The sequence below is a fragment of the Xenorhabdus santafensis genome (assembly GCF_033949405.1).
In the GTDB taxonomy this organism is placed as follows: Bacteria; Pseudomonadota; Gammaproteobacteria; order Enterobacterales; family Enterobacteriaceae; genus Xenorhabdus; species Xenorhabdus santafensis.
In genome coordinates this window covers 1-57671 of the sequence record NZ_VCDN01000040.1, presented here as the reverse complement: position 1 = coordinate 57671, position 57671 = coordinate 1, and the positions used below count along the sequence as shown (strand labels likewise).

Here is a 57671-nt window from a genome sequence, read left to right as displayed (position 1 = left end):
GGGCTTTATGGGGGTTGTTACCTCGGCTGAAGCCAACGTGGTGACTCATGTCGGGAACGGAACGACAGCCGGTTTATTGCATGGCAAAGGCAATATTCTGACCAAAGTGGGGGATGGCACAACAGTCGGATTACTGGTATCCCAAATCGGCAATATCATGACCCACGTGGGCAATGGTAATACGGTGGGATTTGCCAAAGGAAAGGCCAACATCGTGACCAAAGTGGGTGATGAAGTGGCAACTCATGTGGCGTGGGGCGATGCAAACGTCATGACCCATGTGGGGAAAGGCAGCCATTATAGTTTTGCCCAAGGAAAAGCGAATATTGTCACCAAAGTCGGGGATGGGCAAACGGCAACCGTGCTTAACGGGCAGGCCAATATGGTCACCCGCGTGGGCGATGGGGATGATTACACCGGGGCATGGGGCAAAGCCAACGTTATCACCAAAGTGGGCAATGGCCGCAATGTGGCTTTGGCGAAAGGCGATGCCAATATCGTCACCCAAATCGGGACTGGGGACAGCTTCAACGCCTTGTGGAGCCAAGGCAATGCCGTGACTAAAGTGGGGAACGGCACTCAGATCACCACCGCCAAAGGGAAAGGCAATATCACGACCACGGTGGGTGATGGTCTGAATGTCACGGTGGCACACGGTGATTTGAACGTGAACACCAAATGGGGTGATGGTATTTCTGTCAACGCTGTTTGGGGCAAATTCAATATTAATACCAAAGTGGGTGATGGGCTGAATATCTCAGCCATGAAAGGTTCCGCCAATGCCAATGTTCATGTTGGGGATGGTATTAACATTCATGCTTCTTACGCCCGCAATAATTTATCCCTTCAAGTGGGGAATGGTGATTTCTACAGCTTTGCGGTTGCATCAAGCAATACCCAGAGCAACAAGCTGGAAGCCCTGTTCGGTCATGTGAAACAGACATTGCTGGGGGTTGCAGGCAGCCAGGGAATTAACTATCTGATCAATGGTGATGAAGCCAATACTTCCGGCAGCTACCGGGGGCGTGGGGCGATTAACCTGCCAGAAGTGTCTTCCCTGAATGGCTTTAAAATGACAGAAGTTGATGAAATCACGTCAGAATTACAAGCAGATTTAAAAGGCACTGTCACACACATTGACAGCCCGGATATCGGCAAAATCCAACAAATGGCGAACGATGAAGGCTCATCTTCAGCGTCGCAACCGAACCTTATCACCAATGGTGATTTTGAACAGGGAAGTACGGGATGGCTCTCGACACAGGGTACAGAGACACAGCATCCGGCAGCGTCTTATGGCCTTGACAATGACGGGCATGGTTCTCATGTCAGCGAACTCGACGCCAATGCCAATACAACGATTTATCAGGATATTCAGAATCTGGCCGACGGTGAGACGATCACCCTTGATTTTGATTTTGCAAGACGTGCCGGAAGCAATGACGATAACGGCATGGATGTTTTGTGGAATGGCAAAATTGTTTTCTCTTCTCAGGCAGATCCCATTAAGTGGCAGCACAAACAATTGACGTTAATTGCGCAGGCGGGCAGCAATCGTCTGGAATTCAAGGGAACCGGCATCAGTGATGGCAGGGGATATCTGCTGGATAACGTTGTTGCCCATTCAGAGCACACAGAGCCTGCCAATGCAGACTATGCGGGGAAAGATCCCCTTTCTGCGGGTGTCATGAAAGACAAGGCAAGTGCAGAAGCCGATCAGCAACGCTTGATAAAAGAACGAGAAAAACAACTGGCAGCCATTTCTGCTACGCAACGTCAGTTAGAAGAGACAGACATTCGGGCCTTGGACAGCAATGGGTTATCGCAGCGTGATGCCATCAAGGCTGAAGAACAGGCTGTCACGGCTGATTTTGTCGCAAAAGCGGATTTGCTGGCAAATCTGGATAATGTGGCGCTGGATAATGTAAAAAATACCATTAACCAGAAGGGTTCTGGCGACCCATGGCGTCATGCGTTTGCCGGTGGATTGCTGGATGGACTGCAAACGCAGTTGGAGCGCACAAAATCAGTTGCCGGGCAGCAATTGGATGATGCGCTATCCACTTTGCAGCAACAGCAAAAACAGCTAAAAACTGCCGTTAAAAAATCCGAGGCAGGGGTTGCCAACGGTGAGCAACATCGCCTGAATGCACAACAGGATATTGAGGATGCCCGCGCTAAAGCAGAATTTCGCGAGCAGGAAGCACGTTCGCAGCAAAAACGTGCACAGCAGGCTGAGCATGACGGATATGCTGCGCTTAAACAAGCTGAAATGGATGCAGGGAGAATGGCCCGGGACAGCAGCCATGAATCAAACCACAATAACCGTGCAGGCAGCGGATTGTCCGGCAAGGCATATGAATCAACGGGTGCCGGCAAGACGGAAAGCCACCTTCATGCCGGGAATCCGGTACAGGGTGACGGTCGTTTCAGTCAGGAGATTCAGGGGCTGGATGAAGATTTCTCTGAACTCCTTGATGCGAAACAAGCCATTCAGCGCTTGCAGATTAATGCAGGGATACGTGCCAAGCATGCAGCTCCGCCATTAACTCAGGACAAATCTTCCCAACCACGGATATCTTCCCGCGAAATCACTGCCCCCGTTCAGCCTGTACAACCACAGCATGAATCAACCCCGATGGTGTCGGGACTGGATCTGAGCGGGCTGGAAGCATTGGGGCCAAACAACCGGGGATCACAGCGGAGTAACGGCAGTGCCGGCTCATTGACGTATTCATTCATCAATGAAAGAGTCCAAAAAGTTGCCAATGTTTATCGCTGGCTGAACAGTGAAAACTATCGGCTGACGGATTTATCTCCTGACATTGACACACCAATACCGGGCATAAAGCGCACTGATGTTGAAATCCATGACAATGTCAGGCAACAGATGGTGGATTTCATTGAAAACTACCTCAACAATACCGAGAACCAAATTCCCCCAAATCGGGTTGCAGCGCTGGCTAAATTATTTGTTGATTCCACGCTCGACTACGATTGGGATAAACGCGCCCGGTTTCTCTTCAGGCTGGAGCAATATGGTTACAGCTTTGAGCCTGTTCACGGAGATCAAAGCATTGTTTCATTCTGGTCTGGCAGCAACTTCAAGCAGTACCGCGACATCCTTGACGCAGCCCAGCCTGATGGCAAAAAAGTGGTTTACGATATCGACATCAAGGGAAATAGGTTTGCCCTCGAACTGAACAAGCAATTAATGCGCTGGGGGAGTCTCTCACTGGACCCTGACGATGTGCAGCAAAAAACCTTGCAGTCTGCGATTAAAACCTCGGCGCTGAGCAATATTGGTTTTTGGAGCTCGGTATATGCGACCGGCTCGCGCGGCGATGTTTACGTCATTGCAGAAGGTGGCCTGCGTCTGGGGAACTTCTTCTGGAACGTCGAATTGCCGGTATTGCGCCAATTGCAGCGCGAAGGGTTAATCAACGAAATTCGTCTGCTGGATAAACCGGCCCATGAATATCGGAATGTTCCGTTGGAATCCATCGGCAAAAGGCTGGCCGATGCAGGTGTCAAAGCCAAAATCCGGTTTGATGCCATGAGTGAGGCTGAACAGAAAAAATACCTTGAAATGGACCCTCATGGATATCAGCCAACCACTTTGGTTGATCTGAATATTAAACTGAGCGCCATTGACGGCATGCTGAATAAAGCCATTCCGTTCTATCGCCTGCGCTCGGAACGCAATATTTTGGTACAGGAAGGTATTGGTGGGTTGGAAGTGCATCAGTGGTCGGAAAACCGCAACTATAACTTCAAAACCATCAAAATGGAGAACACCAAAGATCCGGCACAGATAAAAACCATCGAGCATTTTATCTTTGCCAATTACAGCCATTACGACCAACTCCCCAAAGAATTGCATTTGATCGAAAACCGCATCGTTTCCCATGATAAAGGCCGCACCCGTATTTTGGCTGAAAAAATCGATGGCGGCTGGCGCTACCGACCAAACGCTGAACTTATGTCACTCAGTGAGTTGCAACGCCATGCCTATGTCCGGGGCAAACCCTTGGGTGAAAGCTATCAGAATATTCTTCGGGGAATGCGTGCCTATGAACAATCTTTGCTGGAAGACCGGGATTATTCACTGGACGCGATTGAAAAACTCACTGTCTTGCATCAACAGGTAGAAGGCTATTTATTGGGGCACCCTGAATCAGGGCGCTCGTCGGCATTGAAATTGCTGCTGTCCCAAATTAACACACGCCTTGAAGAATCACTGATCCTTGCTGAACCGACCTTGAGAAGTTCAGGCAAGGGAAGTTTCAGCGAGCTTTACAGCAAACTGGACAACGCCAACCTGAAAGACTCCAAGCACCTGTATATTGATGCCGACGGGGATTTTGTCACTCGGGGCAAATTCAGTGTGCAAATCGGCAAAGATACTGCTGGCGTCGGGCTTGAGCAGGTCATGGCCGCTATCCGAAGGGAATATGGTCAGGAAGTCACCAATGCCGTATTTTCACAATTGACGCCTTATGATCTGGCAAAAGATGGCAAGGGCATTGATGTTGCCGGCCTGAAAAAAGTCCACCGGGCCATTGAACAGCACCTCTCTCCCGTCAGCGCCACGCTTTATATCTGGAAGCCCAGTGAAACCAGCACAATTGGGCATTCAGCATTGCAAATCGGGCAGGGGCGTGTCCTGCTTGGCGCAGCTGATGTTGCCGATTTCAATGACATGAACTATGTAAGCTGGTGGCCGGCGGGAGGTAAGTCCATTGAAATGCGTGAAATTTTCAACATCTCAACCGAAGAGTTCCCTGATCTGCGGTTACGCTGGCGTGATTTCAGTCAGCCTGCCCACCAAAATCCGGCACTGCGATTCGATGTGGCGGCGGAAGAGGATGATGATTTCGGCTTGTCTGATGGTTCCTATAAGTTAAAAGAATTCCTCGAAAAACTGAAAATGGCAAAAGGGGTGAGCGCAACTTTCAAGGATGTCAGCGAAGGTTTTGCCATCGCAGCGCTTGCCAACCCAATATTGTTGGAAACTACGGGAATACCTGAATATATCTATCGCCCTTTCTTGGCTCAATGGGCTGATCCCGGCATGGATATGAATGAAGTCGGGCAGCGTTTTGCCGAAGTTTTACGCATGGCCGCCCAGATGCAATCGCCTAAGCGAGTTGAAAAGCTGATTGAAAATGTCACAAGGCAATTTGCTGAGCGTGAATTGTCAGATATCAACGACTTTAAAAACAGTAAAATCGTGCCCGGTCGCGTATATCGCATTAATCTGGAAGGTCTGGATGTCGGAGCGATGCAGGCGGAATGGCATAAAATCAGCAGCGATCCGGATGCCCGCTATCAACTTTTAACCAAAAACTGTTCCAGTGTCGTTGCCCGTATCCTGCAGGCCGGTGGGGCCGATAAAGTGCTTGGCAACAAATGGCGGCCTTTCTTCGGTGTCTGGACGCCGAATGAACTCTTTCAGTTTGGTGAGGCGCTCCAGAAAGCGACACAGCTCAATAAAATCAAGGAAAAGTGGCAGCGCCTCAATGGGGAAGAATCCGACGCTATTTTAGAACATGCATTTGAAAGGCATGAAGAAATGTTGGAAAAAGTCGCCATTCCCAATGACGATGCACCACCGCGTGAATCCGCGCCCCTTGAACCTCTGACCCGCTTTATGAATAACCAGCTTTACGGCGTTAAAGAAGATCGCCGCAGGATCAGCAAATTTATTCAGATACAACTGGGTCGGGACATGGATCGACAAATAACAGAAAAAGTCACGTTACAGGGCGAGATCGGGCGTTTGGATGGGTATTACCACCTTGGCAGCAGCAGGTTACGCAATCATTCTGCAAACGAATCGGCAAACAGAAAAGTTGTACTGTTTATTCATGGCTCGGGTTCTTCCGCTGAAGAACAAGCCTTTAAAATCAAAGATCACTACCAATCCCAAGGCATTGATGTGCTGGCGGTAAATATGCGTGGTTACGGCAACAGTGATGGACGCCCAAGCGAGCTTGGTCTGTATCAGGATGCGCGTACCATGTTCCGTTATCTGGTCAATGACCGGGGCATCAGCCCTGATAATATCGTGATCCACGGTTATTCAATGGGTGCGCCGATTGCCGCGGATCTGGCCCGTTATGCTGAACGCAGGGGGCAGGCAGTCGCGGGTTTGCTGCTCGACCGGCCAATGCCAAGTATGGCAAAAGCGATCGCCGCCCACGGTATTCCCAACCCAACCGGCCTTACCGGGGCGTTGGCAAAAACCGTGAATGGTCAATTCTCCGTCGAGAAAAACTTGCAGGGGCTTTCGATACAAACTTCCATCATGTTACTGACAGACAACGAAGGCTTGGGTGAGGAAGGTGAAAAGTTACGCACCAAGCTGATTGAAGCGGGTTATGACATTTCAGGTGAACATACTTACCACAGTCATGATGCCAGCAATCCGTTGATGGAACAGTACGCCAAAAAAATAGTGTCCAATTTGTTTGAAGGCAATTTCCGGACGCGGCACAGTGTTGTACTTAAAGGCATTAAGAACGATCTGAGACGTTATGCCGTCGCCTTGCAGCCAACGGTGGATGACTTGGGCAGGCAGCAGGATATCCGTGCAACGAAAGCGTTTTTGTCGGGCTATAAATACGGTCACGCCGAGCGCATTATTGACGGCTTCCACCCAGACATGAACATCAAGCAATTGGTGGACATGTTGGTGAAGAAGGGTTGGACTGCCGAGCAAAAAGGCGCATTGGCATGGGAAATTGAAAACCGGGCATTAAAAATTACCCTTCAACCGAAGACTGAAAAATACAATCGCCTTTTCCGGGATGTCACCTCAGCGGGAATGGCTGATCCTAAAGCCAGTGAGCATCTTGCGCCACAATTGCTGTTGCTGAATCTCTCCAATGACGGTTTTGGCGGGCGTTGTGTTCCATTATCAAAATTCGTTTTGGTGGCAAAACAGTTGGAAAATGAAGGGCGTGAGGGCGTTGCCAACGCGCTGCTAAGTAAGCTGTATTCTGCGGCTTCGGTATTGAGTCACCCTGAACTGTATTCTGAAAATGAACAGACGAATGCCAGCAAGTTACTGGGAACGCTATCCGCACTCTATGCAAGAAACCCGATGTTCGACAGTAGCATCAAAGTATGGAAGGAAAAACTGGCGGGAGAGCAAGCCCTGACTGTGAAAGGGGTGATTGAAAAAATCACGGCTACCAACGTGGAGGGGGCATCAATTCTATTGGAGCTGAACACCTTGGGGCATGCGATGGCGGCTTGGTCAAAAGGCAGCGGGGAAAACCGCATGTATGGTTTCTACGATCCCAACGTGGGTATCGTCGAGTTTTCTTCTGCGGAGAAATTCGGCAATTACATGACCCGCTTCTTCGGCCGTTCAGATTTGAATATGGCAACCAACTACAAAATGGCCAAAAATGGTGATCGGGAAAGAATTTTCGATCGGGTCATAGTGTTGGATGGCTCGGCAATGGCATCTTATCGCCCTGTCTTGGGTGACAGAACAACCATGAAAGATATCCTTGATATGGATATTTTTGATGGCACGCCAATGAAAAATGCATTGGGCGCTGAACGTCCGCTGGATAACCTAAATGTCAGCGAATGGGAACGCGTTGCCGTAACGGAGCTCTCTGCCCGAGAGGAATCAACCTCAGAAGCATCTGCCGGAGGGAAATCTTCCGAAAGGGATAGCCGCTTTGATGGTCAGGTTATTATCCAGACGGAAAATGACTTGGTCGCTGCCCGTGCCGCAGCAAACCTAGCGGGCAAGCATCCGGATTCCAGTGTCATTGTCCAGCTTGATGCCAATGGCCAGTATCAGGTGGTGTACGGGGAACCGACCAAATTGGCAGGCAAGATACGCTGGCAGGTTGTGGGTCATGGTCGTGACGCGGCTGAACATAGCGACATTCAGGGTCATACACGCATGAGTGGTTACAGCGCAGCCGAACTTGCCATGAGATTAAAACAGTTCAGCAATAGCTTCCCGTCTTCCGGTCAACTTCAGCATATCAGTCTGGTGGGTTGCTCCCTGATAAGTAACGATAAACGTGATGGCTTTGCCCGCCATTTGATTTCCGCACTTGATGGATATGGCATACGTGCCTCAGTTTCCGCACGCAGCAGTGATGTTGCGGTAGACAATCGTGGCCGGAAATATACGCGGGGAGCACAGGAACAGTGGGTGCACAAGTTGCATGACAATAAAACAGTATTGCACTGGAATCAGCAAGGTGAACTGGAAAGCCGTTCAGAACGTATGCGGCATGGTATTTCGGAGCATGATATTGTCCTGTCCCGTGTGGGAAATCATGGAATAAGCAACATTGAAAAAAATACGTTTGCGAAAGGGGCAATTGCAAATAACACCGAAACATTCCACGTACCGAAATCACGTCATTATCAAAAGAGTGATGCAGATAAGAACGCGACCAACAATCGATTAAGCTATTCCGGCAATGTCCAGATACAGATCGGTGATGGTGAATTTACGGCAATTAACTGGGGAACCACTAACGCTGGCATTAAAGTGGGAAGCGGAGGCTTCAAGTCACTGGCTTTTGGTGACAATAATGTCATGGTGCACTTGGGAGAGGGTGACAGCAAGTACAGTATCAACATTGCGGGTTATCAGGCATTGGAAGGGGCACAGTTATTTATCGGCAACCGGAATGTCAGCTTCAACCAAGGGCGCAGCAATGATCTGATTGTGATGATGGATAAATCGATTCCGACTCCACCGCTGCTCAATCCATTTGATGGCGTATCGCGTGTGTCTGGCGTATTGCAGCAGATTGCCGGAGAATTCTCGGCACCAAATTGGCTTTCCTCACAGGAAACGCAATGGACAATCGGCAGTGTGAGAAAATACCTCAGCGATATGTCAGGGTTGGATCAAACCAGCAGCGTGGATTATCACTCACTGACGAACCTGGATTCACAATCTGCCCGCAGTGGCCGTGGTTTGAAGAGTGATTTGGAAAGCACGCTGAATAAGCAATATAACCAGTGGCTGAGCAGCAATTCGTCAGGTTTGGGGCGTCTCAGCCGGGCAGACAAATTCCGTCAGGCAAATGAAAAACTGGCCTTTAACGTTGCCGTTGGCGGGCAGGGAGCCGATATTCAGGCTACAACCGGCAACTGGAACTTTATGTTCGGTGACAATATCCAATCAATTCTGGATATCAACCTTGGTTCGTTGTTTGGCTTAATGACCCAGCAATACACATCCAGCGGATTGGCGAAAACCACGTTTACGTTCAGTCCGGCAGACTTGCCGCGCCAGATTAAAAACAAATTGTTGGGCCGACTTGCAACGGTGAATGCGGACACAACACTTGCTGATATCTTTGGTGTGGATTACACCCCGCAGGGGCAAATTATTTCGCGCTCCAACCAACCCGTGGATGGTGTTGCCATCGTGAAAGAGATGCTTGAGGTCATTGGCGAATTCAGCGGCAAACAGTTGCAGTCATTGGTTGATCCACAGGTGCTTTACGATGGCATTAAAGCCAATATAGCCGCCGGCTCTGATGGTCTGAAGTCTTTCCTTGAAAGTCACGGATTGCAAGAAAAAGCCCCAGCGGAAGATAGCCTCGCGGAGGAAAACAACGAATTGCCATTAGCCCCAGAACAAGCGCAGTCAGGGCGTACATTCGGGTTTAACTCTCTGAATCTGCCAAATCTGTTTGCAACCTTGTTCAGCCAGAATAAACAGGAAGAAATGCAGCAACTGGCCTCTAATCTGAAACAGAACCTGACAGACGATTTACTGCACATGCAGGATAAAACGTTTGATTTCCTGCGCAATAGCGGGCATCTGCAAGGCGATGGCGATATTCATGTTTCCCTCGGTAACTACAACTTCAATTGGGGCGGTGACGGGAAAGATTTGGGCGCTTATCTGGGAGATAACAACAACTTCTGGGGTGGGCGCGGTGATGACGTCTTTTATTCGATGGGCGTTTCAAACATTTTCACCGGCGGTGAAGGCAATGACATGGGAGTCATGCTGGGGCGTGAGAACATGATGTTCGGCGGAAAGGGCAATGATGTTGCCGTGCTCGCCGGACGCATTAACTATGCCTACATGGGAGACGGCGATGATCAGGTTTTTGCTTTTGGTGAAGGCGGTGTGATTGAAGGAGGGCGTGGGCGTGACTATATCGTGGCTGCCGGTAACTTCAACCGCATTGATGCCGGGCATGATCAGGATTATGTTGTCGCTATCGGCAATAACAATCAGGTTGATTTGGGAGCAGGCAACGATTTTGCCAATGTATTCGGCAACGATAACCGGGTAGATGGCAATAGGGGCAATAATGCCATCAAACTGATGGGTTACCACGCACTCATTAATGGGGGGACGGGAAATGACCATCTGATTGCCGATGTGGTTTCCAAATTCAGCCAATTGAACGGTGGTGACGGTGACGACCTGCTGGTGTTGGGAGGCTATCAAAACCGCTTTAGCGGTGGTGCTGGCGTCAATAGCTATGTAGTCAGTGGTGATGTTATTGATAATGTGGTGGAAGACATCAAACAAGGCGACAAGATTATTTTCAATAATCTTAACTGGAAAGAATTGTGGTTCCAGCGCAGTGGCTACGATCTGGTATTATTGACAGCCCGCAATGTGTATACAGATTCCGAACAAGGGCAGTTTGAAGCAATAGGGTCTGTGACTTTCAATGACTACTTCAATGGCAACCGTGCGGATATTGTGACTCAAATGGCAGACAAGAATGCACAGGGAGAGCGTGAAGTTACCGTGTTGTCAGCTAATGCGGTGGACTCTCTGGTACAGGCCATGAGTGGTTTTGCACCCGCCATGAGTGGCAATGGTTTTATTGATTCGCTGGATAGCAAAACGCAATCATCTGTCATGATGGCTTGGTCGGATACAACAATGATCCGAACTGAGAAATCCAGACTGATTTAATCAACCCATTTTATTGGCGAAATTGAATGATTAAAAATGGCTCGCATAAGTGAGCCATTTTTTTAGAGGCTTACTTTATTATCACCGTATTATTAACGATAAAGAACCCACAAAACTTGGTGTAAATACCATTATCTGACTTTCTGACATCATAGATAATTTTTCCTTTTTTATCTCTTTTTCGCACTTTATAAGGGCCGGGTTTATGTGCCCAACAAGGAGGATGTACAGGATTCTTTTCCGATACAAATCTATAGAGGTGGTAATCCCACATTGCTGCTTCGTTGGGAGGGGCAATTAATTAACTATATTGTTTTTTATTAATTTTGGTTCATTAATTATTGGCATGTTAATAATGTTTTTAACCCAATAAAAGGCGTGTTGAGTTATTTAAATAAACTATGGTTAAAAACCAATATATTTTATATTGAAGGATGAATGCTCTTTTCTTTATTTATTCAAGATTGATTGACAATGGAATGTGGTTAAAAACTCTATATATTAAAATTTAGTACACAAATTTATAATTCCAATGAGAAACTAAAAAATAAAAAATCATTTTTAATTCAATGAATTATTGACTTGCTCGGCTATTTGGCCTGATAAGAAGAATGACTGAACGGTACGAAGTCGACCAGCGATTTAAGAAAGCGCAGAGCTAAAAGGTGACATAAAGGATTTTGGCTTGAATTTTATTTTAATTAGTTATGCCAAGTTCGCATAAACTTATATCCATATGTTTAAAAATGGATTTTCCTTAACTGCTGAGATAAAATTTTTCTTTTTAATTTATTGTCAATACATAGAAGAACCGTTTTGATTGGATCTTTTTTGCGTGTCAGTCTAGATCTTTACTCTACATAAAAGGAATGTACCCAGATGTTGGAAATAGCTCTTGAAGCGGTAAATAGTATTAGAAAAAAAACGCAGGATGCTTTTAATGGAGCGGAGAAATTTGATTATAAACCTGACCGCTCTATTGTGACCCAGACTGATTTAATGTTGGAAACAGAAATTCGCAATATCTTTGAAAAGCGCAGTCCGGGAGTTCCCGTTTGGGGAGAGGAATACGGACTGAAGGGCGCAGAGAAATTTGAATCGGGTTGGGTGATTGATCCCATTGATGGCACCAGGGCATTTTTATATGGCATTCCCTTATTCAGTACGTTGATTGCATTTGTTGAACAGGGAGAGCCGGTTGTTGGGGTGATGAGTTTCCCAGCTATTTCAACCACCATTTATGCGGCAAAAGGTAAGGGGTGCTGGAAGAGTGTGGAAGGCAAGCCTCTGCAACAATTGAAGATTGCAAAAAACTCACCGGAAAGGGTGGAGCAGGCGGTGATCACGGCCTCAGGAATACACAGTACAAGCTATAACCTTGCTGATGGCACAATCGCTTATGATCTGGATTCATTGGTAAAAACTGCGCGGGATTTCACGTTTGCCAATGATGCTTATCAGCACGCGATGGTTGCTGCCGGTCGTTTGCATTGCGCTATTGATACCATAATGAAACCGTGGGACAGCGCTGCAATTTTACCTTGTATCAGGGAAGCGGGAGGAGACTTCTGTTCGCTGGATGGTAGCCGGGGAAAAGTGATGTTAGGCGGCAGCTTGGTGTCAGCCTGTACGCCAAGATTACTTGATAGTGTAGTAGAAATGATGAAGCCACTTACGTCAGATTAGGGTGCCTAGCTTTAATCAAATAAACAAAACCCTCCTGATCTTATCGGCTACATTCGGGCTATGAATTGCAATGTAGCAATCTTACTATGCGTAAAAACTGTGCAGCAGATCATGTTGCGCAGCATATTACCTGACAGCTCATTGATGATTTTTGCGTTTTATACTAGTTTGGAGAATCAAAATTAATCATCATTTCTTTATAATATCGATTTAAAATAAATTCACAGAATATTATATCAATTACTAATTATATACATTCTCATTTAATAACATCAGTGATTACTTTCGTAGATTATTCTTTCGAACAAGGATATGATGCACCCGCTTTGGGGGCTTTAAGCTGATTTAAAAGTAATCATATCCGGTACATATAAGATGCAATTCGTGATATTGCAACTTGGCAGTACTGGGTATCAATGAAGATAGGAGAGTGATATGACAGTATCATCAGAAGAAAATTGCAAATTAAGTAACACAGAAACTGAAGTATTGAAAATATGCCAGGAAGTACTGCGGGTGGAATCGATGAAAGTTTCAGATGATTTCTTCAGTCTTGGTGCAGATTCCATCTCCTTAGTTGAAATGCAAATTTTCATTGAGCAAGATCTAGGCAAAAAAATCGACTGGAGTGATGTGCTCAGATTTCGAACTGTAGAATCTCTTGCTACTTTTATTGATTCAACCCATCGCCTTCCTCCCCAAGACAAGAGGGATATTGAATGGCGTGGGGTCAAATATGCATTTCGTGTAATCGGTGACATTAATACTTCAACAACCGTGCCGAAGTTGATCATTGCTGGTGGTTTTCAGGATATGTATTCCTTGCCACACCTTGAATATCTTCTTAAAGATGACGGCCCGCTCATCATGGTTGATTTACCGGGTACAGGCGCTGCGGATGACGTTCCCAAAGATGAGGGATTCGAGTTTCTTGCGGAATGTATCCTGCATATTTTGGATGTTCTTTCTTTGCAGAAAGTAAATCTTATTGGTATTTCTTACGGTGGCTCCACTGCCTTGGAGTTTTCTCACCGGTGGCCTGACAGGATTAATAAATCAGTATTGATTGGTGCTGCATTGACTCAGCCTCTTCATATTCAAGAACGGTTCGATGAAGCATTTAAGTTGCTGCATGAAGAAAAATATGACGAATCTATCGAAAAAATCATTTCGTGTATTCTCTGTCTTGAGCCGGGTGTTGATGTTTTAGGAAAAGACACGACTTATAAACTGCTCAAAACGACATTGCAGGAAACAATCCGCCATTTGGGTAACAGGCATGAAGGGCTTCAAAGACGCCTTTTGAACCAGAAGAAATATGAGAAAGCTGAGAATTTTGACAAGCCAATTTTATGTGTGACAGGTGAACATGACATCATTACGCCACCTGAAAATGTGAAATATTGCGCTTCTCTTTTCCCTGGTTCGATCTTTACTACCATCAAGAAATCAGATCATCTCGTTATGGTAGAACGCCCGGATGTTTTGGCTGATCTTCTGATTCGTTTTTTCAATGATAAAGGCTTTTCCGATACCCATTATTTGAATGAGATTGAAACTATCAATTAATCATTTCTTTTTAAAAGAAACGATTAATTAAACTTGGCAGTATGAAATACTGATCGGGTAGGTTCCTTTCTTTCCAAATGCCAGCGTTATTGGCTGTGTTGGTGTGTTTCAGTCATATTGTAAATTAACAATGTGACTGGAATTGATTTGCCATCGCATGATATTTTGAAACCTATTGACTATTAAATTACTCGCAAATTATTAAGATTGGTTTTTAATTGGCAGGATAAAAATGTATTAGATAAAGAGTATGTCGGATAAAGAAAATATTGATATCATAAATGTCGGCAGATTGGAGGATTAAATAAAATATTATTTAACGCACAATCCCCCTAAGGTTCGGGGGAATATTATACGGTATTTTAAAAGTGACAAACGAGGGCGGTATCAAGACAGTTCCGTTGATAATCGTTCCAATAACCTGGGGGCTGGCTGGCAATATCACTTTCCATCAGCATGGGTTTATGCCATTCAAAATGTTTTAAACCGGCTTTTTTGATGGCATCCTCATATTGCTCACGGCTCCAGCGATACATTGTACAAGGGCTGCGGGGAGTTGTCATAAATTCAGCTTTTAAAAGGGTGGTATCTTTTACTGGTTCTTCGCTGAGTACTTTGATGGAATAATTCATGTAATTCCCTTTTTCCAATCGGAAATTGGGTTCAAATGTATAAGCGACGAGTTTACCGGAAGGCTTGAGGTGATCTGCAATGACACGGAACATGGTTTGAAGGTCTTCAAGTGATTCTGCGTGGCAAAATAACCAAGCGGCAACAACCAGATCAAATTTACCCATTTGCCCCATTTTACAGACATCGCTTATATGAAACTCAATCCCATCATTATATTGTTGCGATTTATTTCTGGCAATTTCGATCATTTTATCGGATATATCGACACCAATGACTTTTGACGCGCCAAGTTCTTTAAACTTACGGCCAAAAAGACCATATCCGCATGCTAAATCTAACACTGATTTTCCTTGTACATCCCCGGCCAGATTGAGCATGGTACGAATTTCCACTTCAATATGTGGCGTTGAGTCTGAAAAACTTTCGTAAAGATGTGCAATAGGATTATATAAAATATTATCTTTCATTACCTTTTACCCTTAATTCAAGTTAAATGCTTTTATGGAAGATACTATTTAGTATTGATGTGATATTTAATAGTTTTTTTATTTATATATATTAAGGGATTTATAACAAAGAAGGTATAACTATTTTTATTTTGGTTCCATTATTTACACGCCATCCATTTTTACAACCCACCCATTATTTATAACCTGTATTGAGTGGGTTGATATATTTATTTCTCTTATTTTTTCTTATTCTTCAGTTCCTAAAAAACGATGAATTGCCCTGAGTACCGCTTCTGGTTTTTCTGCATGAACCCAATGCCCGCAACCGGCTACAACCCATGCTGTCGCTTTCGGGAATTGGCTGATAATATCTTCCCGATATTCTTCCGTAACGTAATTAGAATTCCCGCCACGGATAAACAGAGCTGGTTGTGACCATGCGGGAATACGTTCCCAACCGATAATTTTTTCGTACTCTTTTTGCAAAACCGGCAAATTGAATTTCCATTCTCCCTGACGGAATGATTTTAGCAAGAACGGAATGACACCATCTTCCTGAATATCTTGCAACATAATATCTGTTGCTTCTTTCCGGCTTTGTACACCTGCTTCTGTGACTTTATTCAACGCAGCAAAGATACTGTCGTGGCGACGAACTGAATAAGCAACGGGAGCGATATCAATAACCACAATTTTATCGATACGGGCCGGGGCAACGGCGGTCATGGTCATGGCAATTTTTCCGCCCATTGAATGCCCGATGAACGTGGCTTTTGGCACATTCAGTTCATCAAGGAGGGTCAAAACATCCTGGGCCATATCGCGGTAATCCATGTTTTCCATTCTTGGTGAAATACCGTGATTGCGTACATCAATTTGAATCACTGGATAATGTTGCTGTAAATCACGGGCTAATATCCCAAGATTATTCAAATCCCCAAAAAGACCATGAATCAGAACAATGGGAGTCGATGAGCGGGGATTATCCGGTGTGTGAAAGTGATAATTTAACTGACTGTTTGATTTCATGATTTGCCTGAATTTAATACGGTTTAGACTATGTTTAATATTGAGATATTTAATATCATGTCACGCAAACAGTGACAAATCTACCGGGGTGAGGAAGTTGTAACTGCTTGATTTATTTTAGAGGAAAGACGCTTTTTTTAAAATTAACTATTTTAAAAAGAATCACTTTAAGTTATTGAAAGTTTAATTGTTTTGTTTTGTGGCATTATATCTTATAATCCCGGAATAATTTTTTCATTAAGAACAGTACTGGATAGAAATGAAAACGATAGAAGTTGATGAAGAACTTTACCGCTTTATTGCAAGCCAAACCCTGCATATCGGTGAAAGTGCATCTGATATTTTACGGCGCATCTTGAAATTGGACGCCGGGCAGCCAGTACAAATTACACCGCCTGCCAACGATCCTGAACCAGTTGTTAAAGCTCCGACCGCGCCGCGTCCCCGCGATTCTGTCCGCGTCATTCGTGAATTGCTCCTTTCTGATGAGTATGCGGAAAAGAAAAAATCTGTTGAACGCTTTATGTTGATCCTGTCCACGCTGTACAGCCTGAACAGCGAGAGTTTTTCTAAAACAACTGAAGCGATGCATGGCCGTACCCGTACCTATTTTGCGGGTGATGAGCATACACTGCTGGCCAACGGCAAGCAGACCAAACCTCGTCACATTCCCGGCACACCTTTCTGGGTTATCACCAATACCAATACTGACCGTAAACGCAGCATGATCGAGCATGTGATGCAGGATATGCAGTTTCCGGCAAATCTGATTGAAAAAGTGTGTGGCACTATTTGATTTACTTGATTCACCGTTTTTCGGTTTAGTGAGTTGATCACCTAGCTACTGTAATCCGCTGAACCTATTTATAATGCACTGGAAAATCATCCAGTGCAGTCTCTCAGGAGAAATAAAGTGGCAATTCATCCAAGAGCAGGGCAGCTTGCCCAGCAGCATGATTTAATCAATGTTGCCCAGCTCACCTCCCAATATTATGCGCTGCAACCACATCCAGAAAATCCAGCACATAAAGTCAAATTCGGCACTTCTGGTCATCGTGGCAGCTCCGGTCGCAATAGCTTTAACGAAGCACACATTCTGGCTATTACGCAAGCGATTGTCGAAGTACGCTCACAGGAAGGGATTTCCGGGCCATGTTATGTGGCTAAAGATACTCACGCACTTTCAGAAGCCGCCTTTATTTCTGTATTGGAAGTATTAACGGCGAATGGAGTGGATGTGATTGTGCAGGAAAACAATGGGTTTACGCCAACTCCTGCCGTTTCCCACGCTATTTTGTGTTACAACCGCCAGGGAAAAAATCTGGCAGATGGTATTGTGATTACGCCTTCTCATAACCCGCCAGAAGACGGTGGCATTAAATATAATCCACCTAATGGCGGGCCGGCCGATACTGATCTGACGGCGGTCATAGAGCGACGGGCCAACGAATTACTGGCAGATAATCTCAAAGGGATCAAGCGTCAGCCTTATGAACAGGCATTAAAAAGCGAATATTTGCATCAGCAGGATTTAGTTGACCCTTATGTTACTGCTTTGGGCGAAGTGGTGGACATGGCTGCTATCCAGAATGCGGGGCTAAAAATTGGCATTGATCCATTGGGGGGTTCAGGCATCGCTTATTGGCAGCGGATTGGTGAATATTACAACCTTGACCTGACACTGGTGAATGATAAAGTCGATCAGACTTTCCGCTTTATGACTCTGGATCATGACGGTGTTATCCGCATGGATTGCTCATCTCGCTGGGCCATGGCGGGTTTGCTGGAGTTGCGTGAAAAATTTGATTTGGCCTTTGCCAATGACCCTGACTACGATCGCCACGGGATTATTACTCCGGCTGGCTTAATGAACCCTAACCATTATCTGGCGACGGCCGTGGATTATTTATTCCGTCACCGCCCACAATGGCCTGACAATATTGCGGTAGGCAAGACACTAGTTTCCAGTGCGATGATCGACCGCGTAGTGGCTGATTTGGGGCGCGAATTAGTGGAAGTGCCTGTGGGTTTCAAATGGTTTGTTGATGGGCTGTATAAAGGCAAACTGGGTTTTGGTGGGGAAGAGAGCGCTGGCGCATCCTTTTTGCGCTTTGATGGTACACCGTGGTCAACGGATAAAGATGGCATTATTCTTTGCCTGTTAGCGGCTGAAATGACAGCAATCACGGGTGAAAATCCACAGCAGCGCTATGACAAACTGGCTTCTCGGTTTGGAACACCAAGTTACAGTCGCATTCAGGCTGCGGCAACCCATCAGCAAAAGGCATTGTTATCCAAATTGTCTCCCGAAATGGTTAAAGCTGAGATGCTGGCAGGTGATCCAATTACTGCCCGTTTGACGACGGCATCTGGTAACGGTGCGTCTATTGGTGGCTTGAAAGTGATGAGTGACAACGGTTGGTTTGCTGCTCGCCCATCCGGTACAGAAGAAGCCTACAAAATTTATTGTGAAAGTTTCCTCGGTGCGGAGCATCGTGAAAAGATTGAGCAAGAGGCTCAGGAAATCGTTAATCAGGTGTTTGCTGCGGGTTAATTGATTTTTTAATTTACCAAGCTGGAGCAATGACTCCAGCTTGGTAAATGTGTAGTCGGCATTCTTAATGGTTGCCTGCTTCTAAAGAAAAGCTGCATCTTTTAAGATCAAAATTAACAGAGATTTTTGGATATGTATTGAAATAAACGTCCAACCCTGTATCTACTTCATAAGCTGAAAAGAGAGAACTAAATATATCTTCGTCGATACTGAGTTCTACATATAATTTTGTCATATGACAATAGTCATATTTGCTATCTGAAAAATATAATTGAAATTCTTTTACTTCACCTGCCGCCAGAGTTTGATTCAGTAAACTTTTCGAGTTTGTGTCTTTTACGTTCACAAACATGGCATATTCCGTTTTGTTTTCTATATACTTATTTACCCAAGGCATTTTTATTCTCCTTCTCCCTTATGTGCTGATTTCAGAGGTAATTTATCCCCTGCTTCACCTTTTGTGGGAACTAGCATCATTGCATAACTTAACGTATCAAAAAATATTAAAAAATTATTGTAGGTATAGAAAAAACCATCTAACTCACTATCATTTTTCTTTGAGGTAAAAGTCTGCCTAATGAGAAAATTAGGTGTATTCGCAAATATTTCTATATAGTCTAGATGAAATATATCTCCCTGATAATTAAATGAACTAAATGTATAAGGGGGAGCTTCTTGTATATGAACCTCGCTATGTTCTTTTTCTTTTAATGTGATTTGTATTTCGAAATTGGTGCCATTATAGAATTCTTTATTTTTCATATTAACCCCTGATGGTGCTTATTTATTATTGTGCTTTAAGTATGGTTTTTTTTATTCTTAACTGGATATTTAATCTGTTTTTGTTGATGTTTTATTTAAAAAATAATTGGCTGATTTTTTTTCTTATTTTTAATCGATGAATTTCATTTTGATAAACATAAATTAAATTTATTATGGAGAGACTCAATATTAGATCATCCTTTATCCTACGCCCTGGATTTTTTCATGAAGGAGGATGTTGTTTTCTGAGTTACTGCTTTAATTACACTATTTTTTATTGTGGATAGTTATCTTTCTATACTCGCTAGATTTCGAATTGCAATCAACATAGAGGCAACTTGAAAGGCACAAAAATATAAGAAAGGGTTGTATATGAAATCCGGCTTTTGGAGAAAAATTTATCTTATTTTGTCGGGCGGCATATTTATTTTATTACTTACGAACGGCTGCACAGATAAATATGCTTTGCTCAGCATAAAGGAGAAATCGGTGATGGCACAAAGTTTAACTCAGGTATCAAGAGAACAAATTTTTTGTACTACTGAAACTTCTATTTCAGAATCAAAGGCTTTTCAGGCGTCAGCACACTGGGTGGATAAGCAAACTCTATTATGGTCTGAGGGAGCTGGTAAAGCCATTGTCCGACTGTATTATAATCAAAACAATAAAATCGAAGCGAATAATCAAGGTTGTTTTACAGATAAGTATCTGACGCTTACACCAACAACCTTGAGTCAAACAACGGCTGAAAAATTTCCTCACTTAGCTAAATGGGCGGCATTCCGTTTACCAGAAGGAACGGTTATCGATCCGCTTCTGACGGGGGATTTGATGGTTTTGGCAGCGAATGAACAGGGCACAATCATATCCTCCACTCAAGTTCAAACAGCAGGCGTATTGGATGATCGTTTCGCTGATGCTGCCGAAACATTGGAATATGGGGCTAAACTAAACGGCAACGGCGTTTTTTTCCGCCTTTGGGCACCGACTACGCAAGAAGTGGCTTTGATTATCTATGATCAGGATAAACAGAAAATTGCCAAACATATAATGGAACGTGATGCAAAGAGTGGTTCTTGGTCATGGCAGGGGGATGCGGCTTTAGTGGGGGCTTATTATCGCTATGCTTTGACGGTGTATCACCCCTACACCCGGAATGTAGAACGCTATGAAGTAACCGATCCTTACTCTCATAGTCTGTCCACAAATTCGGAATATAGCCAGGTCATCAATCTGGATGATCAGGCATTAAAGCCCCAAAACTGGGATAGCCTGCTGGCACCCCATCCGCAAAATACGCCCTCAGATATTGCACGTATGGCTATTTATGAAGCGCATATTCGCGATTTGTCCGTCGCAGATAGCACAATGCCCGAAGCGTGGCGTGGTAAGTATCTGGCACTGACAGCCAATAACAGTGATATGTTCAAACATCTCAAAAAGCTGAGTCAGGCAGGAATGACCCATATGGAACTGTTGCCGGTCTTTGATATCGCTTCGGTTAATGAATTCAGTCATCAGGTCGCCGATCTTGAAAATTCATTCAGTCGATTATGCCAAATTAACCCTGCGGTGAAAAACAGCCGCTTTGCTGATTATTGCCATAGTTCATTGACTGTACGGCAGGTTTTGCAGCAATTACAACGTGAAGACAATATCCATAACCCACAGGTGCAAGAACTTAATGCTATGGTCGCAGTAACGGACTCGTATAACTGGGGGTATGATCCATTTCATTACACTGTACCGGAAGGTTCCTATGCGACTAATCCGGAAGGTTCCGGTCGTATAAAAGAATTTCGCGCCATGATACAGGCCATCAAGCAGCAACTGGGCATGAATGTGATTATGGATGTGGTTTATAACCATACTGATGCTGCCGGCCCGACATCTCGAACGTCGGTCTTGGATAAGATAGTGCCTTGGTATTATCACCGGCTGGATGAGGTAACGGGCCAAGTTGAAAATCATACTTGTTGTTCTGATACCGCGCCGGAACACCGCATGTTTGCTAAATTAATTGCAGATTCATTGGTGACGTGGGCTAAAGATTACAAAATAGATGCATTCAGGTTTGATTTAATGGGGTATCACCCAAAAGCTCAGATCTTGTCTGCACTGGCAAAAGTGCGTGAAGTTAATCCATCCGTCTACTTTTTCGGTGAAGGGTGGAACTCCGGTCAGGATGATCGGTTTGAAAGTGCTTCGCAAGTGAATCTCAGCGGAACAGGCATCGGCACTTTTTCTGACAGATTACGGGATGCCGTGCGTGGCGGCGGGCCATTTGATTTTGCTGATAGTATTCGCATCAATCAAGGCATCGGCAATGGTGCAGGAACAATGCCCAATGAAATTGCTCGCTTAAATGCTGATGAAGTGCGTCATTTACTGGATCTCGTGCGTCTTGGTATGGCTGGCAATTTAGCTGACTTCACTATGGTCAATAAAGATGGTGAAACAAAAACAGGCCAAGAGATCGATTATAAAGGTGTAGCGGCGGGCTATGCTGTTAATCCCACGGAAGTATTGAATTACGTATCCAAACACGATAACCAAACATTGTGGGACATTATCAGCTATAAAGCTGCCTCTCAGGCAGATTTGGGGGTCAGAGTGCGCATGCAGGCAATTTCGCTTGCGCCAGTCTTTCTTGGGCAAGGTTTGGCTTTTGATCAACAGGGTTCAGAATTATTACGCTCAAAGTCATTTACCCGTGATTCTTACAATGCAGGTGATTGGTTTAATCGTGTTAGCTATGATTACCGCGATAATAACTATGATGTGGGTCTGCCTGAATATGGTAATGATGGCGTGAATTATCCGTTGATTAATCGGGTGAAAAATCAGGTGAAAAAGCCTGGCCGCGATGAATTATCACAAATGATGGCCTTTTATCAGGAGCTATTGCAGCTACGGCAATTTTCTCCGTTAATGTCTCTAGGAGATGGCGCTGCAGTTAAACAACGTGTCGATTTTATGAATGTTGGCCCACGTCAGCAAATCGGGCTATTGGTAATGACCATTGATGACGGAAACACAACTTCTGCAGATCGTGATTGGCGATTTGATGGCTTGGTGGTGATAATCAATGCGGCACCGTGGTCGACACCTGTTAAAGATCTTAATGCACAGGGGCTGAGATTGAATGACATCCAGCGTGAATTGGGTGAATCTTCTTTGGCCGCGGGGGTACGTATAATGGAAAATGGTGAAGTTATCATGCCAGCCTGGTCGGCAGCCATATTAGTTTTACCACAGGAAGGGAGCCGAGGAAGAGGGCTTCCTGTCCATCACCGCCGCTAATTGGTATAGGCGGTTAATCAGGCATAAACCGATAGCCAACCCCTGTTTCAGTCAGGAGATATTTGGGACGGGCAGGATCAGCTTCCAGTTTTTGTCGAAGGTGCCCCATATAAATTCTCAGATAGTGATTGTGTTCAATGTAATGTGGCCCCCAAACATGGTTGAGTAAATAACGTTGTGTTAGTACCTTGCCACTGTTGGCCAGCAACTCAGTCAGTAAACGATATTCAATCGGGGTCAAGTGAAGTTCCGTTTCCCCTTTTAAAACTCGGCGGTTGATTAAATCAACCTGAATATCCGCAAAATGAATAATGGGAGCAGGTTGGCTGGTTTTAGAGGAGTGGCGTAGGGCAACGCGTACTCTTGCCAACAATTCATTGATGCCAAAAGGTTTGCTCAGGTAATCGTCTGCACCCAAATCCAGCGCCGTGACTTTATCTTGTTCGCTGTCACGGGCTGAAAGTACAATGATTGGGATATCACTCCATTGGCGTATATCTTGAATCAGTTCGATGCCATTTCCATCAGGCAGCCCTAAATCAAGGATCAGTAAATCCGGTCTGCGAGTGGCAGCTTCAATTAAACCTCGTTTTAATGTTTCACATTCAAACACCCGCCAATTCTCACTCTCCAACGCCAATCGTACAAAACGCCGGATCTCTTTTTCATCTTCAATGATTAAAACTGTACTATTTTTGTTTGTGCTGCTTTTAGTCGTGTTCACATGTCCTCGGCAATATTTTCAATTTTTGGAGGGTCTGCCAACGGTAAAACAAAGTGAAAGCTGGCTCCACCTTTTTTATTGTTAGTTGCCCATATCTTGCCACCGTGAATTTCAATAATCGCCCGGCAAATGGCTAAACCCAATCCGACTCCGGGTACAGCCGACTCTTTGCTGGAGCGTGAGAATTTGTCAAAAATGAATTGTTCCTGCCCTTGTGGTATTCCGGTTCCCGCATCCCAGATTTCAACGTGTATCTGTTTTTGATTCGTTTCGTGCTCAATAGTGGCTTGTATACCCAATGGTGTTTGTTCATGGGTATATTTGATGGCATTTTCCAGCAAGTTAATGAAAACGCGTTCCAACAAGGTACCATCGCAATGCAAGAATAAATTGGCCGGCAAGGAAAGCTCTACGTTGTAACGGCTGAGAGTATATTCCAGTGAACGTAAGGCACTGCCAACTATTTCATCCAATGAATGCCACTCAATATTGAGCTGAATACCACCCGACTGAATACGTGCCATATCCAGCAAGTTATTGACCAAGCGTGATGTGCTGAGGATCTGTTGGCGAATTTGGTTAACCTGTTTCGCATGGGGTGAGTTTTCGGCAGACAGATTCAGCATCAGTATTTCTGCCTGTCCGAACAAGACGGTCAGCGGGGTTCGTAAGTCGTGGGATAGCGCAGCCAGCAACGAGTTGCGTAGTTGTTCCCGTTCTGCCTCCAATTTGGCGGATTCTGCGCTGCGGGCAAGGTGCAAGCGCTCCAGCGCGTTGGCAATAAGCCCTGTGAAGGTTTGCAGTAATCGCTGTTGTTCCGGCACCAATAATTGGCGCAGGTTAGAGGATTCTATTGCCAGAACAGCAAAGATCTGGGAAGGCGTGGCAATGGGTTGCAATTGGTAAGGCACGCCCGGTAATGTATCTGTACCGGCTCCGGCAGGCTGTTTTTTATCGAAGCACCATTTGGCGATCGCTTCATCAATATGCATTTGCCCACCGTTATTGGATCTCACCTGATACAAGTGATGATCGCTGTTTAGCAGCAATAATCCCGTTTTGGCCTGAAAGCAGTTGGACAGAAAATGATAGCTGATTCGGGCAACGTCATCTTCGTTGAGGGCTTTGCTCAATTCGCGGGTAATTTCATATAAGTGCCGTGTTCTTTGTTCTCGATAACGGGCAATTCTGGCTTGATAGCGAATTCCTGCGGTCAGGTTACCCACGACAACGCCCACAATCAGCATAACAGTAAAGGTGAGCAGGTATTGCATATCGGTAACTGCAAGTGACCAGTGCGGTTGGACAAAAAAGATATCAAAACTGATGACATTGATAAAAGCGGCAAAAACGGAAGGCCACCGCCCATAAAACAGGGCAATGACAACAACGCCCAGCAGGTAAAGTGTGACTAAATTGGCTTTATCAAGGGTGAGTAAAAATGTGCGGGAAAAAAAGGTAGTCAGGATACAAAGCATGATTGCCATGATAAAACCCTGAACTTGGAACCGCCATTTTTCATTGAATAGGCGATTATCTTTCGGCTCCTTATGTCCATTGTTTCCGCGTTTTTTGTCCTCCAGTGCAACAATGACCAAATCCAGATCAGGGCCGAGTTTTCCCAGACGCTCAGAGAAATCGGGACGCCATTTATAGTTAAAAAAAGTTGAATGTGATCCGTAATAACGGCCAATAAGGATTTTGCCCAAGTTATGCTCTCTTGCGTAACGCAAGATGGCTTTTTCTTCATGGGAGTCGGAAAGCGTTGCGGTTTCCGCACCCAGATCTTGTGCCAATTTTAGTGCTTTCAGAATGGTTCGCCGTTTGCCTTCCGGCAATCGGTGTAATTTAGGGGTTTCAACATAAACGGCATGCCAGACACAATCCAGTTTTGCCGCAAGGCGCGCTGCTGTTCGAACCAGTTTTTCGTTTCCTGCATTATCGCCGATGCATAACAGTAAATTATCCCGCGTATGCCACACAGGTTCTTTTCCCCTGGTGTCACGAAAGGCCCGCATTTGATCATCTACGCGGTCAGCCGTGCGGCGCAAAGCAAGTTCGCGCAAAGCAATCAGGTTGCCTTTACGGAAAAAATGCTCGATGGCGCGCTCGGCCTGACCAGGGATGTAAACCTTGCCTTCATTAAGCCGCTGGCGAAGATCATCCGGCGGAAGATCAACCAGAACAACATCATCAGCCTGATCAAATATATGATCAGGAATAGTCTCCCGGACACGGATCCCCGTGATCGCTCCAACCACATCGTTCAGGCTTTCCAGATGCTGTACATTGATGGTGGTCAGGACATCAATACCCGCTTCCAGTAATTCCTCCACATCTTGCCAGCGTTTGGGATGGCGGCTTTTTTGTGGATTGCTGAATGCCAGCTCGTCCATCAAAATGATGGCCGGATGGCGGGCCAGGGCGGCATCAATGTCAAATGCCGTTATCCTGCGCTTGTGGTAACGAAAGTGCTTTGGCGGCAATCGCGGCAAGCCCTTCAGCAATGCCGCAGTTTCTTGCCTCTCGTGGGTTTCAACCACGCCGATAACCACATCCAGCCCCTGTGCCAGCAAGCGTTGTGCTTCCTGTAGCATGGCATAGGTTTTGCCCACTCCCGCACAAGCCCCGAAAAATATTTTGAGCTTGCCGCGCGGTTTTTCATTCGCCAGTGCCAGCAAATCATCCGGATCGGGCCGTTGTGGTTCAAGTTGATCCATATTTTATCTGCCTTTTGGGTTCAGATTATCCAGAGCAAGATTAAGTTCCAATACATTTACCACGGGTTCCCCCAGATATTCCAGCAAAGGATATTCAGTGTGTTTCTGAATTAATGCATTGACGGTTTCCAGCGGGATATGACGGATGGCCGCCACACGCCGTGCCTGAAATTCAGCAGCCTGCGGTGAGATGTGGGGATCAAGGCCACTGCCCGATGCCGTGACGAGATCGATGGGGATCGGACGATTTTCTGGATAATTGAAAAGACGTTCCCAAACAATCTCTTTGTGCAGTTTGTTGAGTAACGCAGGATTGGTTGTTGCGAGATTGCTGCCCCCGGATGATAGGGGGTTATAAGGGCTTTCTGCCGTCATGGAAGGGCGGCCATGAAAGTAGATGCTCTTGGTAAAATTTTGCCCGATTAATTTGGAGCCGATTTTTTCACCGTTTTGTTCGATTAGCGAACCTTGTGCCTGATGGGGAAATAGGGCTTCTGATATCCCCGTGACCAGTAGCGGATAGGCAATACCTGTGATGAGAGTAAGAAATATCAGCAGGATAATGGAAGAACGTAACCAGATCATTTTCATCACCTTATCTGAAATTATTTGAGGAACAAGGCAGTCAGTAATATGTCAATGAGCTTGATGCCGATAAAGGGCACCAGCAAACCGCCCAGTCCATATATCCATAAGTTCCGGCGCAAGAGCGACAGTGCGTTCATCGGGCGATAACTGACGCCTTTTAAGGCCAGTGGGAGCAGGAAAATAATGATGATCGCATTGAAAATAACCGCAGACAGCACAGCAGACTCCGGAGAATGAAGGTGCATGATGTTCAGGGTATTGAGCTGGGGGTAGGTAATGGCAAAGGCGGCAGGAATGATGGCGAAATATTTGGCTATGTCATTGGCAATACTGAATGTGGTCAGAGAACCGCGGGTCATTAACATCTGTTTGCCGATATGTACCACTTCAATCAACTTCGTGGGGTTGGAATCGAGATCCACCATATTTCCCGCTTCTTTTGCCGCTTGTGTTCCTGAATTCATGGCAACGGCAACATCAGCCTGTGCCAACGCAGGGGCATCATTTGTCCCGTCTCCCGTCATGGCAACCAGCCGGCCTTCAGACTGGTATTGGCGGATAAGGGCCAGTTTTGCTTCGGGAGTCGCTTCCGCCAGAAAATCATCAACGCCTGCTTCGGCCGCAATTGCTGCCGCAGTCAGATGATTATCTCCGGTGATCATGACGGTTTTTATTCCCATTCTGCGCATCTCGCTGAAACGTTCTTTAATTCCGCCTTTGACGATATCTTTCAGGGCAACCACACCCAAGACCCGCTGGTTTTCTGCAACGACCAAGGGTGTTTCTCCTTTGTGCGCGACTTGTTGCACCAAGAGATCGATAATTTCCGGAAATTTGCTGTGATTAGCTTCAATATGGCGGCGAATGGCATCAACAGCGCCTTTACGGATAGTCCGGTTATCTATGTTGACCCCGCTCATGCGCGTAATGGCAGAAAAAGGCACAAATTTAGCGTTCAATGCCAGAAGATCGCGCTCACGCATATTGAAACGCTGTTTTGCCAAAATCACGATACTGCGCCCTTCGGGGGTTTCATCAGCAAGGGAAGAAAGTTGGGCAGCATCAGCCAATTGCTGCTCCGTGACTCCGGGAGCGGGCAAGAATTGAGATGCCTGACGATTGCCCAACGTGATGGTTCCGGTTTTATCCAGCAGCAGGACATCCACATCACCAGCGGCTTCAATGGCGCGCCCGCTTGTTGCTATCACATTGGCTCCCAACATGCGGCTCATGCCCGCAACACCAATGGCTGAAAGCAATCCGCCAATGGTAGTGGGAATGAGGCAAACCAGCAGCGCCACAATAACGGTAAGAGTTATGGGGCTGCCGGATTGGCTGACTTCTGCGCTGAATTGCGAGAAAGGCAGCAGGCTTACACAGACGAGCAGGAAAATGATGGTCAGTGCAGTCAGCAAAATCGTGAGAGCGATTTCGTTGGGGGTTTTCCGTCGTTTGGCACCTTCAACCATGGAAATCATTCTGTCCAGAAAGGTTTCCCCCGGATTGACGGTGCATTCAATAAGCAACCAATCTGATAAAACCCGTGTACCACCCGTGACGGAAGAAAAATCTCCCCCGGATTCCCGGATGACAGGCGCTGACTCCCCAGTAATGGCACTTTCATCAACGGAAGCACCTCCTTCAAGCACTTCACCGTCACAGGGAATAATTTCCCCAGCTTCTACCAGCACGATATCGCCTTTGCGCAAGGTATCGGACGTGACTTTTTCTTTTGCTGATTCGCGGTTGGATGAGGCCAGCTTAGTTGCCCAACTGGTTTTTTTTACCCCTTTGAGGCTGGATGCCTGAGCTTTGCTGCGTCCTTCCGCCAGTGCTTCTGCAAAATTGGCAAACAGGACGGTAAACCATAGCCAAAGGGCAATGGAACCGGTAAACAGGGCATTGCCGGTTATATTACCCGTCACTATGCCGCACCATAAAAGGGTGAGCAGACAACTACCCAGATAGACGACAAACATGACGGGATTGCGCCATTGGTGAGCTGGATGGCATTTTTTAAATGAATCGATAAGAGCATGGCGAATCAAAGTCGGTTCAAATAATACTTGTTGTTTATTTTTCATGATTGACCTTTCACTCTCATTGCCAAAGTTGTAAATGTTCTGCGATGGGGCCAAGGGCCAGAGCAGGAATAAATGTGAGTGCACCAATCAGCAAAACAACCAGAACCAATAACCCGACAAAGGCAAAACCGTAGGTTGGCAAAGTACCACTGCTGATAGGCTGGCGTTTTTTATTGCTCATGGAGCCTGCAATGGCAAGGACTGGCAGGATGACGCCAAAGCGTCCCAAAAACATGGCGGAACCTAGCAATACGTTATAAAAGACACTATTGGCATTCAGGCCTGCAAAAGCACTGCCGTTGTTGTTGGCTGCGGATGAAAGTGCATAAAGTATTTCCGTGAAGCCGTGAGCTCCGGGGTTGGCAATGGCATTGCGCCCGGCGTCGGTTGAAACTGCCAATGCAGTGCCCAGTAAAACAAGTGAAGGCGTAATCAGAATTGCCAGTGCGACCATTTTCATATCATAGACATCGATTTTTTTGCCTAAGTATTCGGGGGCCCGGCCAATCATCAATCCTGCGATAAATACGGCCAGCAGAACAAACAGCAACATGCCATAAAGCCCGGAGCCTGTCCCGCCGAAAACTACTTCACCGATCTGTATTAACCAAAGTGGGATCATTCCTCCTAAAGGGGTGAATGAGTCGTGCATTGAATTGACAGCACCACAGGACGCGGCTGTGGTAACGACACTATAGAGGGAGGATGCCAGAATACCGAAACGGGATTCTTTTCCTTCCATATTAAAATGCCCATTGATTTTCGTGATATCGAAATGGGGGTTGCCTGCGGTTTCGGCGTACATGACAACGGCTGCTGCGATGATAAAAATAATGCTCATTGCCCAGAGCAAAGCGTATCCCTGACGATTATCGCCAACGACTGTCCCGAATGCGAAACACAATGCGCTGGGGATCAGGAAAATAGCCAGAACCTGTACGAAATTACTGAGCGAAGTTGGGTTTTCAAATGGGTGGGCTGAGTTTGCACCAAAAAAACCACCGCCATTGGTTCCCAACAATTTTATGGCTTCCTGAGAGGCAACAGGCCCCATAGGAAGCAATTGCTGTTGGCCTTCAAGGGTATGGATAGGGATATAAGGGGAAAAATTTTGGATAACGCCTTGGCTGACAAAAAATAATGCAACAATGATGGCAAGCGGAAGCAGTAAGTACAACGTGATGCGGGTAATATCAATCCATGCATTTCCCAATGTGTTTACACCCTGACGGGAAAAAGCTCTTATCAGAGCAAAAACCACTGCAATACCTGTTGCCGCAGACAGAAAATTCTGCACGGTCAATCCGGCCATTTGGCTCAGGTAACTGAGGGTATTTTCACCGCTGTAAGCCTGCCAGTTTGTATTGGTGATAAAACTTATTGCGGTATTGAGTGCCAGATCCCATTTCATACCCGCAAAATGTTGTGGATTCAGGGGTAAATGAGCCTGATTCATTAACAGGATAAACAGCAACAGTAATCCTGCGACATTGAATACCAAGACAGCAAGAGAATATTGCCACCAGTTCATTTCCTTGATGTTGCTGCCGGGCTTTTGCAGCCCACAGCAGCGCCACAGGCCTGATTCTGCTTTTGTCAGCCAGCGGGGTAGCTCCCCTTCAATCAGATTGGCTATCAGATTGCCGAGCGGCTTACTCAATAAAAACAGAATAAGCAGGAAGCTGGCAATCAGTAAAAAAGCCGATGCTGCCATTTAGAAATCCTCCGCATTTAATAATGCATAAATCAGATAGATAAGTAACAGCACCACCAAAAGAAGACCAATGGTGAGGGATATATTCATGGTGTGTCTCCTTACTTATTTCTTTAAAAACTAGCTAGTTACAGCATAGAAATGACCATACAAAGAAGTTGTTAAAAGAGAGCACGAAAGTATAAAAAAAGTGTAAAAGGTAACAGGGAGTAACTAAAAAAATTGTTATTAAAGCAAGTGTAGCAAACCTTATAAGGTTAATTTTTTGTTTTTAATTTGTTTGTTTTGTTTCTTTTTAGGTATCTGTTTTGTAATTAAATTACGAATAGAGAAGAAAATGAGGGTTTATAGATCAAAAAAGTGGTCGGATGAGTAGTAAGTTTTCATTTTATCAGGTAATATTTTGTACATCTTACATATTTAACCCGTGAGGAGGTTACCATGTCTACATATCGTTCTTACTCTTGGCATGAGATTCTCTTGCGGCGTATTGGCGTTATCGCTTTGGGCGCCATTGCGCTTCCTGTTATGCTGTTTCGTCACGACCGTGCTCGTTTTTACAGTTACTTGCACAAAGTATGGTTAAAAACCAGTGATAAGCCTGTTTGGCTGGCATCTTCAGAAATAGCCGCAAGCATTCGAAATCGCTAAAGGGGTGTTCCTTCACTTTTCTATTTTTCAGGTTCCTATTCCTGTCTTCGTATCTTTAATCTGAACGAATGCCTGGATTGTTGTATCTTGGATATTGCATCCTGAACATAGTATTTCAGATTCATTATCCGAGGCTCAGCCCTTGAGTTAAGCTATGGCCTTTGATTTAAGGTATAGCATTTGGACACCTTGTCGGTTTATTCTGGCAAGGTGTTTTGTTTTATCTGCCATCAAGATCTATGCTTGCTTTTCCGGTATGTTGACCAACCTGTTTTGTTATAGTCATCAGTAAACAAGGGAAAGACTGATCCATGAATGAAGGGAAAAGTCTTGATGGCAGTTATTTATTTTTATGGCGAAAAAGCAACGTGACAGGGGGAATGTGATGAACAATGTTGAGTTGGAACATGTGCTTAATACGGAATTGAATGTCCGTGAATTTCAAGATTATGCCCCTAATGGACTACAAGTGGAAGGCCGCCCCCATGTTCAGCGGGTTGTCACCGGTGTGACAGCTTGTCAGGCATTGTTGGACGAAGCGGTTCGGCTGGAGGCAGATGCTGTCATTGTCCATCATGGCTATTTTTGGAAGAATGAATCGCCGGTTATTCGTGGCATGAAACGCCGCCGTTTGCAAACTCTGCTTTGCAACGATATCAATTTGTATGGTTATCACCTTCCATTGGATGCCCACCCTACATTGGGAAACAATATTCAATTGGCCCGCCAAATGGGGGTTAAGGTTATCGGGAGCATTGAACCGCTGCTTCCTCATGGTGCCTTCGATCAACCCATTACTCCGGCAGAATTGACCGAGCGCATTGAGAAATCATTGGGCCGCGAAATCCTGCATTGTGGTGATAATGCGCCAGCTGAAATCCGTACATTGGCATGGTGCACGGGTGGTGGTCAGAGTTTCATTGAGCAAGCGGCTGAGTTCGGGGTTGATGCATTCGTCACGGGGGAGGTATCAGAAAAGACTATTCATGTCGCCCGTGAAATGGGAATGCATTTTTTTGCTGCCGGGCATCATGCAACAGAGCGTTATGGAATTAAAACCCTCGGCGAATGGTTGAGTAATCATCATGGTCTGGATGTGACTTTTATCGATATACCCAACCCTGCTTGAGGTTATTGCTCCCATGTTGCCTGACGCAATGTGAGATCCATATAGCATCATTTCGTAAAATACAGTCCCCAGTATCCGGCCAAGGCTGTGGGGACTTTTTACGATTTATTGACTCAATGTGGTTTATTTATGCCGAATGGCTAAAAGCACCATGACAATCCCGCAACTGATCAGTACACAACCTAAAGCCTGACTCCATCCTGCCAACGTCAAGCCAAGACCGAGCAATAAATAATAGAACAGCCCCAGCAAGGCACCCGCCGTGCCCAGCCGATCAGTGTAATGATGCAAAGCTGAAGCCAGAATATTTGGAATGGCAAGCCCATAAGCGATGACAACCCCGAGCATAGGAAAGACGAATAACAAGCTATTTTCCAGCAGGTATACGCCGATGCCAGCCAACAGGTTAATTGATGAAGCAAAGATCACCAGTTTGGTGGAGCTCCATTGTTGTTTTAAGAGATATTTGTTTAGCATCGAGCCGCATCCGACACCAAAAGTCAGTAACAGGCCGGTATAACCAAACAGCTCCGGAGATAATTCCAATTGTTCGAAACGAAACGGTGCTAATTGGTAGTAGCTGAACAGGCACAGATTAAAGAAGGCAATTAACAACGCATTTCGCCAAATTGAAATATCTTTAAGCATCATGGTTGCCGTGTGGAATAAAGCAACCTTTGTGACATTAATTGGACGGGTTTCAGGCAAGCGGGCAACCGACCAACTCGTCAGGATCACGGCGAGCATGAACAAGCCCGCAAATACACCTTTATACCCGGCAAAATAGTTCAGTGCTGAACCGCTGAGCATGCCAAGGGCAGGGCTGGCCGCCAAGGCAATGCCCATAATGGAAAAAACACGTACCAATTCTTCTCCTTTATAGGTATCGCGCATAATAGTTTGCGTGCCGATGGAACCTACGGCGGCCCCGAAAGCAGACAGTCCTCTGGCAACAAGCAGTAGCCAGAATTGCTGTGTCCACAGTGCCAGCAGGGAAGCTGCTCCATAGAGTGATAAACCTGTGATGATAGCCGGACGCCTGCCAATGACATCACACATGCGCCCCCATACGACAACACCGAAAGCAAAGGCAAAAAAGTAGAGTGATAAGGTTTGGGCCGCTTGTTCTGAACTGACAGAAAATCCACCTGCGATATTGGTTAATGCAGGGCTGTAAATGGTTTCCACTACCTGCGGGAACATCAATAAAGCAATGGCAAGCCAAAGCGATGGTTTGTTTTGCATATCTTTTCTTCTGAGGATTAAGTATTCATGGCTGGGAGGTTAGCATTTTGCCGAATGTCCATTTATGATAATAAAGACAGTTTATTTATATTATCGGACATTGATTGGATGGAATTGGTATGGCATGGTTGCAGCAAAGTGATCATTTTGATCCAGACAGTTTTAATACCCCAGTAATAGGGATCGCGGCGGAAATGGGGCAACATGATTCCGGCTTCCATCAGCATAATATGGGGCAGTTATTGTTTACCCAACGGGGTTGCATCAAGATCACACTGGAAAACCAGCTTTCCATCCTGCCACCGACCAGAGTGGCATGGATCCCTCCGAAAACACGTCATCGGGCCGAAATGCGAGGTTCAGTCGGCTATCGTTCCATTTATCTGAATCCTGCTGAAACTGGATGCATTTCAGCGCAATGTGAGGTGTTGGAAGCCACGGCACTATTACAGGCACTTTTGGAATCTATCGCGCTATCCCCTTTCGATGCCAACTGGCATCAGGGTAGAGGAGTGCATTTATTGGCGTTATTTTTTGATGAGATCCGTAACGCACGCAGAGAACCAACGTTGTTGCCGTTGCCTGTTGATCGGCGTTTGATGAATTTATCATTTGAGCAATTGCCGCCACCTTTGCAGATACTTGCAACCTATATTGGAGCTAGTGAGAAAACGATCACTCGGATATTTCATCGCGAAACGGGAATGAATTACCAGCAGTGGCGGCAACAATGGAGGCTGGTAAAATCAATAGAGTTATTGGCGCAGAATAAAACATTATCTTATGTGGCACAGGAAGTTGGTTTTACCAATGACAGCGCATTTGTAACGTTTTTCCGTAAAACGATGGGCAGGCCACCAAGAGAGTATATGGCGTCTTCATCAGCATCGATAAATGATGGACAAGGCAGTCTTTGATGGGCTGCTTTGTGTGAAACTTTGGCCATTGGGTTAACTGTCCTAACTCTTTTTTTACTTTGAAATGGGTTAGGACGAAGATTCGGTCAATTAGTATAGCGTTTCAAGATGCTGGCTTAATGCTTCCTGAGTTTGGAACAGGCAATCAAGGTGAGCACTTTGTTGGAGTATTTTGAAGTTGAGTAATTTATTGCCATATTCACTGGCAAACTGAGACATGGCGACCGGATCAAATAGCTCATCTTCTTCGGCAGCAAGCATAAGTGTTGGTAAGGGCAGGGCCTCAATTTGTTTGGCTGGTTGGCGAGGCGTTAAGGCATTAGCCATATTGACGCCATAATACTGTAAAAAATTTGGATGTAACGCCCTGATGTTGTCAGGAAAATTCAACTGAACGGCGGGATAATGGCCAAAAAGCAGGCCGCCGGATATTGAGTTTATAATAAATGGCCACTGACGAACATCAGCAAAACGAACTAATAAATTACTGCGATGAATACCTGTAGCAAACGGGCCCAGTTCTGGAGCCAGCAATACAAGGCTGTCTACCTTGTGGGCAGGCTTGTGTCGGGTAAAATAATTTATCAGCATTCCTGCCCCACTGGAATGACCCATCAGATGAAGGCGAACAGCCGGAAAATGAGCTTTTAACTCAGTTATAACTTGATCTACATCGCGCCAGATAATAGCCGGTTGGGAAACGGTTCCTCTACTTCCAACGGAATTACCGTGTCCACGAATATCGACCAGACACACGGCAAGATTGTTTTCAGTAGTCAGTTGGCGAGCAAGAATATCGTATCCGGCATCCATATTGACGCCACCACCGTGATAGACAATGAACAGATCATTTGCCGCATTCTCTGGTTCATAAAGACGATAGTGTAGCCCTTCTGTGTAGGCCGTTTTCACTTTCACTGGAATAGCAAATTTTTCGGCAAGTAATGCTGCCTTCTCATTAAACTGATCAAAATTAATCACGATAATAATTTCCTGTTCGTTTATTTTTCTTCCACTGATTTTTTCACTTACCGCCTTCTTTGAGGGGGGCATTTCAAACTTCAAGTATCATTTTTGGGTTGAAGGAAATGGTGAAGTTTACGGAAAGACAGAATCCATTGATTACCATTTGGATAATAATTAATTCAATTATTCTGCTGAAATTATCATTCTAAGATAGCCAACAGAACTCTTTTTATACTTCGATAGCAAATCTATTTATTGGAAAAGGTATTTTTTAACGAGCTTATTTTCCCGTTCAATATATTTATCCATATGCTTAATATTTTGTTTTCGGAAAAATGAACCACTGGGTATAAATAATGACCTGCTCATAAACAACTACACCCCTAATATCAGATTAAAAGCTGATATGAGAGGTGTAGATATACGCTATTTGAATTATTCGAAATGGCGTTATCGGTGTGACTTATTTATTTTTTTAACTTGCTTTGGAAAGCACGTTCAGTGTATCCAGTGTAAAGCTGGCGAGGACGAGTGAGTTTCAGACCTTCGTCATGCATTTCATTCCAGTGGGCAATCCAGCCAATAGTACGGGCGATTGCGAAAATTACAGTGAACATTGATGATGGAATACCCATTGCTTTCAGGATAATACCGGAATAGAAATCAACGTTCGGATACAGTTTTTTCTCAATGAAGTACGGGTCATTTAACGCGATACGTTCCAGCTCCATCGCGACTTCCAGCAGGCTGTCATTCAGCCCCAGTTCATTCAGTACTTCATGGCAGGTTTCACGCATGACGGTTGCACGTGGATCGTAGTTTTTGTAAACACGATGACCAAAGCCCATCAGGCGGAAAGAGTCATTTTTATCTTTGGCGCGCGCAATGAACTCAGGAATGTGCTCAACGGTTTGGATTTCTTCCAGCATACGCAGGCAGGCTTCGTTTGCGCCACCATGTGCAGGCCCCCACAAAGATGCAATGCCAGCCGCAATACAAGCAAATGGGTTTGCGCCGGAAGAGCCAGCAGTACGTACGGTGGAGGTTGATGCATTTTGCTCATGATCTGCATGCAGAATAAAGATGCGATCCATGGCACGTTCCAGCACTGGATTAACCTTATACTCTTCGCAAGGTGTAGCGAACATCATGTACAGGAAATTCGCGGCATAAGAGAGATCGTTGCGTGGATAAACGAAAGGCTGACCCAGAGAATATTTGTAACACATTGCTGCCACAGTTGGCATTTTGGACAGCAGGCGGTAAGCAGTGATTTCACGGTGGCGAGGATTATTCACATCCAAAGCATCATGATAGAAAGCAGCCAATGCCCCTGTCACGCCACAAAGTACGGCCATTGGGTGAGAATCACGGCGGAAACCGTGGAACAAACGGGTAATCTGTTCATGAATCATTGTATGGCGAGTAACCGTCGTCTTAAATTTTTCATATTCTTCGGGAGTCGGTGGCTCGCCATATAGCAGAATGTAGCAAACTTCCAAATAATTTGACTTAGTTGCGAGTTGGTCAATAGGAAAACCACGGTGTAACAAAATGCCTTCATCGCCATCGATATAGGTGATTTTAGACTCGCAGGAAGCGGTGGAAGTAAAGCCAGGATCGTAGGTATAGAAGCCTTTTGAGCCGAGAGAACGGACGTCAATTACTTCAGAACCTAGGGTTGGCGTCAGTACGTCTAGTTCGATAGCAGCTGAACCATTTATGTCCAACGTAGCCTTTTTATCAGCCATGTACATCTCCTTAGCGCTTATATTTATAACCCCTAACAACCAGATAGGCGCAATTTATACTGTGCCAAAGGCATTGTGCTACCGGAGAGAATTTAAAATCAGGCAGGTATCACATTTAACGCTGAAATTTTATCGCAGGTGACAATGGTTTCAGGTTGTTAAAAAGTTTTCGGATATTATGTTTAAAGTATTATTAACATAAAATGTTATCATTTTGTGCTTATACGATACTTTCGCATAACGTCTGTTTATTTTTACGTTTACTTTTTCATCGAAAAACGACGGCAAATAATATATAACGGCCTATATGTAAGGTAAATGTTTAATCTTTGTCAAACAAGATAATAAATTTTATGGTAAATGTTTGAAGCGTGATCCTTCTCACTGTTCAAGCTAAATGTTAATAATCATATTGTGTGGGAATTGTAATAACAATGTGAAGTACTTATACTTCGTGCAGGTCTCCGGATTACCCTGATGTAGGAGCACCCAGCGTAACCAAATCACAACTTTGTTATGAACGTTTAAGGATTGTTAATTTAATCATGTTGTGTCTTTGTATCCTCTTAGCGCTGTCTGATTCCCGCCCAGGACCGGAGGATGGAAAATAAAAAAAGCTTTGTGGGCAAAATTGTGAAAAAACAAAGACCTGTCAACCTTGATCTGCGGACGATTAACCAACCCGTCTCCGCAATAGCGTCGATCTTGCACCGTATCTCAGGCGTCATCACCTTCATCGCAGTGGGTATTTTGCTGTGGCTGTTGGGTATGTCCCTGTCTTCGCAGGAGGGGTTCCTGCAAGCTTCTGAAATCATGACTGGTTTCTTCGCCAAATTTATCCTGTGGGGGATATTGACGGCGTTGGCTTACCATATTTGTGGGGGAATCCGTCATGTGCTGATGGATTTTGGATTCTTGGAAGAAAACCTCGCTACCGGTAGTGCCTCTGCCAAAGTAGCAATAGTAATCGCGGTTATTCTGTCTATTCTGGCTGGAGTATTATTATGGTAAGCAACGCATCCGCATTGGGTCGTACGGGTATTCAGGACTGGCTGCTGCTGCGCGCATCCGCAATTATTATTGTTTTGTATGTCCTTTACCTTGTTGGTTTTGTTGCAACGACGTCGGATATAACCTATGAAGTCTGGCGTGGTTTCTTCTCTTCATCCCTGACTAAAGTGTTCACCGTATTGACGCTCCTTTCTATTCTGGTTCATGCCTGGATTGGTATGTGGCAGGTGCTGACAGACTATGTCAAACCTCTCGCAATGCGTCTGGTGCTGCAATTGGTGATTATTGTGGCGCTGTTATCTTATTTGATTTACGGAACAATTGTTGTGTGGGGTGCATAAATGAAACTGCCAGTAAGAGAGTTTGACGCTGTTGTTATCGGTGCTGGTGGCGCAGGCATGCGTGCTGCACTGCAAATTTCACAAATGGGTTTATCCTGTGCTTTGATCTCCAAAGTATTCCCAACCCGTTCTCATACTGTATCAGCACAGGGCGGCATTACTGTCGCTTTGGGTAATACCCATGAAGATAACTGGGAATGGCACATGTACGATACGGTGAAAGGTTCTGATTATATTGGTGATCAGGATGCCATTGAATACATGTGTAAAACTGGCCCGGAAGCCATTCTTGAATTGGAACACATGGGCTTGCCATTTTCCCGTCTGGATGATGGCCGTATCTATCAACGTCCATTTGGCGGGCAATCCAAAAACTTTGGTGGTGAACAAGCTGCCCGTACTGCGGCGGCGGCTGACCGTACCGGTCACGCCTTATTGCATACTTTGTATCAACAGAACTTGAAAAACCACACGACTATTTTCTCTGAGTGGTACTCTCTGGATCTGGTTAAAAACCAGGACGGCGCAATTGTCGGTTGTACCGCTATTTGCATTGAGACCGGTGAAGTCGTTTATTTCAAAGCCAAAGCGACTATTTTGGCAACTGGTGGTGCTGGTCGTATTTACCAATCCACAACGAATGCGCACATCAATACTGGTGATGGTGTTGGTATGGCATTACGTGCAGGTGTTCCTGTTCAAGATATGGAGATGTGGCAATTCCATCCAACCGGTATCGCGGGTGCGGGTGTTCTGGTGACAGAAGGCTGCCGTGGTGAAGGTGGTTACCTGCTGAATAAAGATGGCGAGCGTTTCATGGAGCGTTATGCGCCAAATGCCAAAGATCTTGCCGGCCGTGATGTGGTTGCTCGTTCCATCATGATTGAAATCCGTGAAGGCCGTGGCTGTGATGGCCCATGGGGACCTCACGCGAAATTGAAGCTGGACCATCTGGGCAAGGACGTATTGGAATCCCGTCTGCCGGGTATTCTCGAATTGTCCCGTACTTTTGCTCACGTCGATCCAGTAAAAGAGCCGATCCCAGTCATTCCAACCTGTCATTACATGATGGGCGGCATTCCGACGAAGATCACAGGCCAAGCGTTGACCATCAACGAAAAAGGCGAAGATGTTGTGATCCCGGGCTTGTTTGCTGTGGGTGAAATTGCCTGTGTATCCGTTCACGGAGCAAACCGTCTGGGTGGTAACTCATTGCTCGATTTGGTGGTATTTGGTCGTTCTGCCGGCGTGCATTTGAAAGAGTGCCTGATGGAGCAAGGAACCAGCCGTGATGCCAGCGAATCTGATGTTGACGCTGGATTGGAGCGTTTGAACCGTTGGAACAATACCCGTTCAGGTGAAGATCCTGTTGCAATCCGTAAAGCTCTGCAATCTTGCATGCAGCATAACTTCTCGGTGTTCCGTGAAGGCGATGCAATGGCGAAAGGTCTGGATGAGCTGAAAGAGATCCGCGAACGTCTGAAAAATGCACGTTTGGATGATACGTCATCAGAATTTAACACTCAGCGCATCGAATGTCTGGAATTGGATAACTTGATGGAAACGGCTTATTCGACAGCAGTTTCTGCTAATTTCCGTACAGAAAGTCGTGGGGCTCATAGCCGTTTTGATTATCCAGAACGTGATGATGCGAACTGGCTGTGCCATAGCCTGTACTTACCGCAGACTGAGAGCATGACTCGCCGTGAAGTGAATATGCAGCCAAAACTGCGTGAAGCTTTCCCGCCGAAAGTCCGTTCTTACTAATTGCGTCCAGTTGCGGAGAAATAGATTATGAAACTTGAATTCTCGATTTATCGCTACAATCCAGATGTAGATGATGTACCTCGTATGCAGGACTACACCTTGGAAGCAGAAGAAGGCCGGGACATGATGCTGCTGGATGCACTTATCCAGTTGAAAGAGCAAGATCCTACTCTGGCATTCCGTCGTTCTTGTCGTGAGGGTGTTTGTGGTTCTGACGGCGTGAATATGAACGGCAAAAATGGTCTGGCCTGTGTGACACCAGTATCAGCATTGCGCCGTGGCAATAAGAAAATTGTTATTCGTCCACTGCCTGGTTTGCCTGTAGTTCGCGATCTGGTTGTTGATATGGGGCAATTTTATGCGCAGTATGAAAAAATCCGCCCATATTTAATTAATGATGGTAAAAATCCACCATCACGTGAGCATCTGCAATCACCAGAGCAGCGTGAAAAACTGGATGGGCTCTATGAATGTATTCTGTGTGCCTGCTGTTCGACGTCTTGTCCGTCGTTCTGGTGGAACCCGGATAAATTTGTAGGCCCTGCGGGTCTGTTGGCTGCATACCGCTTCCTGATTGATAGCCGTGATACAGAAACAACTTCGCGGTTGGATAATCTGAACGATGCTTTCAGTGTGTTCCGCTGTCATGGAATTATGAACTGTGTCAACGTATGTCCGAAAGGGCTGAACCCGACAAAAGCAATTGGGCATATTAAGTCTATGTTGCTGAAACACAGTGCATAAATAAATCCTGCGCATAAATAGCACATAAATTGCGTGCAAAAAGTGCATATGATGTTGCCCTCCACAATTTTGAAATAAATATGAAATCGGTGGAGGGCATAAAGAATGAAAAATGATAAATTGCCTACTGCTAAAAAAGACGAAGCATGTTTCTAAATAAAGGAACCTTTAAAAACTGATATTCAGTTTTTAAAGGTTCCTTGAAGGGTAGGAAAACCCAAATTAAAGAACATGCATTAAGCACGTCCAAATGAACCTTTTACCAACACCGCTAATTAAGCGGTATTTGTTAACCACGGCGAAAACTAAGGCTTTTAAAGCTTAAGGGATCACAATGCAGAACGGCGCAATGAAGGACTGGCTGGACTCAAGCTTTCTGGCTGGTGCAAACCAGTCTTACATAGAGCAAATCTATGAAGACTATATAACCGATCCTAATTCTGTTGATGCAAGTTGGAGAGAAATTTTCCAACAATTACCGGATGTAGGACTTAGCGGGGAACAACTTCACTCACAGACACGTGATTACTTCCGTCGTCTGGCAAAGGATACCACACGTTACCACACTTCCGTCAGCGATCCAGCAATGGATTCAAAGCAAGTCAAAGTATTGCAGCTTATCAATGCATTCCGCTTCCGCGGACATCAACATGCAACTCTTGATCCATTGGGATTATGGAAACAGGAACCTGTACCGGATCTCGATCCTGCTTTCCATAATTTAACAGCGGCTGACTTCGAAGAAACGTTTAATGTGGGCTCTTTTGCCATTGGTAAAGAGACGATGAAATTGGCTGATCTGTATGACGCACTGAAGCGCATTTATTGCGGCTCAATTGGTGCGGAATATATGCATATCACCAATACGGAAGAAAAACGTTGGATTCAGCAACGTCTGGAATCTGTGGTAGTAAGCTCTCAATTCAATGCAGAAGAAAAGCGTCGCTTCTTGAAAGAGCTAACATCGGCAGAAGGCCTGGAGCGTTATTTAGGTGCTAAATTCCCTGGAGCGAAACGTTTCTCCTTGGAAGGTGATGATGCGCTTATTCCAATGCTGAAAGAGTTGGTGCGACACGCTGGTAAACAAGACACCCGTGAAGTTGTTCTGGGAATGGCTCACCGTGGGCGCCTCAATGTTCTGGTCAATTTATTGGGTAAAAAACCTGCTGATCTGTTTGATGAATTTTCAGGTAAGCATAAAGAACATTTGGGTACCGGTGATGTTAAATACCACCAAGGTTTCTCTTCCGATTTTGAAACGGAAGGGGGGTTAGTACATCTGGCCTTGGCCTTTAACCCATCCCACCTTGAAATTGTCAGCCCGGTTGTCATTGGCTCCGTTCGTGCCCGTCGTGATCGTCTTGATGAAGGTCGCAGTAACATGGTTCTGCCGGTCACCATCCATGGTGATGCAGCAATCACAGGGCAGGGGATTGTTCAGGAAACACTGAACATGTCTCAGGCTCGTGGTTATGAAGTTGGCGGTACAATCCGCATCGTCGTTAACAACCAGATTGGTTTTACGACTTCTAATCCGAAAGATTCACGCTCAACACAATATTGTACTGATATTGTGAAAATGGTTCAGGCGCCGATTTTCCACGTTAATGCAGATGATCCAGAAGCGGTGGCATTTGTTACTCGCCTGGCGCTTGATTTCCGTAACACCTTCAAACGTGATGTTATGATCGATCTGGTTGGTTACCGTCGCCACGGTCATAACGAAGCTGATGAGCCAAGTGCAACTCAGCCATTGATGTACCAGCAAATCAAAAAGCAGCCAACCGCTCGTAAAATCTATGCAGATAAACTGATAAATGAAGGTTTACTGTCTGCTAATGAAGTGACTGAGATGGCTAATCTGTATCGTGATATGTTGGATCATGGTGATTGTGTTGTTGATGAATGGCGTCCAATGGGGCTGCATTCATTCACATGGGAACCTTATCTGAATCACGAATGGGATCAAGACTACCCGAATAAAGTGGATATGAATCGTCTGCAAGATCTCGGTAGACGTATCAGTGACATTCCGGCTGCAGTAGAAATGCACTCACGTGTTGCCAAAATTTATGGTGACCGTGCAGAAATGGCCAATGGTAATAAACTGCTCGACTGGGGTGGCGCGGAAACATTGGCATACGCAACCTTGGTTGATGAAGGCATTCCTGTTCGTCTTTCTGGTGAAGATGCAGGCCGTGGTACTTTCTTCCATCGTCATGCTGTTATCCACAACCAAATCGACGCCTCTGTTTATGTACCATTGGCAAATATTCACAATGGTCAAGGCCCATTTAGAGTATGGGACTCCGTGCTTTCAGAGGAAGCCGTACTGGCATTTGAATACGGCTATGCAACAACAGAGCCGCGCTCCCTGACGATTTGGGAAGCTCAGTTTGGTGACTTTGCCAACGTGGCTCAGGTTGTGATTGACCAGTTCATCAGCTCCGGCGAACAGAAATGGGGCCGCATGTGTGGTCTGGTTATGTTGTTGCCACACGGCTATGAAGGCCAAGGGCCAGAGCACTCCTCAGCACGTTTGGAACGCTTCCTGCAACTGTGCGCAGAGCAAAACATGCAGGTTTGTGTACCTTCAACCCCAGCTCAGGTTTATCACATGCTGCGCCGTCAGGCCCTGCGTGGTATGCGCCGCCCACTTATCGTTATGTCACCTAAATCACTGCTGCGTCATCCATTGGCTGTATCTAGTCTGGATGAATTGGCTGACGGTAAATTTGAACCTGTAATCGGTGAAATCGATAATCTGGATCCGAAAGGCGTTAAACGCGTAGTGCTGTGTTCCGGTAAAGTTTATTACGATCTGCTAGAACAACGTCGTAAGAATGAACAAACTGATGTCGCTATCGTGCGTATCGAACAGCTGTACCCATTCCCACGTCAGCACTTGCAGGCTCAACTAGAGCAGTTCGCCCATGTTCATGACTTTGTCTGGTGTCAGGAAGAGCCATTGAACCAAGGGGCTTGGTATTGTAGTCAACATAATTTCCGTGAAGCTATCCCATTTGGGGCATCTTTACGTTATGCAGGTCGTCCGGCATCTGCATCCCCAGCTGTGGGATATACGTCTGTTCACCAGCAGCAACAGCAAGCACTGGTTGATGACGCACTGAACGTTGAATAAATAAGGATAGAAAATGAGTAGCGTAGAAATTCTGGTTCCAGACCTCCCTGAATCTGTTGCTGATGCCACCGTTGCAACATGGCATAAAAAACCAGGTGACACCATTGAGCGTGACGATGTGCTGGTTGAAATTGAGACTGACAAAGTTGTTCTGGAAGTCCCTGCAAGTGAAGCGGGTGTTCTGGAAGCGATTGTAGAAGAAGAAGGTGCCACAGTATTGTCCAGACAATTACTTGGCCGCATCCGTTTGGGTGACAACACTGGCAAGCCTGCTGATGTAAAAGAAAAAGCAGAAGCAACTCCAGCGCAGCGCCAGACCGCTTCTTTGGAAGAAGAGAGCAACGACGCACTTAGCCCTGCTGTTCGCCGCTTGATTGCAGAGCACGATTTAGATCCATCTGCAATTAAAGGCAGTGGCGTTGGCGGACGTATTGTCCGTGAAGATGTTGAAAAATACATCGCTGAGAATAAAAAAGAAAGCGGCAAGCCTGCTGCATCAGCATCTGTGGCACAGCAATCTGCATTGCCACACCGCAGCGAAAAACGTGTACCGATGACACGTTTGCGCAAGCGTGTTGCAGAGCGTTTGCTGGAAGCGAAAAACAACACCGCAATGTTGACGACTTTCAATGAAGTCAACATGAAGCCAATTCAGGAATTGCGTAAGCAGTATGGCGATGCATTTGAAAAACGTCATGGCATGCGTTTGGGTTTCATGTCTTTCTATGTGAAAGCGGTTGTTGAAGCGCTGAAACGCTACCCAGAAGTTAACGCTTCCATTGATGGTACTGACGTGGTTTACCACAACTATTTTGATATCAGCATTGCAGTATCTACACCTCGTGGTCTGGTTACACCTGTATTGCGTGATGCAGATGCACTGAGCATGGCTGAAATCGAGAAAAACATCAAAGAGCTGGCTATCAAAGGCCGCGACGGTAAGCTGACTGTTGAAGAACTCACCGGTGGTAATTTCACTATTACCAATGGCGGTGTTTTCGGTTCTCTGATGTCCACCCCGATCATTAACCCACCACAAAGTGCGATCCTTGGCATGCATGCCATCAAAGATCGTCCAATGGCAGTAAATGGTCAGGTTGAGATCCTCCCAATGATGTATCTGGCACTGTCTTATGACCACCGTCTGATTGACGGACGTGAGTCTGTAGGCTTCCTGGTGACCATCAAAGAAATGCTGGAAGATCCAACACGTTTGTTGCTGGATGTATAGCATCACTTCCGGCGGAAAATGTTGAAATCCGCCAAGTCTGAAGTAGTACGACGTTGATGTAAAAATGTATATGCAGGCCAGTCCCTTTGGGGCTGGTCATATCCAGAGCAACAATATAGAAGGTAATTTACCTTTCTTAGATAAAATTATGGATAGAACATCATGAATTTACACGAGTATCAGGCAAAACAACTTTTTGCACGGTATGGTTTACCAGCACCAGCTGGTTATGCTTGTACCACACCGCGCGAAGCAGAAGAAGCAGCATCAAAGATTGGTTCAGGCCCTTGGGTCGTTAAATGTCAGGTTCATGCAGGCGGTCGCGGTAAGGCTGGTGGCGTGAAAGTCGTCAACAGCAAGGAAGATATCCGTGCTTTTGCCGAACAATGGCTAGGTAAACGACTGGTCACTTACCAGACAGATGCACAGGGTCAGCCTGTTCATCAGATTTTGGTAGAAGGTGCAACCGATATTGCCAAAGAGCTGTATCTTGGCGCTGTTGTTGATCGTGGTACACGTCGTGTAGTATTCATGGCCTCTACTGAAGGTGGTGTCGAAATAGAAAAAGTGGCGGAAGAAACGCCCGAGCTAATTCATAAAGCAATCATCGACCCACTGACTGGCCCTATGCCGTATCAAGGCCGTGAATTAGCATTCAAACTCGGTTTGACTGGTAAACAGATTGGCCAATTCACCAACATTTTCCTGGGATTGGCAAAGCTGTTCCTGGAGCGTGATTTGGCAATGGTTGAAATCAACCCGCTGGTTATCACTACCCAAGGTGAACTCGTCTGTCTGGATGGGAAATTGGGTGCAGATGGCAACGCTATGTTCCGTCAGGCCGAATTGCGTGAAATGCACGATCCTTCACAAGAAGATCCACGTGAAGCTCAGGCTGCACAATGGGAACTGAATTACGTTGCTTTGGATGGCAACATCGGATGTATGGTAAATGGTGCTGGTTTGGCAATGGGAACTATGGACATTGTTAAGCTGCACGGTGGCGCACCGGCAAACTTCCTTGATGTAGGTGGTGGTGCGACAAAAGAGCGTGTTACTGAAGCATTCAAGATAATCTTGTCTGATGAAAATGTGAAAGCTGTTTTTGTAAACATTTTTGGTGGTATCGTCCGTTGTGACCTGATTGCTGACGGTATTATTGGTGCGGTGGAAGAAGTGGGTGTTAACGTACCGGTAGTCGTTCGTCTGGAAGGGAATAATGCTGAACTGGGTGCCAAAAAACTGGCTGACAGTGGCTTGAACATCATCGCCGCGACCAGTTTGACAGACGCAGCTAAACAGGCAGTAGCAGCAGCGGGGAACAAATAATGTCTATTTTAATCGATAAAAACACCAAAGTGATTTGTCAGGGCTTCACTGGCAGCCAAGGTACTTTCCATTCTGAACAAGCGATTGCTTACGGCACACAAATGGTTGGTGGTGTAACGCCAGGTAAAGGCGGCACTGAGCATCTGGGTCTGCCGGTATTCAATACCGTGCGTGAAGCCGTTGAAGCCACTGGTGCGACAGCTTCTGTCATCTATGTTCCGGCTCCATTCTGTAAAGATTCTATTCTGGAAGCGATTGAAGCGGGCATTAAGCTTATCATCACTATTACAGAAGGCATTCCGACACTAGATATGCTGACAGTGAAGGTGAAACTGGATCAGGCCGGTGTTCGCATGATAGGCCCTAACTGCCCGGGCGTTATTACTCCTGATGAATGTAAGATTGGCATCATGCCTGGCCACATTCATAAAGCAGGTAAAGTTGGTATCGTATCCCGTTCCGGTACATTGACTTATGAAGCAGTTAAACAGACGACTGATGCCGGTTTAGGCCAATCTACTTGTGTTGGTATTGGTGGTGACCCAATCCCAGGCTCAAACTTTATCGACATCCTGAAGCTGTTCCAAGAAGATCCACAGACAGAAGCCATTGTCATGATTGGTGAAATCGGTGGTACAGCAGAAGAAGAAGCCGCAGCTTATATCAAAGATCATGTAACGAAACCTGTCGTTGCTTACATTGCGGGTGTAACAGCACCTAAAGGTAAACGTATGGGCCATGCCGGAGCAATTATCGCTGGTGGTAAAGGTACAGCAGATGAGAAGTTTGCTGCACTGGAAGCCGCAGGTGTGAAGACTGTTCGTAGTCTTGCTGACATTGGTGATGCAGTAAAAGAGCTGCTGGTATAACCTGTTACAAAGTAAGTTGTTTTTATGAAAAAAGGCCGCCATTGGGCGGCCTTTTATTTTTATTTATAGTGTTAACAGTGGGTTAGTTAATTTATTTAAAGCGTTATTTTTAAATTTAATTGAACTGACTTTAGCGACTTAATTTATTTTATGAATTTAAATTTAATTATAGAAAAAATATATTTTTTTGGCGAATGAAAACGAAAAGTTAATTTTTAAATGAGTTTTACAGCAAAAGATAAATTAAAAGACATCGTGGATAACAAATTATTAACACATAATATACGATAATGAAATAATAGCTGAAATGATTAACAAGGTGTATGAAAAATTGATTGAAATCAAATTATTAACGAGAAATATGTTCGCTAAACATGAGTAATTTGATCTACTATATATAGATATTAGGTTGGAAAATTACGGCATTGTTGACCTATATTCAGAATTCTAAGCTGAATCACGTAAAATTTATTTATTGTGTGGGAATATAGGCGTAATATTATTGTGGTATCTACTGAGTTTTTGATTTAGTTAATAATTAATTATTTTGTTTTAGGCATTTATTGCTGGTAGTTACGAGGCTTGCATTTTGCAAAGTCGGGTTGCCGCAAGTCGGTGTCTTCCTGCTAGGAGCAAGGAGTCAAGATGTTTGATATTGTCGAACTGTCACGATTACAGTTTGCCTTAACTGCTATGTATCATTTCCTGTTTGTACCATTGACGCTCGGTATGGCGTTTTTGCTTGCGATTATGGAAACGGTATATGTCCTGTCTGGCAAACAGATATACAAAGATATGACAAAATTCTGGGGTAAGTTATTTGGTATTAACTTTGCTCTGGGTGTCGCAACAGGCTTGACCATGGAGTTCCAATTCGGGACTAACTGGTCATATTTCTCACACTATGTTGGTGATATTTTTGGTGCACCGCTGGCTATCGAAGGTTTGATGGCTTTCTTCCTTGAATCCACATTTGTCGGTCTATTTTTCTTCGGATGGGATCGTCTGAGCAAGAAACAGCACTTGGCGGTTACCTGGCTGGTTGCATTGGGCTCTAACTTCTCTGCACTGTGGATTCTGGTTGCAAATGGTTGGATGCAAAACCCGATTGCCTCTGATTTCAACTTCGAAACCATGCGAATGGAAATGGTGAGCTTTAGCGAACTGGTACTGAACCCGGTAGCACAGGTGAAATTCGTTCATACTGTTGCGGCGGGCTACGTTACAGGCGCTGTTTTTGTTCTAGGTATCAGCTCTTATTACCTGCTTAAAGCACGTGACGTTGCATTTGCTAAGCGTTCTTTCGCAATTGCTGCAAGTTTTGGTATGGCTGCAGTCCTGTCTGTTATCGTACTGGGTGATGAATCCGGATATGAAATGGGGGACGTGCAGAAAACCAAGCTGGCTGCGATTGAGGCAGAATGGGAAACTCAGCCACCTCCAGCCTCGTTCACACTGATTGGTATTCCTGATCAGGACACGATGGAAAACAAATATTCCATCCAAATTCCTTACGTTTTAGGTTTGATTGCTACTCGTTCCACAGATACGCCAGTTGTTGGCTTGCGTGATCTGATGGGCCAGCATGAGCAGCGTATCCGTAACGGTATCAAGGCATATGAATTATTGGAAGAACTGCGTTCAGGCAATACTGATCCTAGCGTACGCAGTGCATTCAATGAGAGCAAAAAAGACCTTGGCTACGGCATGCTCCTCAAGCGTTATACCGAAAATGTCACTGATGCAACCGAAGCACAGATTGAAGCTGCAACCAAAGATTCTATCCCACGTGTAGCGCCGCTTTATTTCGCATTCCGCATCATGGTTGCCGCCGGTTTTCTCATGTTGCTGGTTATCGGCCTGTCATTCCTGAGCGTTATCCGCAATCGCATCGGTCAGCACAAATGGTTACTGAAAGCAGCACTGTTCAGCATTCCATTGCCTTGGATCGCTGTTGAAGCAGGGTGGTTTGTTGCTGAATATGGCCGGCAGCCTTGGGCGATCGGTGAAGTTCTGCCAACTGCTGTTGCAACCTCGACACGCAGTGTCAGCGATCTGATTTTCTCAATGGCACTGATTTGTGGCCTATATACCTTGTTCTTGATTGCAGAAATGTTCCTGATGTTCAAATTTGCCCGCCTTGGCCCAAGTAGCCTTAAGACCGGACGTTATCATTTTGAACAAAAAACAGCTTCTTCAGCGAACAATAATGAGTAAGCAGGAGTCCACTTATGCTTGATTATGATGTATTACGATTTATATGGTGGCTGCTGATTGGTGTGTTACTAATCGGGTTTGCCGTAACCGATGGTTTTGATATGGGTGTTGGTATCCTGCTGAAAATTATCGGCAAAAACGATATTGAACGCCGTATTATGATCAACTCCATTGCGCCACATTGGGATGGTAATCAGGTTTGGTTAATTACAGCGGGGGGCGCGTTATTCGCTGCGTGGCCAGCAGTATATGCGGCTGCTTTCTCCGGTTTCTATGTTGCTATGATCCTGGTTCTGGCTGCACTTTTTTTCCGTCCAATCGGTTTTGATTACCGTTCAAAATTGGAAAACAATAAATGGCGCAGTATGTGGGACTGGGGCATCCTGATCGGGAGCTTTGTACCGCCATTGGTCATCGGTGTTGCATTTGGTAATTTGTTGCAAGGTGTACCGCTGGCAATAGATATCGATCAGCGTGTTTCCTATGAAGGTTCATTCTTTGGATTATTGAATCCGTATGGCCTTCTGGCAGGTATTATCAGCCTGATGATGATCGTGACACAAGGTGCAACTTACCTGCAAATGCGTACACACGGCGAATTGCACTTGCGTGCTCGTACAGCGACCCATGTGTGTGCACTCATTACTGCTGTTGCATTCGTGCTGGCGGGTATCTGGCTGGTTTATGGTATCGATGGTTATGTTGTGACGGGTGGCCTGGATGTCAATGGTGTATCTAACCCATTGCATAAAGAAGTGGTCAAACAGGCAGGGGCATGGCTTATTAACTTCAATAATTACCCTGCATTGTGGGCGATACCTGCATTGGGTGTCGTTTTCCCTCTGCTGACAATGCTGGTGACCAAACTGGATAAAGGTGGTTGGGCGTTCCTGTTCTCATCATTGACTGTCGCTTGCATTATCTTGACTTCAGGTATTGCCATGTTCCCGTTTGTGATGCCATCAAGCCTTGACCCAAATGTTAGCTTGACTATGTGGGATGCGACATCCAGCCAATGGACGTTGCAAATCATGTTCGTTGTTGCGCTTATCTTTGTTCCTATCGTTCTGTCTTACACCATTTGGTGTTACTACAAAACTTTCGGGCGTTTGGATAAGAACTACATTGAAAACAACAAACAATCTCTGTACTAAGGAGCATAGGCATGTGGTATTTTGCTTGGATTCTCGGCACGCTTTTAGCTTGTAGCTTTGCAATCATTGCAGCTTTGGCGCTTGAGCATAATGAATCAAAAAACAGCGATTGAGAGTGACAAAAAATAATGTTGGCTGATAAATGCTACCAACTTATGGATAAAGGCCTGCTGAGGGCCTTTATCCTCATAATGGCTTTGGCGCTTGCGTCATGCATGTTTTGGGAGCCTTCACGTTTTGCTGCCAACACCAGTTCATTACAGATGTGGCAAGGGCTTTTATTGATCTGGGCGGTTTGCTCTGGCGTGACTTTTGGTGTTGGTTTCCATCCTAAGCGTATTATTTGGCGCCTATTTTTTCATCCATTACCTGCACTTTTTATTCTTCTTTCTGGCTTATATCATTTCTTTAAGTAAACTAATTATAATTTTATAGGCTATTGGCTTATAAAATTTTTTTATTAACGGATCATTCCAAAGCGCTATTGTCTTGAGTATAGTGGCAGCGTCAATTCGCCTAATTAGGATTATATGAGTAATATGTTGTTCCGTTGGCCTATCCGTGTTTACTACGAAGACACTGATGCTAGTGGTGTGGTCTATCACGCACGATATTTGGTCTTTTACGAAAGAGCTCGTACAGAGATGCTGCGTGCAAAAGGCTTTCACCAACAGTATATGCTAGATGAGCAAGTTGGCTTTGTTGTCAGCCGCATGACTATTGACTACCGGAAACCGGCAAAACTGGATGATCAGCTGGTTGTTGAAAGCGAAATTACGAATATTCGTGGCGCTTCTCTGACATTTATTCAACGAATTGTTGATAGTAATGGCATCGTTGTCAGTAGCGCAGAATGTTTAGTTGTCTGTGTTAATTCATCTCAAATGAAGCCTATTGCGCTTCCAAAGTCTATTGTCGCGGAGTTTAAGCAGTGACTGACATGAACATCCTTGATTTATTCCTTAAGGCAGGCTTCTTAGTGCAGCTAATCATGTTGATTCTGATTGGCTTTTCTATTGCTTCCTGGGCAATCATCATTCAACGAACCAAAATCCTTAACGTGGCAAGCCGTGAGGCAGAAGCATTTGAGGACAAATTTTGGTCGGGCATTGAATTATCTCGTCTTTATAAAGAAAGTCAGTCACGCCGTGATTCATTAAGTGGCACTGAGCAGATTTTCCATTCTGGTTTTAAAGAATTTGCGCGTTTGCATCAGGCAAATAGTCATGCTCCGGAAGCTGTCATTACAGGCGCTTCGCGTGCAATGCGCATTTCATTGAACCGTGAACTGGAAACACTGGAAAACCATATCCCATTTTTGGGAACAGTGGGTTCAATCAGCCCTTATATTGGTCTGTTTGGCACAGTTTGGGGAATTATGCATGCATTTATTGCGTTGGGTTCCGTAAAACAGGCGACTTTGCAAATGGTTGCGCCGGGTATTGCCGAAGCCTTGATTGCTACGGCCATCGGTTTGTTTGCGGCAATTCCTGCGGTAATGGCATATAACCGTCTGAATCAACGTGTCAATAAGTTAGAACAAATCTACGATAACTTTATGGAAGAGTTTTTAGCCATTCTGCATCGTCAGGCTTTTGCTTCTAACACTAATAAGTCGTAAAGAATAGTAAGGGGAATCAGCGAATGGCGCGCACTCGTAGTCGCAGACGTGAGCTAAAATCCGAGATCAATATCGTTCCCTTGCTGGACGTGTTGCTGGTGTTGTTGCTCATTTTTATGGCAACTGCACCGATTATTACGCAAAGTGTTGAAGTCGATTTACCTGATTCGGTGGATTCAAAAACAGTCTCTACCACTGATAATCCGCCAGTTATTGTCGAGGTTGCCGGGGTAGGGCAGTACAACATGGTTGTTAATCAGGAACGGCTGGAATTATTACCTGAACAACAAATTGTTGCGGAAGCCCAGACCTTGATGAAGGACAACCCTAAAACAGTTTTCTTGATTGGTGGTTCTAAGGAAGTTCCTTATGATGAAATAATCAAGGCACTGAATATGCTTCGTCAGGCAGGCGTAAAATCGGTGGGTTTAATGACCCAGCCAATCTGAGCCTAACGGCAGCTATCACTTAAAGTTTTTGGATGTCGAGAGTGGGAAAGACAAACGAACAAAACAACAAGTTGAATCGTGCCATTATCATTTCGGTAATTTTGCACATTATCCTGATCGGTTTTTTGATTTGGGGTTCTTTGGTGCAGAAAACAGAAATGGGCGGCGGCGGTGAAAATGGCTCTGTCATTGATGCGGTTATGGTCGATCCGAATGCGGTAGTTCAACAATATAATCAGAAGCAGCAGCAAGAAGCCAATGCAAAATTAGCTGAGCAACAAAGAAAGAAAAAAGCTGAGCAGCAAGCGGCAGAATTGCGAACAAAGCAGGCAGAAGAGCAAGAGCGTCTGAAAGCGGCTGAAGAAGAACGGATTAAAGCACAGCAGGCGGCTGAAACTCAGAAAAAACAGGCGGATGCAGCAGCAGCTAAAGCACGTGAAGAGCAGAAGCTGGCTGAAGAAGCTGCCGCAAAAGCCGTGGCAGAAAAAGAACGAATTTTAAAAGAACAGGCTGACGCTCGACAAAAAGCAGAAGCCCAGGCAAAGAAAGAGGCTGAGGAAGCAGCCAAACGTAAAGCGGCTGCTGAGGCTAAAGCGGAAGCCGATGCTAAGGCTAAAGCCGCTGCGGAAGCCAAAGTAAAAGCCGAAGCTAAAGCCAAGGCAGAAGCTGAGGCCAAAGCTAAAGCAGAAGCGAAGGCAAAAGCCAAAGCGAAGGCTGAGGATGCAAAACAGTCTCAAGCGGTTGATGATTTATTAGGTGGATTAACATCCAATGCTCCTAAGCAGGGTGGCGCAACTGCCGCAGGAAGAGGCGGTGGTAAGAAAAGCGGCGCTTCTGAATCGGATATCAATAATTACAAAGGACAAATTCAGGCAGCAATCCAGAGTAAGTTTGTCGATCCAGATTTGTATATTGGCCGCACTTGTGATTTGGATATAAAGTTGGCACCAGATGGGTTATTGATTGATATTAAAGCCAAATCAGGTGATCCGGCATTATGTCAGGCCGCACTTTCCGCTGCTAATCAGGCGAAAAAGATGCCGCGTCCACCAAGCAAAGAGATTTATGAGCACTTTAAGAGTTTCACTCTGGAATTTAAGCCTCAGGTAAGGTAAATATCTGCTGTGTAAACCTTATTTGCTAGTTTAATTGTCGAATAATTTATATGAACAAACAAAATTATTAGATTTTATTTAGGTATCTAGTTTTGTTTGTTGGCGTTTGTTAGAATCCGGCGGATTATTGCGGGTAGACAAAAAATCGCGATAAGGGAGAGATGATGAAGCAAACTTTTGAACAAATGTTTAAACAGAAGTTTAGAATAATACTGGGCTTTCTGATGATGTGGACTGCGCTTGCTCATGCAGAAGTTCGTATTGAAATCACACAGGGTGTCGATTCTGCCCGTCCAATTGGAGTTGTTCCATTTAAATGGACTGGTGAAGGCAACGCGCCTGAAGATATGAGCGGAATTATTGCTGCGGACTTGAGAAATAGTGGGAAATTCAGCCCCATTGATTCTACCCGCATGCCACAGCAGCCGGCTACTGCATCAGAGGTAACTCCTGCAGCATGGTCTGCCCTTGGCATTGACGCTGTTGTTGTTGGGCGTATTCAGCCAAGCGCCGATGGTAAGTACCTTATTTCGTATCAACTTGTTGATACCGCGGGTGCGCCAGGAACAATTTTAGAACAAAATCAGTTCCCAATAGAGAAAAAATGGTTGCGATATGCTGCCCATACAGTCAGTGATCAGGTTTTTGAAAAACTGACCGGCATTAAAGGTGCGTTCCGTACTCGCATCGCTTACGTCGTCACACATGGCGCAGATACTAAATATCCATATGAGTTATATGTCTCTGATTATGACGGCTATAACCAAACTCGGGTATATCGTTCACCTCAGCCATTGATGTCGCCAGCATGGTCACCTGATGGTTCCCAATTGGCGTATGTTACATTTGAAAGCGGTCGTTCTGCGCTGGTTATTCAGAACTTAGCAACAAGGGCTATTCGCCAAGTTGCTTCATTCCCCCGCCATAACGGTGCGCCTGCGTTTTCCCCAGATGGGACAAAACTGGCTTATGCGTTATCTAAAACGGGTAGTTTGAATCTTTATGTGATGGATTTGGCTTCTGGTCAAACCCGTCAGGTTACTGATGGCCGCAGTAATAATACTGAGCCAAGCTGGATGCCGGATAGTCAGACTCTGGTCTACACCTCAGATCAGGGCGGTCGTCCACAGCTTTATAAAATAAATATTAATGGCGGTGCTCCACAACGCCTAACTTGGGAAGGATCACAAAACCAAGATGCAGATGTTAGCCCAGACGGTAGTTTTGTCGTTATGGTTAGCTCGGCAAGTGGCAGTCAGCACATCGCCAAACAGGATCTAGCTACGGGATCTGTCCAAATTTTGACGGATACGTTTCTGGATGAAACGCCGAGTATCGCACCTAATGGCACTATGGTGATTTATAGCTCCACTCAAGGGTGGGGAACTGTATTGCAGCTAGTTTCGACTGATGGGCGTTTCAAAGCGCGTCTTCCGGCTACCAACGGACAGGTAAAATCTCCTGCCTGGTCGCCGTATATGTGATGCATAATAATATGTATGGCAAACTATAAAAGGATCAAAGAGATGCAACTGAACAAAGTGCTAAAAGGGCTGATGTTAGCTTTACCAATCATGGCCGTGGCTGCGTGTAGTTCTAACAAAACTGGCAACAATGATCAGTCTGGTGTCAGCACTGTTGATAATTCTGCTAAAGCAGGTCTGTCTGCTGAAGAATTAGCACGTCAACAGATGCAAGACCTGCAAAACAACAATATCGTATACTTCGGTTTCGATAAATACGATATCAACAGCGAATTTGCTCAGATGCTGGATGCACACGCTGCATTCCTGCGCACTAACCCATCTTTTAAAGTGACTATCGAAGGTCATGCGGACGAACGTGGTACTCCAGAGTACAACATCGCTCTGGGCGAGCGTCGTGCGAACGCAGTGAAAATGTACCTGCAAGGCAAAGGCGTTTCTGCTGACCAGTTAGCTATCGTTTCTTATGGTAAAGAAAAGCCAGCTGTACTTGGTCATGACGAAGCAGCATACGCGAAAAACCGCCGTGCTGTAATCGTATACTAAGAGTAATGCATGAACAGTAACTTCAGACGTTATGTGTTGGGTCTGTCGTTATTGGTTGGCGTAGCGGCTCCTTGGGCCGCTACCGCCCGAGCGCCAATCAGTAATGTCGGCTCAGGCTCCACCGATGAGCGCCTCTCCCAATTAGAGCGTGTTTCTGACGCTCATAGTCAACTATTAACCCAACTTCAACAACAGCTTTCTGATTCTCAACGTGATATAGATACGCTCCGTGGTCAAATTCAGGAGAACCAATATCAATTAAGTCAGATCGTTGAACGGCAGAAAGATATTTATCTGCAACTGGATAAAATTGTCAATCCATCAAGCGCGGACAGTTCTGACAGTAAAGATTCTGGCAACAATAATGCTGCTCCTTCGACACCGCCTGCAAATAAACAATCCGCTGCACCAGCGAGTACGGGAAGTGAAAAGGGAGATTATGATGCTGCTGTTTCTTTGGCGCTCAACACCAAAGAATATGATAAATCAATTGCAGCACTTCAGAATTTCGTCAAAACCTATCCTAAGTCTAAATATTTGTCTAATGCCAATTATTGGCTGGGGCAATTGAATTACAACAAAGGAAAGAAAGACGACGCGGCTTATTATTTTGCAACGGTTGTGAAAGACTATCCTAAATCACAAAAAAGCAGTGATTCCCTGTATAAAATTGGTTTGATTATGCAGGAGAAGGGACAAAAAGATAAAGCCAAAGCCGTTTATCAACAAGTTGTGAAGCAATATTCTGGAACCAGTGCGGCAAAACTAGCCGAAAAAAAGCTTTCTGGAATGTAATAATTATCCCCGAAAGGTCACATATCGGTCTTTTCGGGGATGATTGAATGATTAATAGTCGCTTAAACAACTTTTCTAAAATAAACGTTGCACCACGCTGAGAAATCAGTAATATAAGCCGCCGTTGGCAGGGATAACTGCCAAACAGATTTAAATGGGTCGTTAGCTCAGTCGGTAGAGCAGTTGACTTTTAATCAATTGGTCGCAGGTTCGAATCCTGCACGACCCACCATTTAAATATCAAAATCAGAATTACCTAATTGGGTCGTTAGCTCAGTCGGTAGAGCAGTTGACTTTTAATCAATTGGTCGCAGGTTCGAATCCTGCACGACCCACCATTTAAATCCCCATTATGCACTCCCTAAATTGATTGTTAGCTCAGTCGGTAGAGCCGTTGACTTTTCATCAATGGGGCGCAGGTTCGAGCCGAGCGCAGC

General features: G+C 45.3%; 41 protein-coding genes and 3 tRNA genes (1 of these 44 running past the window's edge). 31 read left to right on the top strand and 13 right to left on the bottom strand.

The window, feature by feature from the left end; translation table 11 throughout:
* The 3 genes from rtxA to FE392_RS10585 all read left to right on the top strand — a co-directional run.
* A protein-coding gene (gene rtxA, locus FE392_RS10595; RefSeq protein WP_319930189.1) for an MARTX multifunctional-autoprocessing repeats-in-toxin holotoxin RtxA crosses the window boundary here: on the top strand, positions 1–10945 show its 3' portion. Its footprint begins 2531 nt before the window's first position; the window shows 10945 of its 13476 coding nt (coding positions 2532–13476); its start codon lies beyond the left edge, outside the window; its stop codon occupies positions 10943–10945.
* Between the two features lie 879 nt (positions 10946–11824).
* Positions 11825–12631 (top strand): inositol monophosphatase family protein, encoded by an 807-nt coding sequence (locus tag FE392_RS10590; protein WP_319930188.1) that lies wholly within the window; start codon positions 11825–11827, stop codon positions 12629–12631.
* A 435-nt stretch (positions 12632–13066) separates the two neighbouring features.
* Positions 13067–14200 (top strand): alpha/beta fold hydrolase, encoded by a 1134-nt coding sequence (locus tag FE392_RS10585; protein ID WP_319930187.1) that lies wholly within the window; start codon positions 13067–13069, stop codon positions 14198–14200.
* A gap of 362 nt (positions 14201–14562) precedes the next feature.
* Here the strand turns inward: FE392_RS10585 and FE392_RS10580 are convergent, their stop codons facing one another.
* Positions 14563–15300, bottom strand: a complete 738-nt coding sequence (locus FE392_RS10580) for a class I SAM-dependent DNA methyltransferase (RefSeq protein ID WP_319930186.1) — start codon at positions 15298–15300, stop codon at positions 14563–14565.
* A 228-nt stretch (positions 15301–15528) separates the two neighbouring features.
* On the bottom strand, positions 15529–16311 hold the full coding sequence (gene ybfF / locus FE392_RS10575) for an esterase (RefSeq protein ID WP_319930185.1): 783 nt from the start codon (positions 16309–16311) through the stop codon (positions 15529–15531).
* Positions 16312–16570: 259 nt separating this feature from the next.
* On the opposite strand from ybfF, the gene seqA reads away from it, so the two are divergent.
* Positions 16571–17107 carry a replication initiation negative regulator SeqA gene (seqA, locus tag FE392_RS10570; protein WP_319930184.1) on the top strand — a complete coding sequence of 179 codons (537 nt, stop codon included), beginning with the start codon at positions 16571–16573 and terminating at the stop codon, positions 17105–17107.
* A gap of 117 nt (positions 17108–17224) precedes the next feature.
* Entirely contained in the window at positions 17225–18865 is a 1641-nt protein-coding gene (gene pgm / locus FE392_RS10565; RefSeq protein WP_319930183.1) for a phosphoglucomutase (alpha-D-glucose-1,6-bisphosphate-dependent), read from the top strand.
* A gap of 64 nt (positions 18866–18929) precedes the next feature.
* On the opposite strand, the gene FE392_RS10560 is transcribed toward pgm, so the two are convergent.
* Together FE392_RS10560 and FE392_RS10555 are read right to left on the bottom strand one after the other, a co-directional pair.
* The gene (locus FE392_RS10560) at positions 18930–19262 is read right to left on the bottom strand and encodes a hypothetical protein (RefSeq protein ID WP_319930182.1); all 333 of its coding nucleotides are present in this window, start codon (positions 19260–19262) and stop codon (positions 18930–18932) included.
* A gap of 2 nt (positions 19263–19264) precedes the next feature.
* Positions 19265–19627, bottom strand: coding sequence for a hypothetical protein (locus FE392_RS10555; RefSeq protein WP_319930181.1), 363 nt, complete (start codon positions 19625–19627; stop codon positions 19265–19267).
* A gap of 492 nt (positions 19628–20119) precedes the next feature.
* On the opposite strand from FE392_RS10555, the gene pulA reads away from it, so the two are divergent.
* Positions 20120–22930 (top strand): pullulanase-type alpha-1,6-glucosidase, encoded by a 2811-nt coding sequence (pulA, locus tag FE392_RS10550; protein WP_319930180.1) that lies wholly within the window; start codon positions 20120–20122, stop codon positions 22928–22930.
* A gap of 13 nt (positions 22931–22943) precedes the next feature.
* Here the strand turns inward: pulA and kdpE are convergent, their stop codons facing one another.
* From kdpE to kdpF, 6 genes are read right to left on the bottom strand one after another with little or no spacing between them, the layout of a single operon-like run.
* Entirely contained in the window at positions 22944–23654 is a 711-nt protein-coding gene (gene kdpE / locus FE392_RS10545) for a two-component system response regulator KdpE (protein WP_319930179.1), read from the bottom strand.
* Positions 23651–26374 carry a two-component system sensor histidine kinase KdpD gene (gene kdpD, locus FE392_RS10540; protein WP_319930178.1) on the bottom strand — a complete coding sequence of 908 codons (2724 nt, stop codon included), beginning with the start codon at positions 26372–26374 and terminating at the stop codon, positions 23651–23653. Before kdpD ends, kdpE begins: the two co-directional genes overlap by 4 nt.
* 3 nt (positions 26375–26377) lie before the next feature.
* Entirely contained in the window at positions 26378–26959 is a 582-nt protein-coding gene (gene kdpC / locus FE392_RS10535; RefSeq protein ID WP_319930177.1) for a potassium-transporting ATPase subunit KdpC, read from the bottom strand.
* Positions 26960–26979: 20 nt separating this feature from the next.
* Positions 26980–29046, bottom strand: a complete 2067-nt coding sequence (gene kdpB / locus FE392_RS10530) for a potassium-transporting ATPase subunit KdpB (RefSeq protein WP_319930176.1) — start codon at positions 29044–29046, stop codon at positions 26980–26982.
* 16 nt (positions 29047–29062) lie between these two features.
* Positions 29063–30760 carry a potassium-transporting ATPase subunit KdpA gene (kdpA, locus tag FE392_RS10525; protein WP_319930175.1) on the bottom strand — a complete coding sequence of 566 codons (1698 nt, stop codon included), beginning with the start codon at positions 30758–30760 and terminating at the stop codon, positions 29063–29065.
* A complete protein-coding gene (gene kdpF, locus FE392_RS10520) occupies positions 30761–30850 on the bottom strand; it encodes a K(+)-transporting ATPase subunit F (RefSeq protein ID WP_092507274.1) in 90 nt (29 codons plus the stop codon).
* A gap of 351 nt (positions 30851–31201) precedes the next feature.
* Between kdpF and FE392_RS10515 the strand changes: the two genes are divergently transcribed.
* Entirely contained in the window at positions 31202–31411 is a 210-nt protein-coding gene (locus tag FE392_RS10515; protein ID WP_319930174.1) for a YbfA family protein, read from the top strand.
* A gap of 385 nt (positions 31412–31796) precedes the next feature.
* Positions 31797–32540: a type 2 GTP cyclohydrolase I gene (locus FE392_RS10510; RefSeq protein ID WP_319930173.1), complete on the top strand. Its 744-nt coding sequence runs from the start codon at positions 31797–31799 to the stop codon at positions 32538–32540.
* Positions 32541–32663: 123 nt separating this feature from the next.
* Here the strand turns inward: FE392_RS10510 and FE392_RS10505 are convergent, their stop codons facing one another.
* The gene (locus FE392_RS10505) at positions 32664–33785 is read right to left on the bottom strand and encodes an MFS transporter (protein WP_319930172.1); all 1122 of its coding nucleotides are present in this window, start codon (positions 33783–33785) and stop codon (positions 32664–32666) included.
* A 119-nt stretch (positions 33786–33904) separates the two neighbouring features.
* On the opposite strand from FE392_RS10505, the gene FE392_RS10500 reads away from it, so the two are divergent.
* Positions 33905–34702, top strand: coding sequence for an AraC family transcriptional regulator (locus FE392_RS10500; protein WP_319930171.1), 798 nt, complete (start codon positions 33905–33907; stop codon positions 34700–34702).
* 90 nt (positions 34703–34792) lie between these two features.
* On the opposite strand, the gene FE392_RS10495 is transcribed toward FE392_RS10500, so the two are convergent.
* Entirely contained in the window at positions 34793–35683 is an 891-nt protein-coding gene (locus FE392_RS10495; RefSeq protein WP_319930170.1) for an alpha/beta hydrolase, read from the bottom strand.
* Between the two features lie 452 nt (positions 35684–36135).
* Entirely contained in the window at positions 36136–37419 is a 1284-nt protein-coding gene (locus FE392_RS10490; RefSeq protein WP_319930169.1) for a citrate synthase, read from the bottom strand.
* A 621-nt stretch (positions 37420–38040) separates the two neighbouring features.
* Here FE392_RS10490 and sdhC point away from each other — a divergent pair.
* The 22 genes from sdhC (at position 38041) to FE392_RS10380 (ending at position 57667) form a co-directional block, all read left to right on the top strand.
* A complete protein-coding gene (gene sdhC, locus FE392_RS10485; RefSeq protein WP_038237426.1) occupies positions 38041–38430 on the top strand; it encodes a succinate dehydrogenase cytochrome b556 subunit in 390 nt (129 codons plus the stop codon).
* Positions 38424–38771 carry a succinate dehydrogenase membrane anchor subunit gene (gene sdhD / locus FE392_RS10480; RefSeq protein ID WP_092507267.1) on the top strand — a complete coding sequence of 116 codons (348 nt, stop codon included), beginning with the start codon at positions 38424–38426 and terminating at the stop codon, positions 38769–38771. The genes sdhC and sdhD overlap by 7 nt, the downstream gene beginning before the upstream one ends.
* Positions 38772–40538: a succinate dehydrogenase flavoprotein subunit gene (gene sdhA / locus FE392_RS10475; RefSeq protein ID WP_319930168.1), complete on the top strand. Its 1767-nt coding sequence runs from the start codon at positions 38772–38774 to the stop codon at positions 40536–40538.
* Between the two features lie 27 nt (positions 40539–40565).
* Positions 40566–41282, top strand: a complete 717-nt coding sequence (locus FE392_RS10470; protein WP_319930167.1) for a succinate dehydrogenase iron-sulfur subunit — start codon at positions 40566–40568, stop codon at positions 41280–41282.
* A gap of 334 nt (positions 41283–41616) precedes the next feature.
* The gene (gene sucA, locus FE392_RS10465) at positions 41617–44424 is read left to right on the top strand and encodes a 2-oxoglutarate dehydrogenase E1 component (protein ID WP_319930166.1); all 2808 of its coding nucleotides are present in this window, start codon (positions 41617–41619) and stop codon (positions 44422–44424) included.
* A 13-nt stretch (positions 44425–44437) separates the two neighbouring features.
* Positions 44438–45655, top strand: coding sequence for a 2-oxoglutarate dehydrogenase complex dihydrolipoyllysine-residue succinyltransferase (gene odhB, locus FE392_RS10460; protein WP_319930165.1), 1218 nt, complete (start codon positions 44438–44440; stop codon positions 45653–45655).
* A gap of 162 nt (positions 45656–45817) precedes the next feature.
* The gene (gene sucC / locus FE392_RS10455; RefSeq protein WP_319930164.1) at positions 45818–46984 is read left to right on the top strand and encodes an ADP-forming succinate--CoA ligase subunit beta; all 1167 of its coding nucleotides are present in this window, start codon (positions 45818–45820) and stop codon (positions 46982–46984) included.
* Positions 46984–47853, top strand: coding sequence for a succinate--CoA ligase subunit alpha (gene sucD, locus FE392_RS10450; protein ID WP_319930163.1), 870 nt, complete (start codon positions 46984–46986; stop codon positions 47851–47853). Before sucC ends, sucD begins: the two co-directional genes overlap by 1 nt.
* Before the next feature lie 645 nt (positions 47854–48498).
* Positions 48499–50070, top strand: a complete 1572-nt coding sequence (gene cydA, locus FE392_RS10445; protein ID WP_319930162.1) for a cytochrome ubiquinol oxidase subunit I — start codon at positions 48499–48501, stop codon at positions 50068–50070.
* A gap of 14 nt (positions 50071–50084) precedes the next feature.
* Positions 50085–51224, top strand: a complete 1140-nt coding sequence (gene cydB / locus FE392_RS10440) for a cytochrome d ubiquinol oxidase subunit II (RefSeq protein WP_319930161.1) — start codon at positions 50085–50087, stop codon at positions 51222–51224.
* A gap of 11 nt (positions 51225–51235) precedes the next feature.
* Positions 51236–51337: a cytochrome bd-I oxidase subunit CydX gene (cydX, locus tag FE392_RS10435; protein ID WP_092507258.1), complete on the top strand. Its 102-nt coding sequence runs from the start codon at positions 51236–51238 to the stop codon at positions 51335–51337.
* Positions 51338–51352: 15 nt separating this feature from the next.
* Positions 51353–51640, top strand: a complete 288-nt coding sequence (ybgE, locus tag FE392_RS10430) for a cyd operon protein YbgE (protein WP_319930160.1) — start codon at positions 51353–51355, stop codon at positions 51638–51640.
* 114 nt (positions 51641–51754) lie between these two features.
* Entirely contained in the window at positions 51755–52159 is a 405-nt protein-coding gene (ybgC, locus tag FE392_RS10425) for a tol-pal system-associated acyl-CoA thioesterase (RefSeq protein WP_319930159.1), read from the top strand.
* Entirely contained in the window at positions 52156–52845 is a 690-nt protein-coding gene (gene tolQ / locus FE392_RS10420; protein WP_319930158.1) for a Tol-Pal system protein TolQ, read from the top strand. Before ybgC ends, tolQ begins: the two co-directional genes overlap by 4 nt.
* Positions 52846–52868: 23 nt before the next feature.
* Positions 52869–53294, top strand: a complete 426-nt coding sequence (gene tolR, locus FE392_RS10415; protein WP_319930157.1) for a colicin uptake protein TolR — start codon at positions 52869–52871, stop codon at positions 53292–53294.
* A gap of 41 nt (positions 53295–53335) precedes the next feature.
* Complete coding sequence (gene tolA, locus FE392_RS10410) at positions 53336–54409, top strand: cell envelope integrity protein TolA (RefSeq protein WP_319930156.1); 1074 nt, start codon at positions 53336–53338, stop codon at positions 54407–54409.
* Between the two features lie 185 nt (positions 54410–54594).
* On the top strand, positions 54595–55893 hold the full coding sequence (gene tolB, locus FE392_RS10405; RefSeq protein WP_319930205.1) for a Tol-Pal system beta propeller repeat protein TolB: 1299 nt from the start codon (positions 54595–54597) through the stop codon (positions 55891–55893).
* 42 nt (positions 55894–55935) lie between these two features.
* Complete coding sequence (gene pal, locus FE392_RS10400; protein ID WP_319930155.1) at positions 55936–56439, top strand: peptidoglycan-associated lipoprotein Pal; 504 nt, start codon at positions 55936–55938, stop codon at positions 56437–56439.
* Positions 56440–56448: 9 nt separating this feature from the next.
* Positions 56449–57234, top strand: coding sequence for a cell division protein CpoB (gene cpoB, locus FE392_RS10395; RefSeq protein WP_319930154.1), 786 nt, complete (start codon positions 56449–56451; stop codon positions 57232–57234).
* Between the two features lie 156 nt (positions 57235–57390).
* Positions 57391–57466, top strand: a tRNA-Lys gene (locus FE392_RS10390).
* A gap of 30 nt (positions 57467–57496) precedes the next feature.
* Positions 57497–57572: transfer RNA gene (locus FE392_RS10385), tRNA-Lys, on the top strand.
* 36 nt (positions 57573–57608) lie between these two features.
* Positions 57609–57667, top strand: a tRNA-Lys gene (locus tag FE392_RS10380).
* The last annotated feature ends 4 nt before the right edge of the window (positions 57668–57671 follow it).

Coding starts and splice junctions, on each gene's coding strand:
- FE392_RS10590 (WP_319930188.1), top strand. CDS start 11,825: ATGTTGGAAATAGCTCTTGAAGCGGTAAATAGTATTAGAAAAAAAACG.
- FE392_RS10585 (WP_319930187.1), top strand. CDS start 13,067: ATGACAGTATCATCAGAAGAAAATTGCAAATTAAGTAACACAGAAACT.
- FE392_RS10580 (WP_319930186.1), bottom strand. CDS start 15,300: ATGAAAGATAATATTTTATATAATCCTATTGCACATCTTTACGAAAGT.
- ybfF (WP_319930185.1), bottom strand. CDS start 16,311: ATGAAATCAAACAGTCAGTTAAATTATCACTTTCACACACCGGATAAT.
- seqA (WP_319930184.1), top strand. CDS start 16,571: ATGAAAACGATAGAAGTTGATGAAGAACTTTACCGCTTTATTGCAAGC.
- FE392_RS10560 (WP_319930182.1), bottom strand. CDS start 19,262: ATGCCTTGGGTAAATAAGTATATAGAAAACAAAACGGAATATGCCATG.
- FE392_RS10555 (WP_319930181.1), bottom strand. CDS start 19,627: ATGAAAAATAAAGAATTCTATAATGGCACCAATTTCGAAATACAAATC.
- pulA (WP_319930180.1), top strand. CDS start 20,120: ATGGCACAAAGTTTAACTCAGGTATCAAGAGAACAAATTTTTTGTACT.
- kdpD (WP_319930178.1), bottom strand. CDS start 26,374: ATGGATCAACTTGAACCACAACGGCCCGATCCGGATGATTTGCTGGCA.
- kdpC (WP_319930177.1), bottom strand. CDS start 26,959: ATGATCTGGTTACGTTCTTCCATTATCCTGCTGATATTTCTTACTCTC.
- kdpB (WP_319930176.1), bottom strand. CDS start 29,046: ATGAAAAATAAACAACAAGTATTATTTGAACCGACTTTGATTCGCCAT.
- kdpA (WP_319930175.1), bottom strand. CDS start 30,760: ATGGCAGCATCGGCTTTTTTACTGATTGCCAGCTTCCTGCTTATTCTG.
- kdpF (WP_092507274.1), bottom strand. CDS start 30,850: ATGAATATATCCCTCACCATTGGTCTTCTTTTGGTGGTGCTGTTACTT.
- FE392_RS10515 (WP_319930174.1), top strand. CDS start 31,202: ATGTCTACATATCGTTCTTACTCTTGGCATGAGATTCTCTTGCGGCGT.
- FE392_RS10510 (WP_319930173.1), top strand. CDS start 31,797: ATGAACAATGTTGAGTTGGAACATGTGCTTAATACGGAATTGAATGTC.
- FE392_RS10505 (WP_319930172.1), bottom strand. CDS start 33,785: ATGCAAAACAAACCATCGCTTTGGCTTGCCATTGCTTTATTGATGTTC.
- FE392_RS10500 (WP_319930171.1), top strand. CDS start 33,905: ATGGCATGGTTGCAGCAAAGTGATCATTTTGATCCAGACAGTTTTAAT.
- FE392_RS10490 (WP_319930169.1), bottom strand. CDS start 37,419: ATGGCTGATAAAAAGGCTACGTTGGACATAAATGGTTCAGCTGCTATC.
- sdhD (WP_092507267.1), top strand. CDS start 38,424: ATGGTAAGCAACGCATCCGCATTGGGTCGTACGGGTATTCAGGACTGG.
- sdhA (WP_319930168.1), top strand. CDS start 38,772: ATGAAACTGCCAGTAAGAGAGTTTGACGCTGTTGTTATCGGTGCTGGT.
- FE392_RS10470 (WP_319930167.1), top strand. CDS start 40,566: ATGAAACTTGAATTCTCGATTTATCGCTACAATCCAGATGTAGATGAT.
- sucA (WP_319930166.1), top strand. CDS start 41,617: ATGCAGAACGGCGCAATGAAGGACTGGCTGGACTCAAGCTTTCTGGCT.
- odhB (WP_319930165.1), top strand. CDS start 44,438: ATGAGTAGCGTAGAAATTCTGGTTCCAGACCTCCCTGAATCTGTTGCT.
- sucC (WP_319930164.1), top strand. CDS start 45,818: ATGAATTTACACGAGTATCAGGCAAAACAACTTTTTGCACGGTATGGT.
- sucD (WP_319930163.1), top strand. CDS start 46,984: ATGTCTATTTTAATCGATAAAAACACCAAAGTGATTTGTCAGGGCTTC.
- cydA (WP_319930162.1), top strand. CDS start 48,499: ATGTTTGATATTGTCGAACTGTCACGATTACAGTTTGCCTTAACTGCT.
- cydB (WP_319930161.1), top strand. CDS start 50,085: ATGCTTGATTATGATGTATTACGATTTATATGGTGGCTGCTGATTGGT.
- cydX (WP_092507258.1), top strand. CDS start 51,236: ATGTGGTATTTTGCTTGGATTCTCGGCACGCTTTTAGCTTGTAGCTTT.
- ybgE (WP_319930160.1), top strand. CDS start 51,353: ATGTTGGCTGATAAATGCTACCAACTTATGGATAAAGGCCTGCTGAGG.
- ybgC (WP_319930159.1), top strand. CDS start 51,755: ATGAGTAATATGTTGTTCCGTTGGCCTATCCGTGTTTACTACGAAGAC.
- tolR (WP_319930157.1), top strand. CDS start 52,869: ATGGCGCGCACTCGTAGTCGCAGACGTGAGCTAAAATCCGAGATCAAT.
- tolB (WP_319930205.1), top strand. CDS start 54,595: ATGTTTAAACAGAAGTTTAGAATAATACTGGGCTTTCTGATGATGTGG.
- pal (WP_319930155.1), top strand. CDS start 55,936: ATGCAACTGAACAAAGTGCTAAAAGGGCTGATGTTAGCTTTACCAATC.
- cpoB (WP_319930154.1), top strand. CDS start 56,449: ATGAACAGTAACTTCAGACGTTATGTGTTGGGTCTGTCGTTATTGGTT.